This window comes from Microvirga splendida, from assembly GCF_016427565.1.
Taxonomy (GTDB): domain Bacteria; phylum Pseudomonadota; class Alphaproteobacteria; order Rhizobiales; family Beijerinckiaceae; genus Microvirga; species Microvirga splendida.
In genome coordinates this window covers 1-57671 of sequence record NZ_JAELXT010000009.1, presented here as the reverse complement: position 1 = coordinate 57671, position 57671 = coordinate 1, and the positions used below count along the sequence as shown (strand labels likewise).

Annotated in this window: 44 protein-coding genes (1 of these 44 running past the window's edge); 17 read left to right on the top strand and 27 right to left on the bottom strand. The window is 64.7% G+C overall.

Annotated features, from left to right (window positions below):
• Together glgB and glgX are read left to right on the top strand one after the other, a co-directional pair.
• Nucleotides 1-1060 carry the 3' portion of a 1,4-alpha-glucan branching protein GlgB gene (glgB, locus tag JAO75_RS11100; RefSeq protein ID WP_199049189.1) on the top strand. The gene continues 1187 nt to the left of window position 1, outside the view, so 1060 of the gene's 2247 nt are visible here — the last part of the coding sequence; the start codon falls outside the window, past its left edge; it ends in the stop codon at nt 1058-1060.
• Nucleotides 1061-1197: 137 nt separating this feature from the next.
• Complete coding sequence (gene glgX / locus JAO75_RS11095; RefSeq protein WP_199049288.1) at nt 1198-3348, top strand: glycogen debranching protein GlgX; 2151 nt, start codon at nt 1198-1200, stop codon at nt 3346-3348.
• A 22-nt stretch (nt 3349-3370) separates the two neighbouring features.
• Here glgX and glgA read toward each other — a convergent pair whose 3' ends face one another.
• The 4 genes from glgA to JAO75_RS11075 all read right to left on the bottom strand — a co-directional run bounded on the left by glgA (nt 3371) and on the right by JAO75_RS11075 (nt 7411).
• Complete coding sequence (glgA, locus tag JAO75_RS11090) at nt 3371-4819, bottom strand: glycogen synthase GlgA (RefSeq protein WP_199049187.1); 1449 nt, start codon at nt 4817-4819, stop codon at nt 3371-3373.
• On the bottom strand, nt 4816-6099 hold the full coding sequence (gene glgC / locus JAO75_RS11085; RefSeq protein ID WP_199049185.1) for a glucose-1-phosphate adenylyltransferase: 1284 nt from the start codon (nt 6097-6099) through the stop codon (nt 4816-4818). Before glgC ends, glgA begins: the two co-directional genes overlap by 4 nt.
• Before the next feature lie 143 nt (nt 6100-6242).
• Nucleotides 6243-6557, bottom strand: a complete 315-nt coding sequence (locus JAO75_RS11080; RefSeq protein WP_199049183.1) for a DUF2934 domain-containing protein — start codon at nt 6555-6557, stop codon at nt 6243-6245.
• A gap of 206 nt (nt 6558-6763) precedes the next feature.
• Nucleotides 6764-7411 carry a DedA family protein gene (locus JAO75_RS11075; protein ID WP_210340227.1) on the bottom strand — a complete coding sequence of 216 codons (648 nt, stop codon included), beginning with the start codon at nt 7409-7411 and terminating at the stop codon, nt 6764-6766.
• 121 nt (nt 7412-7532) lie between these two features.
• On the opposite strand from JAO75_RS11075, the gene JAO75_RS11070 reads away from it, so the two are divergent.
• Nucleotides 7533-9032: a phospholipase D-like domain-containing protein gene (locus JAO75_RS11070; protein ID WP_343234597.1), complete on the top strand. Its 1500-nt coding sequence runs from the start codon at nt 7533-7535 to the stop codon at nt 9030-9032.
• 139 nt (nt 9033-9171) lie between these two features.
• Here JAO75_RS11070 and JAO75_RS11065 read toward each other — a convergent pair whose 3' ends face one another.
• Nucleotides 9172-10116 (bottom strand): putative bifunctional lysylphosphatidylglycerol flippase/synthetase, encoded by a 945-nt coding sequence (locus tag JAO75_RS11065; protein WP_199049181.1) that lies wholly within the window; start codon nt 10114-10116, stop codon nt 9172-9174.
• 99 nt (nt 10117-10215) lie between these two features.
• On the bottom strand, nt 10216-10989 hold the full coding sequence (locus JAO75_RS11060) for an endonuclease/exonuclease/phosphatase family protein (RefSeq protein WP_199049179.1): 774 nt from the start codon (nt 10987-10989) through the stop codon (nt 10216-10218).
• Between the two features lie 374 nt (nt 10990-11363).
• On the opposite strand from JAO75_RS11060, the gene serA reads away from it, so the two are divergent.
• The 3 genes from serA (at nt 11364) to JAO75_RS11045 (ending at nt 14098) form a co-directional block, all read left to right on the top strand.
• On the top strand, nt 11364-12611 hold the full coding sequence (gene serA / locus JAO75_RS11055) for a phosphoglycerate dehydrogenase (RefSeq protein WP_199049177.1): 1248 nt from the start codon (nt 11364-11366) through the stop codon (nt 12609-12611).
• 403 nt (nt 12612-13014) lie between these two features.
• Nucleotides 13015-13320, top strand: a complete 306-nt coding sequence (locus tag JAO75_RS11050) for a hypothetical protein (RefSeq protein ID WP_199049175.1) — start codon at nt 13015-13017, stop codon at nt 13318-13320.
• Nucleotides 13321-13504: 184 nt separating this feature from the next.
• Complete coding sequence (locus JAO75_RS11045) at nt 13505-14098, top strand: hypothetical protein (protein ID WP_199049173.1); 594 nt, start codon at nt 13505-13507, stop codon at nt 14096-14098.
• A 12-nt stretch (nt 14099-14110) separates the two neighbouring features.
• On the opposite strand, the gene JAO75_RS11040 is transcribed toward JAO75_RS11045, so the two are convergent.
• From JAO75_RS11040 to JAO75_RS11025, 4 genes are read right to left on the bottom strand one after another with little or no spacing between them, the layout of a single operon-like run.
• The gene (locus tag JAO75_RS11040; RefSeq protein WP_199049171.1) at nt 14111-15070 is read right to left on the bottom strand and encodes a Rossmann-fold NAD(P)-binding domain-containing protein; all 960 of its coding nucleotides are present in this window, start codon (nt 15068-15070) and stop codon (nt 14111-14113) included.
• A complete protein-coding gene (locus JAO75_RS11035; protein ID WP_199049169.1) occupies nt 15067-16044 on the bottom strand; it encodes a pyridoxal-phosphate dependent enzyme in 978 nt (325 codons plus the stop codon). Before JAO75_RS11035 ends, JAO75_RS11040 begins: the two co-directional genes overlap by 4 nt.
• Nucleotides 16041-17432: a M20/M25/M40 family metallo-hydrolase gene (locus tag JAO75_RS11030; protein WP_199049167.1), complete on the bottom strand. Its 1392-nt coding sequence runs from the start codon at nt 17430-17432 to the stop codon at nt 16041-16043. Before JAO75_RS11030 ends, JAO75_RS11035 begins: the two co-directional genes overlap by 4 nt.
• Before the next feature lie 13 nt (nt 17433-17445).
• Nucleotides 17446-18561 (bottom strand): aminotransferase class I/II-fold pyridoxal phosphate-dependent enzyme, encoded by a 1116-nt coding sequence (locus JAO75_RS11025; protein WP_199049165.1) that lies wholly within the window; start codon nt 18559-18561, stop codon nt 17446-17448.
• A gap of 157 nt (nt 18562-18718) precedes the next feature.
• Here JAO75_RS11025 and JAO75_RS11020 point away from each other — a divergent pair, with 157 nt between their 5' ends.
• Together JAO75_RS11020 and JAO75_RS11015 are read left to right on the top strand one after the other, a co-directional pair.
• The gene (locus JAO75_RS11020; protein ID WP_199049163.1) at nt 18719-19834 is read left to right on the top strand and encodes an aminotransferase class I/II-fold pyridoxal phosphate-dependent enzyme; all 1116 of its coding nucleotides are present in this window, start codon (nt 18719-18721) and stop codon (nt 19832-19834) included.
• Entirely contained in the window at nt 19831-20475 is a 645-nt protein-coding gene (locus JAO75_RS11015) for a helix-turn-helix transcriptional regulator (RefSeq protein WP_199049161.1), read from the top strand. The genes JAO75_RS11020 and JAO75_RS11015 overlap by 4 nt, the downstream gene beginning before the upstream one ends.
• On the opposite strand, the gene JAO75_RS11010 is transcribed toward JAO75_RS11015, so the two are convergent.
• The 5 genes from JAO75_RS11010 to JAO75_RS10990 all read right to left on the bottom strand — a co-directional run bounded on the left by JAO75_RS11010 (nt 20466) and on the right by JAO75_RS10990 (nt 25046).
• Nucleotides 20466-21299 (bottom strand): inositol monophosphatase family protein, encoded by an 834-nt coding sequence (locus JAO75_RS11010; RefSeq protein WP_199049159.1) that lies wholly within the window; start codon nt 21297-21299, stop codon nt 20466-20468. The two genes, JAO75_RS11015 and JAO75_RS11010, sit on opposite strands and share 10 nt — an antisense overlap.
• Nucleotides 21300-21335: 36 nt before the next feature.
• A complete protein-coding gene (locus JAO75_RS11005; protein WP_199049157.1) occupies nt 21336-22172 on the bottom strand; it encodes an aldo/keto reductase in 837 nt (278 codons plus the stop codon).
• 24 nt (nt 22173-22196) lie between these two features.
• The gene (locus JAO75_RS11000) at nt 22197-23177 is read right to left on the bottom strand and encodes a S1C family serine protease (RefSeq protein ID WP_199049156.1); all 981 of its coding nucleotides are present in this window, start codon (nt 23175-23177) and stop codon (nt 22197-22199) included.
• 165 nt (nt 23178-23342) lie between these two features.
• The gene (locus JAO75_RS10995) at nt 23343-23555 is read right to left on the bottom strand and encodes a hypothetical protein (protein WP_199049155.1); all 213 of its coding nucleotides are present in this window, start codon (nt 23553-23555) and stop codon (nt 23343-23345) included.
• A 156-nt stretch (nt 23556-23711) separates the two neighbouring features.
• The gene (locus JAO75_RS10990; protein WP_246742458.1) at nt 23712-25046 is read right to left on the bottom strand and encodes a globin-coupled sensor protein; all 1335 of its coding nucleotides are present in this window, start codon (nt 25044-25046) and stop codon (nt 23712-23714) included.
• 616 nt (nt 25047-25662) lie between these two features.
• On the opposite strand from JAO75_RS10990, the gene JAO75_RS10985 reads away from it, so the two are divergent.
• Nucleotides 25663-25917, top strand: coding sequence for a hypothetical protein (locus JAO75_RS10985; protein WP_343234596.1), 255 nt, complete (start codon nt 25663-25665; stop codon nt 25915-25917).
• A gap of 30 nt (nt 25918-25947) precedes the next feature.
• Here the strand turns inward: JAO75_RS10985 and denD are convergent, their stop codons facing one another.
• From denD to JAO75_RS10965, 4 genes are all read right to left on the bottom strand, one after another.
• The gene (denD, locus tag JAO75_RS10980; RefSeq protein ID WP_199049152.1) at nt 25948-26931 is read right to left on the bottom strand and encodes a D-erythronate dehydrogenase; all 984 of its coding nucleotides are present in this window, start codon (nt 26929-26931) and stop codon (nt 25948-25950) included.
• Between the two features lie 85 nt (nt 26932-27016).
• Complete coding sequence (locus JAO75_RS10975; RefSeq protein WP_199049150.1) at nt 27017-28027, bottom strand: TRAP transporter substrate-binding protein; 1011 nt, start codon at nt 28025-28027, stop codon at nt 27017-27019.
• 36 nt (nt 28028-28063) lie between these two features.
• Complete coding sequence (locus tag JAO75_RS10970; RefSeq protein ID WP_199049148.1) at nt 28064-29347, bottom strand: TRAP transporter large permease subunit; 1284 nt, start codon at nt 29345-29347, stop codon at nt 28064-28066.
• Nucleotides 29344-29886 carry a TRAP transporter small permease subunit gene (locus tag JAO75_RS10965; RefSeq protein WP_199049146.1) on the bottom strand — a complete coding sequence of 181 codons (543 nt, stop codon included), beginning with the start codon at nt 29884-29886 and terminating at the stop codon, nt 29344-29346. Before JAO75_RS10965 ends, JAO75_RS10970 begins: the two co-directional genes overlap by 4 nt.
• A 331-nt stretch (nt 29887-30217) precedes the next feature.
• On the opposite strand from JAO75_RS10965, the gene JAO75_RS10960 reads away from it, so the two are divergent.
• The 4 genes from JAO75_RS10960 (at nt 30218) to JAO75_RS10945 (ending at nt 34051) form a co-directional block, all read left to right on the top strand.
• On the top strand, nt 30218-31417 hold the full coding sequence (locus JAO75_RS10960) for a mandelate racemase/muconate lactonizing enzyme family protein (RefSeq protein WP_199049144.1): 1200 nt from the start codon (nt 30218-30220) through the stop codon (nt 31415-31417).
• Nucleotides 31418-31451: 34 nt separating this feature from the next.
• The gene (locus JAO75_RS10955) at nt 31452-32828 is read left to right on the top strand and encodes an FAD-binding oxidoreductase (RefSeq protein WP_199049142.1); all 1377 of its coding nucleotides are present in this window, start codon (nt 31452-31454) and stop codon (nt 32826-32828) included.
• A 30-nt stretch (nt 32829-32858) separates the two neighbouring features.
• Nucleotides 32859-33629 carry an SDR family oxidoreductase gene (locus JAO75_RS10950; protein ID WP_199049140.1) on the top strand — a complete coding sequence of 257 codons (771 nt, stop codon included), beginning with the start codon at nt 32859-32861 and terminating at the stop codon, nt 33627-33629.
• Between the two features lie 191 nt (nt 33630-33820).
• The gene (locus tag JAO75_RS10945; RefSeq protein WP_199049138.1) at nt 33821-34051 is read left to right on the top strand and encodes a hypothetical protein; all 231 of its coding nucleotides are present in this window, start codon (nt 33821-33823) and stop codon (nt 34049-34051) included.
• Between the two features lie 23 nt (nt 34052-34074).
• On the opposite strand, the gene JAO75_RS10940 is transcribed toward JAO75_RS10945, so the two are convergent.
• Both JAO75_RS10940 and JAO75_RS10935 read right to left on the bottom strand, forming a co-directional pair.
• The gene (locus JAO75_RS10940) at nt 34075-36180 is read right to left on the bottom strand and encodes a response regulator (RefSeq protein ID WP_199049136.1); all 2106 of its coding nucleotides are present in this window, start codon (nt 36178-36180) and stop codon (nt 34075-34077) included.
• Nucleotides 36177-42026, bottom strand: coding sequence for a HAMP domain-containing protein (locus JAO75_RS10935; protein WP_199049134.1), 5850 nt, complete (start codon nt 42024-42026; stop codon nt 36177-36179). The genes JAO75_RS10940 and JAO75_RS10935 overlap by 4 nt, the downstream gene beginning before the upstream one ends.
• A gap of 307 nt (nt 42027-42333) precedes the next feature.
• Between JAO75_RS10935 and JAO75_RS10930 the strand changes: the two genes are divergently transcribed.
• Nucleotides 42334-43335, top strand: a complete 1002-nt coding sequence (locus JAO75_RS10930; RefSeq protein ID WP_199049132.1) for a Bug family tripartite tricarboxylate transporter substrate binding protein — start codon at nt 42334-42336, stop codon at nt 43333-43335.
• 40 nt (nt 43336-43375) lie between these two features.
• Here the strand turns inward: JAO75_RS10930 and JAO75_RS10925 are convergent, their stop codons facing one another.
• The 3 genes from JAO75_RS10925 to JAO75_RS10915 form a co-directional block, all read right to left on the bottom strand.
• Nucleotides 43376-47677 (bottom strand): translocation/assembly module TamB domain-containing protein, encoded by a 4302-nt coding sequence (locus JAO75_RS10925; protein WP_199049130.1) that lies wholly within the window; start codon nt 47675-47677, stop codon nt 43376-43378.
• Nucleotides 47677-49656: an autotransporter assembly complex protein TamA gene (locus JAO75_RS10920; RefSeq protein WP_343234595.1), complete on the bottom strand. Its 1980-nt coding sequence runs from the start codon at nt 49654-49656 to the stop codon at nt 47677-47679. Before JAO75_RS10920 ends, JAO75_RS10925 begins: the two co-directional genes overlap by 1 nt.
• 492 nt (nt 49657-50148) lie before the next feature.
• Complete coding sequence (locus JAO75_RS10915) at nt 50149-50973, bottom strand: DUF2189 domain-containing protein (protein WP_199049128.1); 825 nt, start codon at nt 50971-50973, stop codon at nt 50149-50151.
• Between the two features lie 310 nt (nt 50974-51283).
• Between JAO75_RS10915 and tam the strand changes: the two genes are divergently transcribed.
• The 3 genes from tam to JAO75_RS10900 all read left to right on the top strand — a co-directional run bounded on the left by tam (nt 51284) and on the right by JAO75_RS10900 (nt 54655).
• Nucleotides 51284-52057, top strand: a complete 774-nt coding sequence (tam, locus tag JAO75_RS10910; protein WP_199049125.1) for a trans-aconitate 2-methyltransferase — start codon at nt 51284-51286, stop codon at nt 52055-52057.
• Between the two features lie 174 nt (nt 52058-52231).
• Nucleotides 52232-52744, top strand: coding sequence for a FecR domain-containing protein (locus tag JAO75_RS10905; protein WP_425523175.1), 513 nt, complete (start codon nt 52232-52234; stop codon nt 52742-52744).
• A 6-nt stretch (nt 52745-52750) separates the two neighbouring features.
• Nucleotides 52751-54655, top strand: coding sequence for a CHASE2 domain-containing protein (locus JAO75_RS10900; RefSeq protein WP_199049121.1), 1905 nt, complete (start codon nt 52751-52753; stop codon nt 54653-54655).
• Between the two features lie 19 nt (nt 54656-54674).
• On the opposite strand, the gene JAO75_RS10895 is transcribed toward JAO75_RS10900, so the two are convergent.
• The 3 genes from JAO75_RS10895 to JAO75_RS10885 all read right to left on the bottom strand — a co-directional run.
• Nucleotides 54675-56555 carry a tetratricopeptide repeat protein gene (locus tag JAO75_RS10895; RefSeq protein WP_199049119.1) on the bottom strand — a complete coding sequence of 627 codons (1881 nt, stop codon included), beginning with the start codon at nt 56553-56555 and terminating at the stop codon, nt 54675-54677.
• Nucleotides 56556-56927: 372 nt separating this feature from the next.
• Nucleotides 56928-57191, bottom strand: coding sequence for a hypothetical protein (locus JAO75_RS10890; protein ID WP_199049117.1), 264 nt, complete (start codon nt 57189-57191; stop codon nt 56928-56930).
• A gap of 15 nt (nt 57192-57206) precedes the next feature.
• On the bottom strand, nt 57207-57671 hold a 465-nt coding region (locus tag JAO75_RS10885; protein ID WP_199049115.1), incomplete at its 5' end, for a homogentisate 1,2-dioxygenase domain-containing protein.

Below are 57671 nucleotides of genomic sequence, written 5' to 3'. Positions count from 1 at the left end.
GGTGATGAGCTTCCTGGTGGCCAATGCCCGCTTCTGGCTGGAGCGCTATCACCTCGACGGATTGCGCGTCGATGCAGTGGCATCGATGCTCTACCTCGACTATTCGCGAAAGCCCGGGGAGTGGATTCCCAACCGCTACGGCGGCAACGAGAACCTGGGAGCCATCGACTTCATTCGCAAGATGAACGAGGTCGCCTATGCGTCCGCGCCGGGTGCCGTCACCATCGCGGAGGAGTCCACGGCTTGGCCCGGTGTCTCGCACCCGACCTATACGGGCGGCCTCGGCTTCGGCTTCAAGTGGAACATGGGCTGGATGCACGACACCCTTCGCTACATCAGCAAGGACCCGGTCTTCCGCCGCTATCATCACCACGACCTGACCTTCGGCCTCCTCTATGCCTTTTCGGAGAACTTCGTCCTGCCCCTCAGCCACGACGAGGTGGTGCACGGCAAGGGCTCCCTCATCGGCAAGATGCCGGGCGACCAGTGGCAGCGCTTCGCCAACCTGAGAGCCTATTTCGGCTTCATGTGGGGGCATCCCGGAAAGAAGCTCCTGTTCATGGGCGGCGAGTTCGCCCAGGAGCGGGAGTGGGACCACGACACGAGCCTCGACTGGCATCTCCTTGACAGCTCCTGCCACCAAGGTGTGCAGAACCTCGTGCGCGATCTCAATCACGCCTACCAATCGATACCGGCCCTTCATCAGCGCGACTGCGAAGCCACGGGTTTCGAATGGCTGGTCGCCGACGACCGGGACAACAGCGTCATCGCCTGGGCGCGGCGGGGCGACGATGCGCACTCCCTCGCGGTGGTCGTGTCGAACTTCACCCCGGTGCCGCGCGAGTCGTACCGCATCGGGGTTCCGCTTCCGGGCCTGTACCGGGAAGCCGTGAACACGGATGCCGCCCTTTATGGCGGCTCCAATACGGGCAACCTCGGAGGAGTCGTGGCGGAGGCTTCCCCGAGCCACGGCCAGCCCTGCTCCCTCACGCTCACGATACCGCCTCTCGCGACGCTCATTCTCGTGCTCGATCGGGATCGTCATGGCCTCAAGATATAGCTCCGCTTGGCGGGGACTTCCTGCCGACTTGCGCGTTGACGCAGACACCAATTTTGCCTTGCAGGCTTCCGAGATTTCCAATGAACGATAAAGTCGACACCCGCGAGCAATCGTCACCTCAGGTCGTTGCTCCGAACATGCGGCGCACCTCCCGGGTTCGGGAAGGACTGCCCTATCCCCTGGGAGCCACATGGGATGGCTTAGGAGTCAATTTCGCGATCTTCTCCGCCAATGCCACGAAGGTCGAGCTTTGCCTGTTCGACGAGGACGGTCAGCGGGAAATCGAACGGGTCGAGCTTCCGGAATATACCGACGAGGTCTGGCACGGCTACCTGCCGGATGCACGACCGGGGACAACCTACGGCTACCGTGTCCATGGTCCCTACGAGCCGATAGCCGGCCACCGCTTCAACCCCAACAAGCTCCTGCTCGATCCTTACGCCAGGCAGCTCATCGGCGACCTGACCTGGAACCCCGCCCTGTTCGGATACACGCTCGGCTCGCCCGATGCCGACCTGTCGTTCGACAAGCGCGACAGCGCAAGGTTCATGCCGAAATGCCGGGTCGTCGAGTCGGCCTTCACCTGGGCACGGGCGCGCCGCCCGCAGATCCCCTGGGAGCGGTCCATCATCTACGAGACCCATCTGCGCGGCTTCACCATGCAGCACCCGGCGGTGCCGAAGGAGTTTCGCGGCACGTTCTCGGGGCTCATGCAGCACGAGGTGATCGAGTACATCAGGAACCTCGGCGTCACGGCCGTCGAATTGCTGCCGATCCATGCCTTCGTGGATGACAGCTACCTGGCCGAGAAGAACCTGAAGAACTACTGGGGCTACAACTCCATCGGCTTCTTCGCCCCGCAGCCGCGCTACCTGGCAACCCCGTTCATCAACGAGGTGAAGGAGATGGTGAGCCATCTCCACGATGCCGGGATCGAGGTGATCCTGGACGTGGTCTACAACCACACGGCCGAAGGCAACGAGCTCGGGCCGACCCTGTCCTTCAGGGGCATCGACAACGCCTCCTACTACAGGCTCGCACCCGATCCGCGCTACTACATCAACGACACGGGCACCGGAAACACGGTCAATCTCAGCCACTCCCGCGTGCTCCAGATGGTCACGGACAGCTTGCGCTACTGGGCCCAGGAGGTTCAGATCGACGGCTTCCGGTTCGATCTCGCGACGATCCTGGGCCGGGAGCCGCACGGGTTCGAGGAGGACGGCCGCTTCCTCGACACCTGCCGCCAGGATCCCGCCCTCAGCCAAGTCAAGCTGATCGCCGAACCGTGGGATTGCGGACCGGGCGGCTACCAGGTCGGCCGCTTCTCGCCCGGCTGGGCGGAGTGGAACGACCGCTATCGCGACACGGTGCGCGCCTATTGGAAGGGCGACGAAGGAAAGCTGCCCGAACTTGCGGCCCGCCTCACGGCGTCGGCCGACATCTTCAACAAGCGCGGCCGGCGGCCCTGGGCCTCCGTGAACTTCATCACCGCCCATGACGGCTTCACCCTGAACGATCTCGTGTCGTACAACGACAAGCACAACGAGGCGAACGGCGAGGACAACAAGGACGGGCACGATCACAACCTGTCCTTCAACCATGGCGTTGAAGGCCCGACGGACGATCCCGAGATCCGCGCGCTGCGGGCGCGCCAGATCCGCAACATGATGGCCACCCTGCTCTTCTCGCAGGGCACTCCCATGCTGCTGGCGGGCGATGAATTCGCGCGCACCCAGCAGGGCAACAACAATGCCTATTGCCAGGACAATGAGGTGTCCTGGATCGACTGGGAGGGGATCGACGAGGAGGGAGTCGAGCTGCTCGAGTTCACCCGCAAGCTCATCCAGCTTCGCCAGAACCTGCCGATCCTGCGGCGCGGGCGCTTCCTGTCGGGCATTTATAACGAGGAGCTCGACGTCAAGGACGTGACGTGGCTCACGCCTGCCGGAAACGAGATGACGCCGGAAAACTGGGAGGATCCCAATGCCCGCTGCATCAGCATCCTGCTCGACGGTCGTGCGCAGCCGACCGGCATCCGCAGGCGCGGCACGGACGTGACCCTCCTGATGATCATGAATGCCCACAACGATGTGGTGAAGTGCACCCTGCCGGAGGTGATCGGCGGCGAGGCCTGGATGTGCCACGTCGATACCAACCAGCCCGACCTGGACACGCCGGCGGAGTTCGGCTTCGGCAAGGTCTACACGGTCACGGCCCATTCCCTGCTGCTGTTCCAGCTGAAGCCCGCCAAGCAGCCCAAGCCCGAGAAAAGAAGGAGCGCCTGATCCGGCGCTCCTGTCATCGGCCTCAGGCCGGTACGCAGGACCGGTACAGGTCGGCGTAGCGCCGTGCCGGGCGCCGCCAGCTCACATCCGTGCTCATGCCGTTATGCTGCAGGCGCCGCCAGGCCGGCCTGTCGCGCCAGAGAGCCCTCGCCCGCTCGACGGCATCGGTAAACGGCGAGAGCGCGACGGGTCCAAACTGCAAACCCGTGGCCACGCCGGCCGCAACGGCCACCTCGTTGGCATCGATCACCGTATCGGCCAGCCCACCGACCCGCGACACGATGGGAACGCCCCCGTAGCGCATGGCGCAGAGCTGCGTCAGGCCGCAGGGCTCGAACCGCGACGGCACGAGCAGGGCATCGCTGCCGCCCTGGATGAGGTGAGCGAGAGACTCGTCATAACCGAAGACGCATCCGACCTGACCGGGATAGACGATGCCGGCCGCCTGGAAGCTGTCCTCCAGGGTCCTGTCTCCCGATCCCAGCAGCGCCAGCTGCGAGCCGTCGGACAGAAGCCTTGAGAGACCGGCGAGCACAAGATCGAACCCCTTCTGCCCGGACAGGCGGCTGACGACGCCAAAGAGCATGGCGTCCGGATCCTCGTTCAGGCCCAGGCGCTTCTGCAGAGCCGCCTTGTTCGCCAGGCGGGCCTCGAGATTATTGCGGTCGTAGGGCCGTTCGAGGTGCGCGTCCGTCGCGGGATCCCAGACCCTGTCGTCGATCCCGTTGAGGATGCCGGATACCACATGTGAGCGGGCCCGCAGCAATCCGTCGAGCCCCATCCCGCCCTCCGGCGTCTGGATTTCCCTGGCATAGGTCGGGGAGACGGTCGTGATCCTGTCCGCGTTCTGCAGGCCGGCCTTCAGGAACCCGATCTGCCCGTAATACTCCACGCCGTCGATGGTGAAGGTGCTGGCCGGCAGCCCCAACTCGAACAGCAGGTCCGCAGGGAACACGCCCTGGAAGGCGATGTTGTGAATCGTCACGACCGTTGCAGGGCGCGGGCCTTCTGTGAGGCCGAGATAGACCGGCACGAGACCCGCCTGCCAGTCGTGCGCATGAATCACCTCGGGGACGAAACCCGGCGCTAGTCCCTGGCCGATATCGGCCGCAACCCGGGCAAGCGCCGCGAAGCGCCGCGCGTTGTCCGGCCAGTCCCGGCCATCCGGTGCGAGGTAGGGAGAACCGGGCCGGCCGAACAGGTGCGGGGCATCGACGACAAAGAGGTTCAGATCCCCTGTCCTCCCGGACAACAGGCTTGCCGTTCCGCCGAAGAACACGGGATAGCGATGGACGACCTCCGCGCCGTCGAGCGCCTTCAGCACGGCGGGATAACCCGGAACCAGCGTGATGACCGTGACGTCCTCCCGCGCGAGGGCGGCCGGCAGGGCGCCGGCGACATCGGCCAGCCCGCCCGTCTTGATGATAGGAAAGATCTCCGACGTGACGGAGAGAACGTTCAGAGGCCTCATCCGGCCAGTCTCTCGATCATCGGCTTCGTGATGAGGCTGATGCCCTTCTCGGTGCGGCGGAACCGCCGGGCGTCGAGTTCGGGATCCTCGCCGACCACGAGCCCGTCAGGGATGCGCACGCCCCGGTCGACGACGACGTTCCTGAGCCGCGCCCCCTTGCCCACATCCACATAGGGAAGAATGACGGCTCCCTCGACCGAGGCGTGGGAATGGAGATGAACACCCGTGAAGACGAGCGACTGGTGCAGGGCCGCTCCCGACACGATGCAGCCGCTGGAGACGAGCGAGTTGATCGCATGCCCGCGCCGCCCCTCTTCGTCGTGAACGAACTTCGCGGGCGGCCATGTTTCCGTGAAGGTGGAGATCGGCCAGTCGTGATCGTAAAGATCGAGGGAGGGCACGATGGCCGTCAGGTCGATGTTCGCCTCCCAGTAGGCATCCACGGTCCCGACATCGCGCCAGTAGGCTTCTGCATCGCTGCCTCCCGCTTCCGCTCCGGAGCGGACGCATGAGCGCGTGAACCGATGCGCCACGGCTTTTCCGTGCTGCACCAGATAGGGGATGATGTCCCTTCCGAAATCCCGGTTCGAGCCGGGCGTCTCCGCATCGCGCCTCAGCTGATCGAACAGGAACCGCGTGTTGAACACATAGATGCCCATGCTCGCCAGGGCCTTGTCCGGGTTGTCCGGCATGCCGGGCGGATCGGCGGGCTTTTCGAGGAAGGAGACGATGCGGTCCGTCTCGTCGACGGCCATCACGCCGAAGCCTGTGGCCTCCATGCGCGGCACCTCAAGGCAGCCGACGGTCACGTCCGCGTCCATGTCCACGTGCTGCCGGAGCATGAGCTCGTAATCCATCTTGTAGATGTGATCGCCGGCCAGGATGATGATGTACTCGGGATCGATGCTCGCGATGATGTCGATGTTCTGAAACACCGCGTCGGCCGTGCCTTCGTACCACATCGTTTCCGAAACGCGCTGGCTGGCCGGCAGGATGTCGAAGCTCTCGTTCCGCTCGGCCCGGAAGTAGTTCCAGCCCCGCTGCAGGTGGCGGATCAGGCTGTGGGCCTTGTACTGCGTCGCCACGCCGATGCGCCTGATGCCGGAGTTCAGCGCGTTCGAGAGGGCGAAGTCGATGATGCGCGTGTTGCCGCCGAAATAGACCGCGGGCTTGGCGCGAATGTCCGTCAGTTCCATCAACCGGCTGCCGCGTCCGCCGGCGAGAACATACGCCATGGCATGACGGGCAAGAGGTGCGGAGGGAACACTGGAATTCGGCAAGGGCGGGTCCTCACATCAAAGGCAGCCACCTCCAAACCTTGGAAACGCCGGAATGGCTGCAGGTTCCTGCGGCGTCCGCGACTGCAACGGAGTTCCCGCCCGGAGGCCCACGGCAGAAGCCGAAGGCTTGTGCGCCGGTATGCTCAGCTCGTCCGCGTCGACCGCTTGCGCTTCGGTGCGGCCGGAGCTTTGCTGCTCTCCTCAACGGGAGCCGGAGCAGGAGTGCGCTTCTTGCGGGTCTTCGGAGGAGGCGCCTCGTCGGCCGTCATGCTGGTCATGCCCAGGGGGGCGGGATTGGTGAAGGATGGCGGCTGGGTACCCGAGCCCTCGCTGCTTTCGCCGACGATCTCCCGCTCGGCCTGGTACCAGTACTCGTCCGCCCGATCAGGGAGAGCCCCGTGCCGCATCCAGAGCTCGTAAGCCCGTTCACGGATTTTGTTCTCTAGATCCTTGTCCATGGTCGCCCTTCGGTCCCGATGTCATGCCCCAGCCTGATGAAGCGCGAAAGAAGGCCAACCAGACCGTTCCGCCGCGGTTGGCGCGCTCACCATGCGAACTGTGTAAGTTATTAGGCGCTTCTTCGGATTGGCAACGGCAAAGGCCGGAATCCGCTGCAAATCTCTGCCCAGAGAACAGGCCGGCTCCGCCGAGATTTCAGGCACGCTCACGACTGCTCGGGCGCCTTGAAGCTGACGACCCTGTACACATACCAGATGGCCAGCCCCGCAACGACGACGTTCGAGATGGGGTTCAGCCATTCGGCCACCTTCTCGTACTGGCTCTCGAGGAGGTATCCCGCGCCCGCAAGAAAGATCGTCCAGAGAGCCGTTCCGAGGGAACTCCAGAACAGGAAGGTTGTGATCGGAATGCAGTTCACCCCGGCCGGAACGGAGATGAGGGAGCGGATCGCCGGAATCAGACGCCCGAGGAACAGGGCCATCGCCTGATGGCGGGAGAAGAAGGCCCTGGCCTGATCCAGCTCGTCGGGATGCATGGTCAGCCAGCGGCCGTGCTTGGCGGCGAAGCGCTTCAGGCGCTTGGCTCCGATCCAACGGCCGATGAGAAACCAGAAATAGGCGCCGGCGAGCGAGCCGATGGTGCCCGCGATGATGACCCCCGCGAAGCTGAGCGTTCCCTTGGCGGCGGAAAAGCCCGCCAGGGGCATGATGACCTCCGAGGGGATCGGCGGGAAAACATTCTCCAGCAGCATGAGCAGGGCAATGCCGAGATATCCGGCCTTGTCGATGAGGCTGACGATCCAGTCGAACACGATGGTCCCCGCTTTCTGAAGAGATGCCGGAAACTGCGCCATGCGGGCTCTGCCTGCAAGCCCGGCGCTCTCCGGCAACGATTTTCGGAGCGCTCTGTTTCCAGCAGGAACCTTGGCCTCTGTTTCCGAGTTGGCACAGGACTGCGTTTAGGATCTTAGTCGCGTGCAGCTTCTGGAAGAAACGACAAGCCGGAAGGACCTTCAGTTCGCGCAGGCGGCCGGACGGCTGCCTGAGGGCTCGATCCTTCGTCCCGGGCAGAATTGCTGGCGCATCTCCAGGGCCGGTCGCGCATCGGTCCTCATCGACGGGTCCGCCTATTTCGCCGGCCTGGAAGCCGCCCTGCGCCGCGCGCGACGCTCCATTCTCATCGTCGGCTGGGATTTCGACGGCAGCATCCGCCTGCGCCCGGACGCGAGCGCCGAGGAATCGCCCCCGCTCGGCCCCCTGCTCCGCTCCCTCGTTGAGGCCGAGCCTGACCTCGAGGTCAGGATCCTGGTGTGGAGCATTGCCGTCGTGCACGCTCCAGGAGCGCCCGGCCCGCTCATCTTCGGCGCGGACTGGCAGGACCACCCGCGCCTTCACGTCAAGCTCGACACCCACCACCCGCTTTATGCGGCCCACCACCAGAAGCTTGTCTGCATCGACGACGCCATGGCGTTCGTCGGCGGCATGGACCTGACGGTCGAGCGCTGGGACAGCCCGGGCCATGCCTGCGACGACCGCCTCCGGCTGAAGGACGACGGGGGCATCTACGAGCCGGTCCACGACATCCAGATGGCGGTCGACGGCGAGGCCGCGCGATCCGTCGCCGAGATCGTTCATACCCGCTGGAAGCTCGCGACGGGCGAGGAGCTGAGCCCGGCCGTTCCCGACGGGTCGGACCCGTGGCCCGAGAGACTCGCCGCTGATTTCACCGACGTGCCGGTCGCCATCGCCCGCACCTATCCGGCCTGGGGCGAGCAGCAGGCCGCCCAGGAGGCGGCGGCCCTGACCCTCGACGCGCTCTCCGCGGCGCGGAAGTGCATCTACATCGAGGCGCAATACATGACGACGCCTCTCGTCGGCGACGTTCTCGAACGCCACCTGGCGGACCCCGACGGGCCGGAGATCGTCGTGATCCAGACGCACGAATCCCATGGCTGGACCGAAGGGCTGGTGATGGGCGCGAACCGGGACAGGCTGATCCGGCGCCTGCGCAAATGCGATCACGCCGATCGTCTGCGCGCCTATTACCCGGTGGTTCCCAACGGCACGGGCGGCGAATGCCAGGTGCTCATTCATTCCAAGCTCATCATGGTGGACGACGTGTTCCTGCGCGTCGGCTCCTCGAACCTGAACAACCGCTCCATGGGTCTCGACAGCGAGTGCGACCTCGCCATCGAAGCGACGACCGAGGAAGAGCGCCGGACCATCGCGCGCCTGAGGGACACGCTCGTCGCCGAGCATCTCGATGCGCAGCCGGAAGCCTTCGCGAAGGCCGTGGACGCAGAAGGCGGGTCCGTCATCCGTGCCATCGACCGGCTCAACACCGGGGCGCGCGGCCTGCGCGCCTTCGCGGCCATGGCGGACGACGGGCCGGATGCCCCAGCACCGGGCACCGGTCTCCTGGATCCGCTCGAGCCCTTCGAGCCGCTCTCCCTGTTCCGCCGCCGTAAGGACTGACGGCTAGCGCATCGTGCGGACCCAGAGGGCCGCGTCAGCGAAAAGTGGACCCGGTTTTCCGGTCCACACGATGCGCTGCTTAAAGGATTGAGCATCGGATTGAGCCCAAAAGTGCAAATCCACTTTTGGGTCCGATGCTCTAGGCCTTCACGGCATCGGGTGGGTGCCGTTCATGCGCGGATCCTCGCCCCCGCAGGACCAGCTCCGTCACGGCGAACAGAATGGCGCCGAGGCCCAGCGGCGCGAGGAAGTAGACGAACCGGAACACCAGGAGCGGCCCGATCAGGTCGCTCTGCGGCAGAAGATACATCACGACGCTCTCGATCACCCCGAGGCCTCCAGGCACATGGCTGACCAGAGCCGTCGCGTTGGCGATCACATAGACGGACGCTACGCCCAGATACGCCACATCGGCCACGGCCGCGAGGGCCTGGTGCAGGCAGGCGGCCACGAAGGCGAAATTGACGGATCCGACGAGGACCTGTCCGGCGGCGAGCGGGAAGGCCGGGATCTCGAGCGACCAGCGCCGGATCCGCAGCGGCCTGCGCACGAAGACCGACAGGACCAGATAGACCGCCGGCCCCGCAAGGCAGCCCAGGCCCAGGGCCAGAACGACCGGCCGGGTCAGTCCGGTAATCTCCACGGCCAGTTCGGAGCGCAGGAGCAGGGCCGCTCCGCCCAGGGTCAGGAGGCCGAGGCCGACCGTGACCCCGCAGAAGACGATGACCTTCGCCACCTCGCCTCCGTTCAGCCCCCAGCGGGTGTAGAAGCGATAGCGCACGGCGCCGCTGCTGAGGGCGGCCAGCCCGATGTTATGGCCGAGGGAGAGGGCCGTGAAGGACGCGAGCGCCGCCTTCGGATAGGGCAGCGGCCGGCCGACATAGCGCAGGGCGAGATAATCGAAGAAGGTCAGGCACAGGTAGCTCGCCGCGGCAAACCCTGCGGCCCCCAGGAGCCTTGCCGTGGGAACGGCCGTGACGGCGGCGATCAGCTCGTCGAGGCTGTAGCGGCTGAGCGTGCGGTAGAGCAGAAAAGCCGCCAGGCCGATGGCGGCCGCAGCGATCACGTACTTCCAGTTCCGCATTCTCTCTCCTTACCGGGGCTCCCGCTGCAAACGGCACAGCTGTCCCAACCTCAACGCAGAGACCCGGCCTGCGATCCGTCAGGGCCTTCGGAAGACCTCCTACCCGTGCGCATGGGCCATGCTCGCCTGGTGCGCCTTGCCGCGAACGACCTGGAACTCGACCAGCAGCGGGAGGTGGTCCGAGGCGACTCGGGCCAACGGCGTCCTGACGGCCTCGACCCGCTGCACGGCGATCCCGCGGCTGACGAAGACATGGTCGATGCGCAGCATCGGCAGGCGCGACGGAAAGGTCGGCCTGGGCTTCGGCAACCTCGCCAGCGCCTGGGCATCCCAGAGATGCGACGTGAGGCGCTGGTAGGCGCGCGAGCGCGGCGTGGCGTTGAAGTCCCCCAGCAGGATCGAAGGCTCCCGGCAGGACGGATGGCCGAGCCAGTGCGGCCCGAGCAGGGCATTGACCTGAGCGAGCCGCTCGTGGCGGCGAAGGCCCAGATGGGTGTTGACGATCTGCACCTCGACGCCGCCGATGTTGACCGAGGCCCAGAGAGCGCCTCGCGGCTCGAGGCCCGGCTTTCCGGCAAGGCCGGGCAACGCTTCCGCCTTGACAAGCTTCGAGGGCCTGTGGGTCAGGATCGCGTTACCGTACTGCTCCTCCAGCACCCGCATGCTGGCATGGAAATGCACATGCATTCCCAGCGCCTGGGCGATCGCATGGGCCTGATCGACGCCTCCCGTCCTGGCACGCCCCACGTCGAGCTCCTGCAGGGCCACCACGTCAGGCTCGTAGGCTGCGATCACATCGGCGATGCGCGCAGGGGACAGCCGTCCGTCCGTGCCGAGGCAGCGGTGTACGTTGTAGGTCAGGATTCGCGGCACTTCGCCCCCTGTTGGCAGCCTTCCGGAGGGAGCGCCCCGCTCGCCGGCTGGTTTCTCTGCAGATGGAACCAGAACTCCCGATCCAGGGGACTGGATCCATTCAAGCGCGGCTTTTCAGGGATGGGATCCGAAAAGGAACGGGGACCGTGCGTACATCCGGCCCCGGCCCCCGCCTCCTCGACCGGCTGCAGCCGCAACCGGATTCAGCCATCTTAGACCAGACCCGCGAGGCCGGATCAGAGCATAGTGGGTAGGCGGCCTCATCCCGACGGGGGCCGCAAGCCCCCGTGCAGGAGCCTAGATGCGAGAAAAAAGGATTCCCGCCCCTGCCCTGGCGCGCTATGGCATGCCCGTGGAAGGCAGTTGGAGCTGACATGTCCGGGACGTTCTCTCTTCAGAAAGACAAGATCCGCGTTCTCTTGCTCGAGGGGGTGAACCAGAGTGCCGTCGACCTGATCGAGGGGGCGGGCTACACCAACCTCACCCACCTCAAGACGGCGCTCGACGAGGATGCGCTCATCGAAGCCCTGCAGGGGATCCACCTCCTGGGCATCCGCTCCCGCACCCAGCTGACGAGCCGCGTTCTGCAAGCCGCCAATCGGCTGATCGCCGTCGGCTGCTTCAGCGTCGGCACGAACCAGGTCGATCTGGAGGCCGCACGCCACGCGGGCATTCCCATTTTCAACGCCCCGTTCTCCAACACCCGGAGCGTGGCCGAGCTGGTGATCGGCGAGATCGTCATGCTCCTGCGCCGCACTTTCCCCAAATCCTCCGCCGCCCATGCAGGCCAATGGGACAAGTCCGCAACGGACAGCCACGAGGTGCGCGGCAAGACGCTCGGCATTGTGGGCTACGGCAATATCGGCTCGCAGCTCTCGTACCTGGCCGAGGCCATGGGCATGCGCGTCATCTTCTTCGACCAGACCGACAAGCTCCGCCACGGCAACACCGAGCCTGCCGACAGCCTGCACGCCCTGCTGGGCCAGAGCGACATCGTCAGCCTGCATGTGCCGGAGACGCCGGCCACCCACGGCATGATCGGCAGGGCCGAGATCGCCGCCATGAAGAAGGGCGCTTATCTCATCAACAACAGCCGCGGCACGGTGGTGGATCTCGACGCCCTCGCCGAAGGCTTGCGGAGCGGTCATCTGCGGGGCGCGGCCGTCGATGTGTTTCCCGTCGAGCCAGCATCGAACAAGGAGCGCTTCGTCACGCCGCTGCAGGGCCTCGACAACGTTATCCTGACACCTCACATCGGCGGATCGACGGAGGAAGCCCAGGAGCGCATCGGCGCAGAAGTCGCCAAGAAGCTGACGGACTATTCCGACGTGGGCACGACGGTCGGCGCCGTGAACTTTCCCCAGGTCCAGCTGCCGTCCCGGCCTTCGGGCACGCGCTACATCCATGTCCACAGGAACGTGCCCGGCATGCTCGGGCGCCTGAACAATGCCTTCTCCCAGCGCGGGCTCAACATCACGGCCCAGCACCTGCAGACCGATGGCGAGATCGGGTACGTGGTGATCGAGGTGGAAGGACGGCCCGAGCAGAGCCGCGAGACCTTGCAGGAGATCCGCGCGCTGGAGGGCACCATCCGCGCCCGCCTTCTCTACGCCCGTGGATGATCGGCAGGTGCGGGACGCCTGATCCGTCAGGCGACCTTCATGGAGCATTCGCGCGCAAGGCATGATACCGTCGATGACGCCATCTCCCCCGTGGACGCGATGGCGCGCTCGTCCGAGCGAAAGCAGGAATGGGATTGCCGGTGTTCATGTGAAGTTACGTCATTTCATGCATCAGGCAGCGAGCGGTCTCGCCCGCATGATCGGGGCTCCCCGTATGGCTGCGCATAGGGCGGAGCCTGTACTCGGAGACTCTGTGCCACCGAACGCAGAACGCGAGCAGCCCGGAGACGAGCGGTCTTCGCCCTCGCCTCTACAAACGCACCAATCCGTTGAGCCTCCACCGCTCGACAACGAGGTTGAGCCCCCCTCGTCCATTCATGCCCAACTGGAACGCTTCAGCCATATGAACACGTCCGTCGACACCCTGGCCGAGCAGATGCTGACTCTCGTCGAGATCGTGTCCGCTCAGGAAAGGGACATCAAAGCGCTCAAGGAACAGTGTCGCGTGCTGGAGGAGCATGACCAGGCGATTGCGGTGGCATTCTCCACCTTCTTTCACGTTCTCTCCGCCGGGCGCGTCGCGAAGCTGGGGGAGATCGCCACCATCCTGAACCACATCATCAAGGTCGCCGAGCAGGAAGGACGCCCGGCCGCGTCCATCAAGTTCCTGAAGGATCTCGCCGGCATGCTCCCCGAGGATCAGCGCTGATCCTGTCTGCACGAATGACATGCCTGACGTGCCAGGAAGCGACGCCGATCTTAAGCATCCGTTAACCCTCCTGTTTCACACTTCGTAAACTTCTGCGATGGAGCCGCCGGGTATGTCGGCCCGAACACCGGGTCCATTGCCCTGCGGCCCCGAGTGCCGGCAGGCCAAGGCAAAGGAACGAGTGATGGCGACGGACAGGGCAGGAGCGACGATCGAATCGGCCATCGCAACGCATGTCGTTAGCGTCTTCGAGCGCGGCAGGCAGGCAACCACCGTCGCCCAGATCCGACGCCGCATCACGGACGATTTCGAACCGCCGCAGCTGCAAACCGGGCAGGACAATCATCCCCCGGCTCTCGTCGCTCTTCACCGCCGGATCGTTGCAGCCTTCGCGCCGAAGGCCAGAGCTTACGACACGCCGGATCGATCCTCGGAGATCGCGGAGCTCAGAGGAAGCATTGAACGACAGCGCGGCTCCCGACAGGGAAGCGAGCAGAGAAACCTGCTCGCCTATGCCAGGAGCCAGCTCCTCATCGAGCGGCAGCAGCTTTCTCTGAAGAACGAGTTCACCGAAGGATTCGGGCGCATCGAAGCGTGGGTCCTGTCGATTGCGTTCCTGGGCCTTGTGCTTCTGAACGTGATCAGCATTCTTTGGGCGCTGCCTCTCCTGGGCTTAAGCATCGGCAGGGCCTGGTATCTCGACCGGCAATGCAAGCGCCGCCGCGGCAAGATCGCGGAGATCGACCGCCTGATCGAGCGGATCGAGCATGCTCCTTGAAGGACCACGCCATCACGAGCGGCCGAGAACGGCCGACGCGATGGCGATGTCCTGAACGGCCAATCCCGAGAACGTCGAGACCGTCACCTGTTCGGCCGCCATGCGGCCCCTGACCTTTCCGGAAACGATCTCGCCGATCTCGACGATGCGGCTCAGGCCTGCTTCATCGTTGTGATAGGCGTGCCAGAGCTCCCCCCTCGAACGACCCTGCGCCCGGCTGTCCGTGACGACCACATCTGCCCGCGCGACGATGTCCGCATCGAGCTCCTGCTTCTCGGCACTGTCGGCGCCGATAGCCGTGATATGCGTGCCGGGCCGGATGTCGGCCCACCGCAGAAGCGGCTCCGAACTCGCCGTGGCAGTGACGATCAGGCGGCAACGGGACGCGACCTCCGCGGGAGAGCGCGCCGTCTCGACGAGAAAGCCCTTGTCCCGCATCCTTTGAGCATAAGCGTCCGCGCGTTCGGGGTTGCGCCCCCAGAACACGATGTTCCGGCAGGCACGAACCGACTGAAGCAACTGCACCTGCAGCTCCGCCTGAATGCCGGTGCCGAGCACCCCGACGGTGTCGATCCGCTCGGGCGCAAGGTGCTTGGCCGCAACCGCTCCTGCGGCAGCGGTGCGCAGATCCGTCAGGCGCCCACGATCGTTGAGCACGGCCGCCAGCTCGCCCGTGCTTTTCCTGAAGACGAGCAGCAATCCGTCGCTGCTGCTCAGGCCGAGCGCGGGATTGTTCCAGAATCCGGATGCGATTTTCACCACATAGGTGTCGCGTGCTTTCAGGTAGCCATACTTGATATGGACCTCACCCGGCGGATCCTCGAACAGGAGCTCGCCGGGCGGCGGAACCACCGCCTCGCCGCGGGAGAAGGCCGCGAACGCCTCTTCCATTAGGGGCACGAGATCGAGCCCCTTCAGACGCTCCTCGATCTGCGCGAGATCGAGAAAGGTGATCGAGCCTGCGGCCGTCATGGCTCACGACCTCGGTCGTTCAGGAGGGAGAATATCTTGTCGTGGTCGAAATTCGCGCCGCAGAGCACGACGACGTTCCGCTGGCCTCTGCAACGGTCCGCCACCTTGAGGAAGCCCGCCAGCGCAAGCGCCGCCGCGCCTTCCACGATCTGGTTCTCCTTGAACGCCAGATCCCGGAGCGCGCTCACGATCTCAGCCTCCGTGCAGGTGACGACCTCGTCGACCACCGAGACCGCAAGCGGCAGCGTGATGCTGTCCTCGTCCATGCCGCCGGCAACGCCGTCCGCGAGCGTGTCGTGATGCTCGGTCTCGACTACGCGCCCGGCTTTCATGGCGGCCGCAAGCGCCGCCGAGTTCTGAGCCGCCACGCCATAGACCCGCGTTGAGGGACTGAAGCTCTTGAGCACGGCCCCGATGCCGCCGATCAGCCCGCCGCCGCCCATGGCGATGAACACGTTGTCGATGGTCTCAGATTGTTCGAACAGTTCCAGCCCGATGGTCCCCTGCCCGGCGACGATCTCGGGATCGTTGTAGGGAGACACATAGACCAGCCCGCGCGATGCCGCCTGCTCCTGCGCATAAAGCTCCGCCAGGCCGCTCTCCGCGCCGTGCAGGATGACGTTCACGTTGAAGGAACGGATCCGGTCGAGCTTGGCCTGCGCGACGGTTTCAGGCAGCACGACCGTCAAGGTCTGACCGATGGAGGACGCCGCCTGCGCCGATGCGATGCCATGGTTGCCCGACGATGCGGTGATGACCTCGCGGTCGTTGCCCAGCGACGTCATCTTGCTGGCGGCTCCGCGGATCTTGAAGGACCCGGTGAGCTGGAAGTTCTCGGCCTTGAAGAAGAGCGACGATCCGGTTTCCCGGCCGATCTGCCGCGACGGGAGCAGCGGCGTCTCGTAGATATGGCCGCGGATGCGCCGGCGCGCCTGCACCGAGCGGGAAGCCGCCTCGAGAACGACACCGATCATGCTGTTTCTCCCTCTGGCATGGGCTCAGGATCCGACCGGCCGCTCATCCGCGTAGCTCTCCGGGAAAGCTTCGCCAGGATTGCGGCGGAGCATTCGATCGTCCTGGCGAATTGGTCGACGATGATGTTCTCGTCGGGCGAGTGGAGCATGGCTCCGTGATGGGTGAGGCCGAGGCCGACGATCTCGGCGCCGAGCTGCTCCACGAAGGGATGGGCCGTGCCGGAAGCCGGGGAGCTGGGCTGCACGATGGCCGGTTGTCCGAAATGCTCTTCGAGGGCTGCCTTCGCATCCTGGACGAACCAGTGGTCGGTGACTGAGCGCACCGGCTTCACGTTAGCGTCGTGCACGATCAGCTCGATGTCGTCGAAGCCGTGACGGTCGAGATGTGCGCGCAGCAGCGCAACGATGCGCTGCGGGTCCTGATCGGGCACGAGGCGGAAATCGATCTTGACCGCGCCTTCCGCCGGCAGGACCGTCTTTGCGCCCTCGCCCGCATAGCCGCCGGAGAAGCCGTTGACGTTCATGCACGGCTCGAAGTTGACGGCGCGATAGAAGTTCGGAGCGTCGATGCCGTCGAGAAGCCGCTGCGCGCCCGTGGCATCCATCAGGCTGTCGAGGGAGTATGGAGGCGCCGAGGCCAGTTCGCTGTCGCTCAGGGAAGGCTGCCGGACGGCATCGTAGAAGCCGTCGATCAGGATTTGCCCCGTGCCGTCGCGCAGGGACGCGGTTGCAGCTGCGAGCCTCCAGAGCGGGTTGTCGAAGACGGCACCGAGGCTCGAATGCAAGTCCGCCCGCGCCGTTCTGGCGCGCAGCTCGACCGCCATCACGCCCTTGAAGCCGCAGAGGATGATCGGACGCCCGCTCGCGTCGATCTCACCGTATTCCCACCAGCACACATCCACCGCCTCGCCGTCGAAGCGCCGCTTCAGGAAGGCCTCGAGGGACGGACTGCCGATCTCCTCCTCGCCATCGACGAGCCAGACGAGCCTGAACGGCAGAGGACCGGGGTGCCGCTCGCGGAACAGGCGCCAGCCCGCGAGGCGGCTGACGAACTCGCCCTTGTCGTCGGCGACGCCGCGACCGTACCAGCGCCCGTCGCGCTCGGACATTTCGAACGGAGGAGAGTGCCACAGCGACACGGGATCCTCGGGCTGAACGTCGTAATGATTGTAGATCATCACCGTCAGCGGCCCGCTGCCAATCTCGCCCACGACGAAGGGACCTACGTCTCCCGGCTGGATCTCCGTGTTGAAGCCCGCCTCCGTCAGCAGATCGCGAACGGCCTCGGCGCACTCGGCGAGCTTTTCGCCGCGCGCGCTGACGGACGGGATGGCGACGAGGCGGCGAAGCTCTTCCCTCGCCCGCGGCAGGTGATCGTGCGGCAGCATCGCTCAACGCGCCTCAGACCAGATTGCGGCGGGCGAGGAAGCCGTCGAGGCGGGCGAGACCCTCCACGAGGTGCTCCGTCGTCACGCCGATGCCGACGCGGATGTGGTTCTCGATCCCGAACCAGCTTCCGGCCACGACGAACACGCTCTCCTCTTCCCGGAACGCATTGGACAAATCCTCGGAGGACATGTCGAAGTCGTAATGCAGGAAGGCCATGCCGCCGGCCGCGGGACGCTGCCAGGACCAGCGATTGCGCTTCTCGATCCAGCTTTGAACGATATCCGCATTCTCGCGCAGCAGGGCCCGCCCGCGCGCAAGGATGCGCTCGCGGTTTTCCGGCGCCATCACGGCGGCGCCGACGATCTGGCTGAGGATCCCGCTGCCGATGGTGGTGTAGTCCTGCCGCTTGGCCGCTTCCTCGACGACCGTCTCGGGTCCGACGATCCAGCCGAGGCGTAAGCCCGGGCAGGCAAACGATTTCGACAGGCTGCTGGTGACGATGACCCGGTCGTAGCTTCCGTAGAACGTCTCCGTCTCGGCCCCGTCGATCTCGCCGCCGCGATAGATCTCGTCGACCATGAGCCAGGCTCCCGCCTTGCGTGCGGCCTCCAGAAGAAGCTCGCGGCTGCGGGGCGAGAGAACGGCGCCGGTCGGGTTGCCGGGGTTCGTTGCTGCTATCAGCTTCACGCCGCCTTCGACCGCCTGCGCGAGCGCATCCGGGTCGATCTGCCAGCCATGGTCGGCCAGGAGCGGCAGCCGCTGCACGTTCATGCCGAGCGCGCGCCCGAGGCCATCCACCTGCATGAAGTTGGGAACGGCGAAGAGCACCTTGTCGCCCGGATCCACCATGGCCATCAGGGCGATCATCGTGGCTTCCGAGGAGCCGTTGGTCACCAGCACGTTGGATGCGGCTGCACCCGGATACCAGCTTGCGATGGCGGAGCGCAGGTCCGGCCGCCCATCGGTCCAGCCATAGCCGAGCGGCAGCCGCAGGAGTGCCTGCGCGGCGTCGTCCGGCATGATCTCCTCGATGGTGCAGGGGTGCACGCCGCTTTCCGTCAGGTTGATCTCGACGCCGTTCTCGAAGAGCGTCTGGTTCCGTTCCATGAGAAAGGTATCGAACTGCACGATGGCTCCAATCCGGAAAATGACGGCGCTCCGGCGCCGCGAGGTGCCGGACCATGGCAGCAGGGAATTTGTACCGTCAAGTCCAAATTGGACTATCGCGTCCAAAATCGCAATGCTACAGAGCCTTTGAAACCTTGCTCAGCCTCACGGGGATCCCATGAAAATCGAAGAGTTCACGCTCGAGCGCATCCAGTCGCTGTATGAGAACACGGTCGAGTACAACCTGTCCGACAGCGGCGTGCACCCGTACTCCCTGCGTGAGCTTCTGACCCCGGAGCAGCAGACCCGGTTGCTCGATGTGGAGCTGGGCTACGGCTGGACGAACGGGCGCGTAGAGCTGCGCGAGGCCATCGCCAGGCTGCACAAAGGGCGCAATGCCGACGAGGTGATCGTCACCAACGGCTCGGCCGAGGCGAACTTCCTGCTCGTGATGTCCCTGCTCGAACCGGGCGACGAGTTGGTCGTGTTCGTTCCGAACTACCTGCAGATCTGGGGCTGGGCTCGCGCCATCGGCGTGACCGTCAAGGAGGTTGTTCTGCGCGAGGAGTTGGGATGGACTCCCGATCTCGACGACGTGCGCAAGGCCGTGTCGTCTCGCACGAAGATGATGACGATCTGCAACCCGAACAACCCGACCGGCAGCGTCCTGTCGCGCGAGACCATGGACGGCCTCGTGGCGATTGCCCGCGAGCACGGGATCTACCTGCACGCGGACGAGGTCTACAAGGGCGCGGAGCTGGAGCAGGACGAGCCTCCGAGCTTCGCCGACCTCTATGAAAAGGCCATCATCACCAGCGGACTCTCCAAGGCGATGGCGCTTCCCGGGCTGCGCATCGGCTGGCTCGTGGGACCGGCGCAGGAGATCTACGCCTCCTGGCAGCGCAAGGACTACACGTCGATCACGACCGGCGCCGTCAGCGAGTTCGTGGCCGAGATCGTCGTGGAGCCCGCAAAGCGGCAGGAGATCCTGGAACGCAGCAAGCGCATCCTGCGCGAAAACCTCGCCCTCCTGCAGCGCTGGATCGACGAGAACAGCGACCTGTTCTCGTTCGTGCCACCCAAGGCCGGCGGCATGGCGTTCATCCGCTATGCCATGCCCATGAACTCAACGGAGCTGGTGCATCGCCTGCGCGAGGAGCGCGGCATCATGCTGCTGCCGGGCGATGTCTACGGCATGGACCACTATATCAGGATCGGCATCGGCGCGCCGGCCCACCATCTGGAGGCAGGCCTCGAGCGCCTCGCGGCCTTCGTGCGCGCGAAACTGTCATGACGCAGGCGCAGAAGGCGTCTCCGACGAAGGGCCTTGCGCCGGAGCTCGCGGCCTATGCCCCGGTCTGCGACGCCATCGCCCTGCTGTTCCAGCCCTATGCCGAGGTGGTGCTGCACGATCTCTCGTCGGAGACGGTCGTGTATCTGTCGAACCCTTTCTCAAAACGCGAGCTCGGCGAGCCGTCTCTGCTGCACGAGATCGACTTCAAACCGTCCGACGTCATCATCGGTCCCTATGAGAAGGTGAACTGGGATGGGCGACGCATCAAGTCGGTGAGCGCCGTCCTTCGCGCGGGGCGCAAAGCCGTCGGCATTCTCTGCATCAATGTCGACGTGTCCCATTTCCACGCCGTGATGCAGACGCTGACAGCCCTTGTGGCCGTTCCACAATCCGCCGAGAAGCCGGCTTCCCTGTTCAAGGAGGACTGGCACGAGCGCATCAACGAGTACATCCAGAGCTGGACCCGCGAACGCGGCCTCTCCACCGCGGAAATGACGCGCCTGCAAAAGCAGCAGCTCGTGGCCGATCTCGCCGGCGACGGCGCGTTCGGAGGGCGCAATGCGGCGGCCTACATCTCGCGCGTGCTCGGCCTGGGCCGCGCCACCGTCTACAACTACCTTCGCCGGAAGGATCAGGCCTGACGCGGAAGCAGCGCGTCGCGCACGGCCCGCCAGCTCGCCTCGTCGGGTGCGCTGATGAGGCCGCCGCTTCGATTGGCCGGACGGTAGGCTGAGCCGTCGAAATGCGCCGTGTAGCCGCCGGCCTCGCGGTGGATCAGCCAGCCGGCCGCATGGTCCCACGGCATGACGCTGGACGAGAACGAGAAATGCAGGTGACCTGCGGCGATCAGCCGATAGGTATGCGCCGAGCACCGGAGATCGGCCGCCATTGCGAGTTTCGGCAGGTTGCCCGTCACCAGGGGACGCAACGTCTCGGGAAGGTAGCGCCAGGAGACATTGCCGGCCATCTCGGAGAGCGGAACGGCCGGTGAGACATGAAGGGAGACAGTGCTGCCGTCGGGCCGCTGGATCCAGGCTCCCTCGCCGCGAACGGCCATGGCCCAATCATCCGAAATCGGATCCAGGATGATCCCGCACACGACCTCTCCCTTCATCGTCACGGCCGCCATGACGCCGAAGAGCGGAAGGCCGGATGCGAAGTTGAGCGTGCCGTCGACGGGATCGAGGATGAAGGCGAGATCCGCCGCATCGAGACCGTCGAGCAGCCGGGGATTGCGGCTCACGCCCTCCTCTCCGATCACGACGGCTGAGGGGAACAGACGCCGAAGCTCCGCCTCGATCATCCGCTCGGCTGCTTCGTCCGCATCGGTCACAAGGTCGAGCTGCGAGGTCTTGGTCCTGACAGCACTTGCGGAGAGATTGCGAAACCGCGGCAGGATCTCGGTCTGCGCGGCGACCCTGAGAAGGTCCGCGACGGCCATGGCATCAGATCGGGAGAAACTCATGAGGCTAGTACCGTCCTGTTGTCCTGCGGATGCCCGTTAGATCATCTCGAGCGGGCGCTTGCGCTTCGGCGCCGGGAACTCGGCATCGATGGCGGCCATGTCCTGGGGAGTCAACCGGATCTCCAGCGCCATGCGGTTCTCCCGCACATGCTCGACGCTCGACGCCTTGGGGATGGCGACCACCCCGGGCCTGTTCAGCAGCCAGGCCAGGGCGATCTGGAACGGGCTTGCCTCATGGGCTTGTGCGATGGTCTGCAGCGCACCGCCTCGGGGAAGCCTCCCCTGCTCGATGGGGCTGTAAGCCATCAGCGGCATGCCGCGTGCCGCCATCCAGGGGATGAGATCGAACTCCGGGCCGCGCCGCGTCACGTTGTAGAGAACCTGATTGGTGGCGCAGTTTTCTCCTGCCGGCACACCGAACAATTCCTCCATGTCGTCCATGTCGAAGTTGCTGACGCCCCAGTGGCGGATCTTGCCGGAGCGGCGCAGCTCCTCGAAGCCGGCGACCGTCTCCTCCAGCGGAACGCTTCCGCGCCAGTGCAGGAGATAGAGGTCGAGCCGATCGGTCTTCAGCCGCCGCAGGCTGCGTTCGCAGGCCTCGATCACGTCCTGCCGGCCGGCATTGTGAGGATAGACCTTGCTGACGAGGAAAAGGCGCTCACGCTCCGCGGCCAGAGCCTCGGCCACCAGTTCCTCGGCGGCTCCCTCCCCGTACATCTCGGCCGTGTCGATCAGGGTCATGCCGAGCTCGACGCCAAGGCGCAGGGCCTCGATCTCCTGCGCCCTGCGCCCGGCCTTCTCGGCCATTTGCCAGGTGCCCTGTCCGAGGGCGGGAATGCTTTCGCCGGCCGGCAGGGTGACAGTCGGGTTCATCGTCGGCTCTCCCTGACAGATGCGCTATTGCAGGCGCGGGGTCTTCATGAAGCGGCCCCTGTCCGCCGACCGGATCGTCACGTCGAACCTGTCGCCCTCACGCTCCAGGGTGAGAGGAACGTCGACGCCGGCCGGGCCGAGCGCCCAGATGGCCCGGTAGAACTCCGCCAGGGATGAAACGCTCTGCTCCCCGACCGCATGGATCTGATCGCCGGCCCGCAGGCCCGCCCGCTGCGCCGGAGCATCGCCGGCGAGGCCGATGATCGTGAGCTGCTCGTCCTCCGCCTCCGCGACATAGAAGCCGAGCCAGGGCCGCGGCTCATGCTTGACCCGCCCGGAGGTGAGGAGGTCGTCGAGGATGGGCTTCAGCAGGTCGATGGGCACGCTCATGTTCAGGGGCACCACGGTTCCGCCGGAAGCCTGGTGCTGGAGCTGGAGGGAGCCGATGCCCATGAGGTCGCCGCGCGGGCCGATCAGCGCCGTGCCGCCCCAGTTGGGATGGGCCGGCGCGGTGAAGATGGCGCCGTCGATCAGATACTCCCAATAACCTGCGAATTCCTGGCAGGCGACCACCTGGGCCGCCAGGGAATGGATTTGCCCGCCGCTTCCTCCGACGACGACCTGCTCTCCGGGCTTCAGCCGCCGGGAATCCCCGAGGGCCAGCACAGGCACGCCCAAAGGCTCGAGCGCCTGCACGAGACCGAAGCCGCTCTCGTAGTCGTAGGCGATCACATGCGCCCCCACGACCCGCCCCTTGTTGGTGGTGAGCCAGACCTCGTCCGCTTCGGCGATGAGATACCCGATGGTCACGACAAGGCCGTCATCCCGGATGACCACGCCCTGCCCCGCCCGCTCGACGCCGAGGGTCTCGGCCGTGAAGGCATCCTCGGGAACGCGCGCGCGCAGGGTCACCACGGCCGACAGGGCGTTCTTCAGGTCGTAGTCGAGAAGCCTCGGATCAGGCTGGAATTCAGGAGGGATTTCCCATTCGTCGGGTGGCTGCATGAAAAACTCCCCGGCCTCTCCGCCGAGAGCCCGCACCCTTTCAACATGGCAGGAAAAACCATCCCTTCAACAGCCCTCCCCCTTTTTGACGCACAAAAAGCCGTGTTCTTGGGGATCCCGGAACGGCAGGCGCGGCGGCATGAAAGGGCTCAGGGAGAGGCCTTTTTAAGCGGGTTCCAGGGATCTGACCGGAGGAGCCTCGCGCTCGATCCGCTGCGCCTGCTCCTGGCGCTTCTTCAACATATGGATGGCTTGCCGGGCGTAGAGACGGAACTCGTGCTTCAGGGTTCGGGAGGCGTTCTCCCAGGCTCCCGTCTCATGCCGAGCGGCAAAGAACGCTCGGGCGATATGCTCGACCTCAAGTTCCACCTGATCCACCTTTGCCCCCACGGAGAAACCGTTTCGTCTCTCGCGACGCGCGGAACGATGCCGCTGCGTCAACCGGCAAGGTGTCTGATTTGCGGGGATGTGTCTGTATCAAAAAAGACACGACCAGGAGCTTTGAAGAAGGAGCGCGTGCAACCCCTCGAAGGCCTATGCTGCCTGGGCCTTTGCAAGGAAGTGATCGATGTCCTGCTTTAACCGCTGCAATTGCTGATCCAGAGTCTGCTTGGCATCCGAAACCTGATGTGCTGCCGAGGCGGCGGATGCAGTCGATCCGGTCAAAGCCTCGATGCTGCGCACGACCGCATGGGTATGATCGGTGGTCTGGCTGACATTCACGGCGATCTCGGATGTGACGGCGGCCTGCTCCTCGACCGCGGCCGCGATCGCCGTGGCAATGCCGCTCAGATCGTCCATGATGCGGCCGATGTCATCGATATCGGTCACGCTTTGCCGGGTCGCTTCCTGAATGGCGCCGATGCGGGTGCCGATCTCCGTGGTGGCCTTGGCCGTCTGGTTTGCCAGGGTCTTCACCTCCTGGGCGACGACGGCAAAGCCCTTGCCCATCTCTCCGGCCCGCGCCGCCTCGATGGTGGCGTTGAGCGCCAGCAGGTTGGTCTGCGCGGCGATCCTCTCGATCAGATCGACCACGTCGCCGATCTCCCTGGCCTGCTCGGCCAGCCCGGTGACGGTGTCCTTCGTGCGCCGGGAACTCTGCAAGGCGTGCCTGGCCACATCGGCGGAGCGGCTCGCCTGCTGGCCGATCTCGCGAACGGACGAAGCCAGCTGTTCCGTGGCGGCGGCGCCGGACTGCATGTTGGATGCCGTCTGCTCCGCGGCGCCCGTCACCTGCGTCGCCAGGCTGCTGGCATTGGTCGTGGCGGCATCGAGGGCGGCCGCACTCTCGGAAAGCGCTCCACTCGCCTGGCCTGAGATCTGCAGGCTTTCCTGAACGGCGCTGGAGAACGAAGCCACGGCTTGGGACAGGATCTCCCCCTTCTTCTGCCGCTCCTGAACGAAAGCGTCCTGGTAGACGGAGATCGCGAGATCCATATCCAGCATGACGGCCCGGTTGATGACCGTAAGCCTGCGCGCCAGCAGCGGCCCGTTGAAGCGATGCTTCTTCGAGAGAGCGACGACGAGTTCGTTGAGGACGAAGGCATAGCCTCCGATGTACCAGCGGGGCTCGAGGCCGATCTTGTTGTGAATCAGACCGATGCGGCGAATGCCCTCGACATACGCGGCGTCGAAGTTCCCACTGAACAGGCGCGCCCAGTGCTGCAACTGAGCCGATACCAGACGGGATTGCTGCGTTCCGATCATCTGTGACAGCTGCGGCTGCCGGTGCATGTGCACATAGAACGCTTCGAGGATCTTGGGCAGGACAGGATGAATGTCCTGCCAGACCTTTCGCAGTTCCTTGCGAACCCCGTCATCGATCCCGGCAAAATTGAGCCGGTCTGCAATCGCTGAGTCGTTGTGCAACGCTCGTACTCCCATCAATGGAGAAGCCTGTAGCCATTCAGGCTTGATTGGAGCTTGCAAACGTTCGCTTCTTCCTGGCTTTCGAGGCCTCTCGCAACCTGAAACCAAGACAATCACGGCGCGTTGTTCTGAGGAGTTGTGGGGCTATCAAATGACCAACAAGGCAACAGAATATCTTTCCTCGCCGGATACCGGCAGATCCGCATCGCGGCATCGCAGCAACATCCCCTCTCTTCCGTCCAGCATTCAGGACCACCTCGGCCAACTGCTGAGGGCGGAGTATTACGAGCGCGGGGACAAGCCGCGCTTCCTCGGCGACCCTGCGCTTCCGCCCGAATTCGATCCCTATCTTCAGCGCCTCGACCAGAAAGAGAGAGCCCTGAGATCCTCGATGATCAGAGGTCACGGAAGGCAAGCCGTGGCCGCCGCCCTCCTAGGAGTGCATGCCTAGACTATCGGGATCCGAGGCTTCTCCATTGCGGGTCGCTGCAAGACTTCCGAGATAATCCTGGAACTCTTTCCACGGACGGGCAATTCAGAAGCCATGAAAGCTATGAGCGGCAGAGCTGTTCTGAGACAGGCGTTCAGGCATCTGGAACATGAGGTGCCCGGCAAGGTGGCGCGTGTTCTCCGCAGCCTGCGGCACCCCGAAGCCCGATGGATCAGGATGCCCGTCGGCTTCCTCTTCGTCCTTGGCGGGATCTTCTCGATCCTGCCCTTCTTCGGGATCTGGATGCTGCCGTTGGGCTTGCTGCTGATGGCTTACGACATCCCTGTGCTACAAAAGCCCGTCGGCCATTTCACGATCTGGGCTATCGACAAATGGGCAAGCTTAAGACAGCGCTGCTTTCCGGATCGCCCTCAACGGTAGAAACGCCTGCAAGGCACCGGAACTGATGCGCTACCGATCCGGCAGATTGCCGCCGAGCTCATCCTCGATATAGACCGAGATGATCTCATCGAAACTCTTCTCCGCCTGAAAGCCCAATTCCTCGGCCCTGCGGGCATCGAAGCGCCGGGGCCAGCCCTCGACGAAGCGGACGATGGTCGGGTCGATCTCCTGCCGGATGCGGGCGACGCAACGGTCCCCGGCGATCCGCCTGAGGGCGTCGATCTGCTCCGCAACCGTCACCGACACGCTCGGCATCGTCAGGCTGCGGCGCGGCCCGACCTGGGACAGGTCGAGGGTTGCCGCATGGATGAGAAAGTTGACGGCGGACCGGGGCGACGCGTGGGAATGGCGCACGTCCACGGGCACAGGCAGGATCGCCTCCTGACCGTTCAGGGGCTCCCGAATGATGCCTGAGAAGAATCCCGAAGCGGCCTTGTTGGGCTTGCCCGGCCGCACGCAGATGGTCGGCAGCCGGATCCCGATCCCGTCGAAGAACCCGCGCCGCGAATAATCCGCCAGCAGCAATTCGCCGATGGCCTTCTGCGTGCCGTAGCTCGTAAGCGGCGTCAGGAAGAACTCGTCGCCGATGGCTTCCGGGAACGGCGCCCCGAACACGGCGATGGATGACGTAAACACCAGCCGCGGCCTGTACCCACCTCCGGCATGCCGGATGGCATCGAAGAGGAACCGGGTGCCGTCCAGGTTGATCCGGTAGCCCTTCTCCAGATCGGATTCCGCTTCGCCGGAGACGATGGCGGCCAGATGAAAGATCGCATCCGGCCGGCCTGCCACCAGGCGCTCCGCCTGTCCCGGCATGGAGAAATCGGATGTCAGGGTGTCGACGGCAAACGGAGCCTCGGGGCGCTCCGGCTCGACCACATCATGCAGGACAAGATGCGTGATCTCCCGCCCGCCGAGATGCCGGTCCTGCACCAGGCGCTCGGTGAGCTTGCGGCCGACCATTCCGGCGGCTCCAAGAATGAGGACCTGCATCGGCTGTAACCCTTTCTTCGGACATGCCGCGAAACGTATGTGGCGCCGCCCGTCGGCGGCGCCACCTTTTTCTCAAAGCCGAGACTTACTTCTTGCGGATCTGGTTCAACTCGTCCTGCATCATCTTCACGGTCTCGGGACCGATGGTGGCCGCGTGCTTCTCCCAGACGGCCTTGGATTGCTCGCGCATGCGCTCGGCTTCCTGAGCGTTCAGCTCGTTGACGACGACGCCATCGCCCTTGATCTTCTTGAGCGAAGCCTCGGACAATTCACGAGAGACCTTGCGCTGCTCATCCCGAGCCAGGACGGCGCATTCGCTCAGAGCCGCCTGCTCGTCCTTGGACAGCTCGTCCCACAGCTTCTTGGAGTAGAGCACGAGGAACGGCGTATAGGCATGGCGGGTCACCGACAGGTACTTCTGCACCTCGGAGAACTTGGACGTGTCGATGGTCACGAAGGGGTTCTCCTGGCCATCGATGGCTTTCGTCTCGAGAGCGGTGAACACCTCGCCGAAGGCCATCGGAACGGCATTGGCGCCCATGTTCTTGAACGTGTCGAGGAACACGTTGTTCTGCATGACGCGAACCTTGAGGCCCTTGAAGTCCTCCCATTTCTCGACCGGGCGCCGCGAGTTGGTGAGATTGCGGAACCCGTTTTCCCAATAGGCCAGGTTGATGAGCCCGACATCCTCCAGCTTCTTGCTGATCTGGTCGCCGACCTTGCCGTCGAGAATGGCGTCGGCTTCCTTCTCGTTGGCGAACAGGAACGGCAGGTCGAATACGCCGAGATCCGGCAGGATGCCGATGAGCGGCGAGCTCGATGTCACGACCATTTCCTGCGTGCCGGAGCGGAGGGCCTGGGTCGCCTGCAGGTCGCCGCCGAGAGCGTTGCCCCAGAAGCCCTGCACCTTCATCTTGCCGCCAGACTTGTCGGCAAGGCATGTCTTGAGCTTCTCGACGCCTTTTCCGTTGGGGTGATCCTCGTTCACGCCGTTGGACAGGCGGATGGTGCGCTCCGTGAACTGCGCATAGGCGGGAACAGCAGCGAGGATGGTCGCCGCGACACCGGCCGCAAGGGTAAGTTTGAATGCCTTCATGGTGGTTTCCTCTCTCTTTGTTTGACTCTTACTGACTTACCGTCCCCGCAGCCAGGCAAGGGGCACCGTCACCAGCTCAGGGAATACGATGAGCAGGACGAGCACGATGATCTGAGCGATCAGAAACGGGCCGACGCCCTTGATTACGGCGCCCATCGGCACACGGGCGACGCCGCTCACCACATTGAGCACGATCCCGACCGGGGGCGTGATCAGGCCGATCGCGTTGTTGATGATGAACAGGACGCCGAAATACACCGGATCGATGCCCGCCTGCTTGACGATGGGCATGAGAACCGGTGTCAGGATCAGAACGGTGGGGGAGAAGTCCAGCGCCGTTCCGACGATGACCACGAGGAACATCAAGGCGAACATGAGCAGGGTCTGGTTGTCCATCAGCGGCTGGATGAGCCCGCTGATCTCCCCCGGAATATTCGCCTGGGTTATCAGCCATGCGGACACGAGTGCCGCCGCCACGAGGAACATCACCACGGCGGTGGTCTTTGCTGCCGTGAGAAACACCCCATACAGCATCGAAGGCTTGAGCTCCCGATAGACGAACATGCCGATCACGAGCGCATAAACGGCGGCCAGGACCGCGGCCTCCGTCGGCGTGACGATGCCCCACTTGATCCCGCCCAGGATCATCACCGGCATCAGGAGCGCGAAGAAACCGTCCACGAAGGCCTTGCCGCGCTCCCGCATGGTGGTGCGCGGAAACGTTTGCATCTTATCCCGTCTGCTCACGATGGCCCACGCGACGACAAGGGAAATACCCATCATCAGGCCGGGCACGATTCCTGCGAGGAACAGCTGCGAGATCGAGACGTTGGCCGCAACGCCGAAGATGATAAAGCCGATGGAGGGCGGGATCACCGGGGCAATGATGCCGCCCGCCGCGATGAGCCCCGCAGCCCGCGGAACGTCGTACCCTGCATTGCGCATCATCGGGATCAGAATGGCCGCCAGGGCGGCCGTATCGGCCGCAGCGGATCCGGACAAGGCAGCCAGGATGAGAGCCGCCACGATGGCGACATAGCCGAGGCCGCCATGGATGTGGCCGAGGCACGCCAGTGCGAAGTTGACGATGCGCTTCGATAGCCCCCCGACATTCATCAGCTCCCCGGCCAGAAGAAAGAACGGAACGGCCAGGAGCTGAAAGTTGTCGGCGCCGATGATCATGTTCTGCGCGACGATCTGGCTGTCGAAGTTGCCGAGCCAGAGCATGAGCGCAAGCGCGCAGACGATCAGCGCGAAGGCGATCGGCATTCCGAGAGCCATGGCGCCCAGGAGCGAGACGAGGAATACGACGATCGTCACTCGAGGTGCCCCCTCAGGGTATGGGCTTCGTCATCGCTGTAGTCTCCAGCGAAGGCGCGAAGCTCCCGGCCGCTCAGACGTCCGCTGACGACCCGCAGGATGCGAAGTGCGGCCATGATGCCCAGGCCTATGCTCGTGAAGAAGCCAACGCCATAGACCCAGAGCATCGAGATTTCCGTAATCGGAGCATAATTGGTGGCGTTGATCTCCGCCTGCTGCCAGGTGCCCCAGAAGAACACCGCGCAGCACCCGATCACGAAGAGGTCCGACAGGACCATGCAGAGCTTGCGCCCCCAATCGCCCAGGCGGGCCACCAGGGTCTCCACGCCCAGGTGGGCGTTCTGCCGCCCCACCACGACGGCTCCGATGAATGTCAGCCAGACGAAGAAGTACCGGGAGAGTTCCTCGGACACGTCGATCCCGGTGTCGAACAGGTAACGCAGGACCACGTTGCCGAATACCATGACGACCATGGCGGCCAGCAGGAGGACCAGCAGCGCCTCCAGCCCCTTGAAGAAAAAGGATACCGCCTTGTCCACCGCTGCTCCCTGCTTCCTGTCCCTGCTCACATGATTCTGTTCGCCTCGACCGACTGTTCAAGGCCGCTCGGGAGCGAAGTTTCCTGATCTAAGACCCGGCTTCGGAGAGTGTCAATTCGAAGCAGAACAGGCTTTGAGCGTCAGATGCTGGAACATATTCGGGCCGCACGGAAGCGTTCTAATGTTGCGAATTATACTTATGAATACCCTCATGCCGTCTCATTCCGGTGGAAACCGCGCGGCGCTCTCCATAATCCGCAGTCGTTCATCGTGACGGTTGTTCTCCGTTGCCGTTCATGTGCAAATGAGCCGTGGCCATGGCGAGGGTTCAATGAGGATCACCGGCGTCGAGACAATCCGGTTGCAGGAATTCGCGAACATCATCTGGATTCGCATCCACACCGACGAGGGCCTGATCGGCCTGGGCGAAACCTTCATGGGTGCCGCGGCCGTGGAAGCCTACATCCACGAGACCGTGGCGGCCAAGCTGATCGGGCGCGATCCTCTCCAGATCGAAGCTCTCAATCGCGATCTTCAGAACTATCTCGGCTGGAGATCGGCCGGGGTGGAAACACGGGGCAATTCCGCTGTCGACATCGCCTTGTGGGATCTGTTCGGCAAGGCTCACGGCAAACCCGTCTGCGACATGCTGGGAGGGCGCTCACGGGATCGGATCCGGGTCTACAACACCTGCGCCGGCTACCGTTACATCCGCGACGGCCGGGCGCAGAAGGTGGCGAACTGGGGCGTCGGCAGCGCCGAAGGGGCGTACGAGGATCTTGAGGCGTTCCTGCACAGCGCCGATGACTTGGCGCACTCGCTGCTGGAGCAGGGCATCACCGGCATGAAGATCTGGCCGTTCGATGTGGCGGCGGAGCGCAGCCATGGCTACGACATCTCTCCGGCCGAGTTGAAGACAGCCCTCGAGCCCTTCGCCAGGATCCGCAAGGCCGTCGGCGACAAGATGGACATCATGGTCGAGTTCCACTCCCTCTGGAGCCTGCCCATGGCCAAGAAGCTCGCCGCGGCTCTCGCCGAGTTCGAGACCTACTGGCATGAGGATCCGTTCCGTCTCGACAACATCGGCGACCTCAAGGATTACGCCCGGCACTCGAAGGCATGGGTCTGCGCATCCGAGACCCTGTCCTATACGCATGCCTTTCGCGAGTATCTCGAAACCGGCGTCGCCGGCGTCGTGATGCTCGACCTGTCGTGGTGCGGCGGCCTGACCGAAGCGCGCAAGATCGCGGCCCTCGCCGAGGCCTGGCATGTGCCGGTTGCACCTCATGACTGCACGGGGCCGGTGGTTTACGCGGCCTCCTGCCACTTCTCCCTGCACGCGAGGAACGCGCTGATCCAGGAAAGCGTCCGGGCGTTCTACACCGGCTGGTATACCGAGCTGGTGACCGACCTGCCCGCTGTCGCCAACGGAGAGGTCACGGTCAACATGAAGCCGGGCCTGGGGTTGGAGTTGCTGCCGGACCTCTGCAGCCGGCCCGACGCCATCGTCAGGATGTCCGACGGTTCATAGCCGGGACATCAACGAACATTTGATGTGGAATGCCATGAGCGATGTGATCGATGCCCTGAGAGCCGCCCTCGGACCCCAGGTCAAGACGGGAGCCGATGTGCCTTTGCGCAATCATGCCGATGCCAGCGGCCTTGCGCCCACGCCTCCCAAAGCCCTGATCCTGCCGCAGACGACCGAGGATGTCGCCACGGCCCTGCGGATCTGCCACGAGCATGGCCATCCGGTCGTCACGCAAGGGGGACTGACAGGACTGGCAGGCGGCGCACATCCCCAATCAGGAGAAATCGCCCTCTCGCTCGAACGCATGAACGGCATCGAGGAGATCGATGCCGCCAGCGCGACGCTGACGGCGCTTGCCGGCACGCCGCTGGCGGCAGTACAGCAGGCCGCCGATGAGGCGGGCTATCTCTGCGGCATCGATCTCGGGGCGCGGGGCAGCTGCACCATCGGCGGCAATGCGGCCACCAATGCCGGCGGCAATCAGGTGCTGCGCTATGGCATGGCCCGCCGCAACATTCTCGGCCTTGAGGTCGTTCTCGCGGACGGCACCGTCGTCCGGTCGCTGAACAAGATGCTGAAGAACAATGCCGGCTATGACTGGACGCAGTTGTTCATCGGGAGCGAAGGAACGCTCGGCGTCATCACACGGGTCGTGATCGGGCTGCACCCGAAGACCCGAGGTCTCCAGACTGCCCTCTGCACTGTCGGCAGCTTCGACGACGGCCTGCTCGTGCTGCGCCAGTTCCAGCAGACGCATCCGGGACGCCTTCTCGTGTTCGAGGCGATGTGGCGTGAGTTCATGAATGTCGCCACGCAGGTCTGCGGCCTCCCGCCCGCCTTCGAGGCCGAGCACGACGTCACGCTGCTGATCGAGGCGGATATGGGTGAGGATCCGGCGGGAACCGAAGCATTTTCTCTTGTCCTGAGCGAACTCTACGAGCAGGGCCTGATCAAAGACGCTCTGGTCGCACAATCGCGCACCGACCGGAACCGGTTCTGGGCCTACCGGGAAACGCCCTATGAATACGGACGCTTCCTGCCCGAGGAGATCCGCTTCGATGTCAGCGTTCCGCTCGACCGGATGACGGAAGCCGTCGCACATCTGCGCGAGGAAATGCCGAGGCGCTGGCCGGAGGCCATCTGGGTCGTCTTCGGCCATGTGGCAGACAGCAACATCCATATCAACGTGGCCATTCAGGACATGACGGTCGAGGCCAAGAAGAGCGTTCAGGGCCTCGTCTACGATCTCGTCTCACGGCTCGGAGGATCGGTCTCGGCCGAGCACGGCATCGGGCGCATCAAGCGGCCCTACCTCCCCTTGAGCCGGTCCGAACCTGAACTCGCCCTGATGGCCAAGATGAAGCAAACCCTCGACCCGGCCGGCATCCTCAATCCCGGCCGTGTGCTTTAAGCACGGACGGATTCTCCAAGGCGCACGACGATGAATGCTGCAAGTCTCTTCGACCTTTCCGGGCGCACCGCCTTGGTAACGGGATCGAGCGCGGGAATCGGCTTTGCCCTTGCCCAAGGACTGGCAAGGGCGGGCGCGACGGTCGTTCTCAACGGGCGCGAGCCGGGCAGGCTTACGCTCGCGGCCGAGCGGCTCCGCCGGGACGGCCTGCCGGTGCACGAGATGGCTTTCGATGTCACCGACAGCGGATCCGTCAGGCCGGCCATCGCGCGCATCGAGGATGAAATCGGCCCTATCGACATCCTGGTCAACAATGCCGGCATGCAGTTTCGCGCGCCTCTCGAAGATTATCCGGAAGATGCCTGGCATGCTTTGATGAAGACGAATGTCGACAGCGTCTTCCACGTCGGGCAGGCCGTCGCGCAACGCATGATCCAGAGGGTACGCGGCAAGATCATCAACATCTGCTCGGTTCAGAGCGAGCTCGGCCGCCCGTCCATCGCTCCCTATGCGGCCACGAAGGGCGCGGTGAAGATGCTCACCAAGGGCATGGCGATCGATTGGGGAAAGCACGGTCTTCAGGTCAACGGCCTCGGGCCCGGTTACTTCAAGACGGAACTCAATCGGGCGCTCGTGGAGGACAAGGCTTTTTCCGATTGGCTGATCGGCCGAACGCCCTCACGCCGCTGGGGCGAGCTGGAGGATCTCGTCGGAGCGGCCATCTTCCTCTCTTCCGATGCCTCGAACTTCGTCAACGGACAAATCATCTATGTCGATGGAGGGGTGACAGCCTCGCTGTGAGACATCTCACGCGGGAAAACCTGGCCGCCGCATTCGGAATGCCTTCCCAGCCCCGCCGCTGGTCGCCACCAGGCGAAACCGGCCGTTAACGGCTTGACCCTTAATGAGTGGCCATTGGCGGTTGCATTCCTGCTGCAGGCTGGTTAGCAACGGCCCGTGATTTGCCGGAGAAGCTACTTGGGAGGATCCTCATGGCCCACGGAGCGTACTGCGTTGCGTTCAAGCATGATCGCTGGACGGTCTCGCATTTCGGGAGAGACCTGGGGTCGTTTCACTTTCGCGCCAAGGCTCTGAAATTCGCCGTTGAATCGGCCTATTGGTCGGCCGTGTCGAACTGCCCCACCGTGTTCGTTCTCGATCGGACCGGCGATTTCTACACGGCATGGCAGGGTGACAGGGACACGCTGACGGCGACCCTGTAGGCATCTCATCGACGCCGGACAGGCTATGCTACGGCAGCCTTCCGGGGGTGGGAATTCTCAACTTCAATCGTCTCCGGCGGATTCACCAGAGCCTGGATCTTCTCTGCCAGGTCGACCGCACGATAGGGCTTGTAGAGAAGATTGAGATCCTCCAGCGTCTCTTCAGTGTCGAAATAGCCGGTCGTCAGCAGCACCTGAAGCTCAGGGTGCTCCCGCTGGATGAGGCGAGCAAGATCGACGCCGCTCAGCTCTCCAGGCATGCGAACATCCGACAGAACCAGGCAAATATCCTGGCTCGCTTTCAGGACACGGGCCGCCTCGTCGCCGCTCTCCGCCTCCTGCACCGCGAAGCCTAGCGAGCGCAGCGTGGAAATGGCTACCTGGCGAACCGCAGGGTTGTCCTCGACCACCAGAATGGTCCGCCCTTCCCCGAAGGGCGTCGCGATGCTCGCATTCTTCTGAGAGACGTCCTCGGCGATCTCGTGGGAACGAGGAAGGAAGATGCGAATCGTCGTTCCGACATTCTGCTCGCTCTCCACCTCCACCCGGCCGTGGCATTGCTGAACGAACCCATAGACCATGCTGAGGCCGAGACCCGTGCCTTTGCCGCTCTCCTTCGTGGTGAAGAACGGCTCGAAGACCTTCTCCAGCACGTCGGGCGGCATGCCGATCCCGGTGTCCTGAACGGCGATGGTCACGTAGTCGCCGCTTGGAAGCGGCTTTCCCTCCTCGACGGCTTGGTTCGAGACGGTGATCGTCAAATCGCCGCCGTCCGGCATGGCGTCGCGAGCATTCACGGCAAGATTTAAAAGAGCCGCCTCGAACTGGGCCCGATCCACCTGGATCGGCCAGATCCCCTCGTCGGCCTGAACGCAGGCATTGATGTTCTCGCCCAACGTCCTGCGCATGAGTTCAAGAAGGCTCGGCATGAGGCTCATCACGTCGATCGTCGACACCTGCAGCGCCTGACGACGGGAGAACGTCAGTAGCCTATAGGTGAGATCCGCACAATGCTGGGCGCTCTCCATGGCCATGCGAACCCGCCGCTCCGCCTTCTCGTTGCCCTGAATGGACTTCTTGAGCAGGTCGAGATTGCCGATGACGACGCTCAGCATGTTGTTGAAGTCGTGAGCGATGCCGCCCGTGAGGCGGCCGACGGCTTCCAGCTTGCTGGCATGGAGCAGGTTCTGCTCCATCTGCTTGCGCTCGCTGATGTCGAACCACATGCCGAAGAACTCGCGTGGGCGGCCTTCGTCGTCGCGCATGAGCATGGTCTGGTCGAGAAAATACCGCTCGACGCCGTCAGCGCAGAGCCAACGGTATTCGAGGCTGACGGATCCGTCCTCCTCCAGGCGCTTGAGCTCGTTCAGCACCCGGTCCCGATCCTCGTCGTTGATCCGGGAAGACCAGAAATCGGAACGCTCCAGGAAGGCCTCCGGCTTGAAGCCCGTGATCCGCTCGATGCTCTCGTTGGTGAAGTGGAGCTGCCGGTGATCCTCCTGGACGGAAGCCGTGTAGAGCGCGATCGGCAACGACTGCAGAACGATGGCCTGGTGCTCCTCGCGCCGCCGCAGCGCCTGCTCGGCCTTCAGCTTCTCGCCGCGGACCCGCAGGTTCTCCATGAGCAGATGCCGCTCCTGCTCGGCCTGCCGGCGGATCTCCTCGGTCTTGCGATAGAGGTCGACGAAGATCTCGACCTTCGACTTGAGGATCAGGGGCTCGATGGGCTTGAAGACGTAGTCGACCGCACCCGCCGAATACCCCTTGAAGACATGCATGTCGTCCTTGTTGAAGGCCGTCAGAAACAGGATCGGCACCCGCGACGAGCGCGGCCTGTTCCGGATGAGGCTCGCCACCTCATAACCGTCCATGCGCGGCATCTGCACATCGAGAAGGATGGCCGCGAAGTCGCTCTGGAGAACATGGCGCAGGGCGGCTTCGCCGCAATCGGCGGTGACGATCTCCACGCCGGGAGATCGCAACACCTCTTCGACGGCGATCAGGTTCCTGGGGTCGTCGTCGACCACCAGGATCTTGGCGAGAATGGGTTCCGCCACGGGACGGGCCGAGACCAGATGAAACTCATCCGCCCCCAGGCCCGCATCCACCCGCCCAGCGCCCTCGATCATGAATTCAACCCGACCCCTGCCGCGCCATTGGGAGCAGCTTTTCCGTCAGGGATATAGGTGCTCCGGCTGAGTTGAACGCGCAGGACGGCAAGAAGCTGATCGATGTCCACAGGTTTCGACACATAATCTGTCGCACCTGCTTCGAGGCATTTCTCACGATCGCCCTTCATGGCCTTGGCGGTCACCGCCACAAGCGGCAGATCGCGATATTGCGGGATCTTCCGGATCTCCTGCATGGTCTCGTAGCCGTCCATTCCCGGCATCATGATGTCGACAAGGGCAACATCGATATCCGGATTGGCCTGAAGCTTCTCGATGCCTTCCAGGCCGTTCTCCGCAAAGACGACCGCTATCCCATGCTGCTCGAGCGCGCTCGTCAGCGAGAAGATGTTGCGCATGTCGTCATCGATGATGAGCACCTTGCGGCCGCTGATCGTCTCAGCGGCGCGGGGCTCGACGATGATATGCTTCTCCTCCGGAATGGCGCTGATCGCCCGGTGAAGGAACAGGGCCGTATCGTTGAGAAGCCGCTCGGACGAGCCCTCGCCCTTGACGACGATCGTCGCGGCGATGCTCTGCAGCCGGCGCTCCTCCTCCCGGGTCAGATCCTGTCCCGTGTAGATGACGATCGGCAGCTCCTCGCCGCCACTCGTCTTGCGGATGCGCTCGATCAGCTCGGCGCCGGGCAGATCCGGCAGGCCGAGGTCGACGATGGCGCAGTCGAAGGGCCGCACCTGGATCACCTCCAGGGCGCCTTCGGCCGTTCCGACCGCCGTGACGTCGACCTGCTCGTTCTTCATGAGCTCGGATAGGCTCATGCGCTGGTTGTCGTCGTCTTCGACAAGAAGAAGCTTCTTCACCGGCCTGTCGATGAACTCCTTCGTGCGGTTGAGCGCTCCCATCAGGGCCTCCCGGTCGACAGGCTTCTCGAGGAAGCCGAAGGCACCGGCCTTGAGGCCGCGCTTCTTCTGATCGTCGACCGAGATCACGTGAATGGGTACGTGCCGCGTCCTCGGGTCATGCTTCAGCAGATCGAGGAGCGCCCATCCGTCCATGTCCGGCAGGCCGATGTCGAGCGTGATCGCATGCGGCTTGTAGCGATGGGCCAGGGCCAGCGCCGAAGCGCCGTCCATGGCAATGAGGCCCTTGAAGCCCTCCTCCCGGGCGAGTTCCAGCAGCACCGAGGCGAACATCGCATCGTCCTCGATGATGAGCACGATGCGGTCGCCCACGGTGATCGCATGGCGGTCGTCGAGGGATGCCGACAGAGCCATTGCGGCGGAAGGCTGCCGGATCATCGTTCCGGGCCCATCCTCGGACGGCATGTAGGATCCCGCTCCGTCGCCGTTCGCGCGCGCCGCAGAGCCCGCGCCGAGCGCTCCGTGGCTTGCAGGGGGCTCCACGGGAACGAAGAGCGTGAAGGTGGAGCCGCTTCCCGGCGTGCTCGACACCACGATCTCGCCGCCGAGGAGGCGCGCGATCTCACGGCTGATCGACAGGCCGAGACCGGTTCCGCCATACTTCCGGCTCGTGGTGCCGTCCGCCTGCTGGAAGGCTTCGAAGATGATCCGTTGCTTGTCCTCAGGGATGCCGATGCCTGTGTCCGTGACCGACATAGCGATCCACTGGCTTCCGGCCCGCAGCGGCGAGCCCTCGGCGGATCCGATCTGAAGCGTCACGCCGCCCCGCTCCGTAAACTTGAAGGCGTTCGACAGGAGGTTGCGCAGCACCTGCTGCAGGCGCTTCGAATCCGTTCTGATGGCCAGCGGGAGCTTCGGGTCGACCTCAACGTGGAAGTCGAGCTGTCTCTCCTCCGCCACCTGGCGGAACGTCCGGTCCATGTTCTCGACAAGGTCCTTGAAGGCGACGTTGGAGACCTCGAGGCTGACCGTTCCGGACTCGATCTTGGAAAGGTCCAGGATGTCGTTGATGAGGGATAGGAGATCGGAGCCGGCCGCGTGGATCGTCTTGGCGAACTCCTTCTGCTTGTCAGTCATGTTCCCTTCCGAGTTCTCGGTCAGGAGCTTCGACAGGATCAGGAGGGAGTTGAGCGGCGTCCGCAGCTCGTGGCTCATGTTGGCCAGGAACTGCGACTTGTAGCGCGAGGTCAGGGAGAGCTGCTCGGCCTTCTCCTCCAGCGCGGTCTTGGCAATGGAGACCTCCTGGTTCTTCGTCTCCACTTCCCTCTTCTGGATCTCGAGCAGGCGCGCCTTGTCCTCGAGCTCCTCGTTGGTCTTCTGGAGCACTTCCTGCTGCTGCCGCAGAAGCTCCTCGGACCGGCGCAGCGTAGCTGCCTGCTGCTCCAGGCGGTCGTTGGTGTTCCGCAACTCCTCCTGCTGGCTCTGAAGCTCGGAGGTCAGGAGCTGGGACTGCTTCAGCAGGCCTTCCGTACGCATGTTGGCCGCGATCGTGTTGAGAACGATGCCGATCGATTCCGTCAGCTGGTCGAGGAAGGATTGGTGGGTTTCCGAGAAGCGGTTGAACGAGGCCAGTTCGATCACCGCCTTCACCTCCTGCTCGAACAGAACCGGCAGCACGATGATGTTGAGCGGCGGCGCCTCACCCAGCGCCGAACCGATCTTGATGTAGTCGCTCGGTGCGTTGGTGAGCAGAATGCGCTTTTTCTCGTGCGCGACCTGACCGACAAGCCCCTCGCGGAAGCGGAAGCGGTTTCCGAGATGCTTGCGCTCCGTGAAGGCATAGGAGGCAACGAGCTCCAGGGTCGGTTCGTCGCCACGATTCTCGACCGTGTAGAAGACACCCTGCTGCGCGTTCACGAGCGGGGCGATTTCCGACAGGATCATGTTGGAGACGGTGGCGAGATCGCGCTCGCCCTGCAGCATCCGGGTGAACTTGGCGAGGTTGGTCTTCAGCCAATCCTGCTCCGCGTTCTTGAGCGTCGTATCGCGCAAGTTGCGGATCATCTCGTTGATGTTGTCTTTGAGCGCCGCAAGCTCGCCGAGGGCCTCGGCGGTGATCGACCGGGTCAGGTCGCCGCGCGTCACAGCCGTGGCCACTTCCGCGATGGCTCGCACCTGATTGGTGAGGTTGGCGGCAAGCTGGTTCACGTTGTCGGTCAGATCGCGCCAGAGGCCCGATACGCCCTCCACCCGAGCCTGGCCGCCGAGCTTGCCCTCAGTGCCCACCTCTTTCGCGACACGGGTCACTTCCGATGCGAAGGAGTTGAGCTGGTCCACCATCGTGTTGATGGTGTTCTTCAGCTCCAGCATCTCGCCTTTAACATCGACCGTGATCTTCTTCGACAGGTTGCCGTTCGCCACCGCCGTCGTCACGTCAGCGATGTTGCGCACCTGACCTGTGAGGTTGGCCGCCATCATGTTCACGTTGTCGGTGAGGTCCTTCCAGGTGCCGGCCACGCCCTTCACCTGTGCCTGACCACCCAGCTTGCCTTCCGTGCCCACCTCGCGCGCCACGCGCGTCACTTCCGATGCGAAGGAGTTGAGCTGGTCCACCATGGTGTTGATGGTGTTCTTCAGCTCCAGCATCTCACCTTTGACGTCGACGGTGATCTTCTTCGACAGGTTGCCGTTCGCCACCGCCGTCGTCACGTCCGCGATGTTACGCACCTGACCCGTCAGGTTCGCCGCCATCATGTTCACGTTGTCGGTGAGGTCCTTCCAGGTGCCGGCCACGCCCTTCACCTGCGCCTGACCACCCAGCTTGCCTTCCGTGCCCACCTCGCGGGCCACGCGGGTCACCTCGGACGCGAAGGAGTTGAGCTGATCCACCATGGTGTTGATGGTCGATTTCAGCTCCAGCATCTCGCCTTCGACCACAACGGTGATCTTCTTCGACAGATCGCCGGTCGCAACGGCGGTCACGACCTCGGCGATGCCGCGCACCTGACCGGTGAGGTTCGCCGCCATGAGATTCACGTTGTCGGTGAGGCCTTTCCAGACGCCGCCGACGCCTTTCACCTGCGCCTGTCCACCGAGCTTTCCTTCTGAGCCCACTTCTTTCGCCACGCGGGTCACTTCCGACGCGAAGGAGTTGAGCTGATCCACCATGGTGTTGATGGTGTTCTTCAGCTCCAGCAACTCGCCACGCACATCGACGGTGATCTTCTTCGACAGGTCGCCGTTGGCGACTGCGGTCGTCACATCGGCGATGTTACGCACCTGACCGGTCAGGTTCGCCGCCATCATGTTCACATTGTCGGTGAGACCTTTCCAGACGCCGCCGACGCCTTCCACGCGGGCCTGTCCACCCAACTTGCCTTCGGTACCCACCTCTTTCGCGACGCGGTTCACTTCCGACGCGAAGGAGTTGAGCTGATCCACCATGGTGTTGATGGTGTTCTTCAGCTCCAGCAACTCGCCGCGCACATCGACGGTGATCTTCTTCGACAGGTCGCCGTTCGCCACCGCCGTCGTCACGTCCGCGATGTTACGGACCTGACCGGTGAGGTTGGCCGCCATCATGTTGACGTTGTCGGTGAGGTCTTTCCAGGTTCCGCCGACACCCTTCACCTGTGCCTGGCCACCGAGCTTGCCCTCGGTGCCCACCTCGCGCGCCACACGCGTCACTTCGGAGGCGAAGGAGTTCAGCTGATCCACCATGGTGTTGATGGTGTTCTTCAGCTCCAGCATCTCGCCTTTGACGTCGACCGTGATCTTCTTGGACAGGTCGCCGTTCGCGACTGCGGTGGTGACATCGGCGATGTTGCGGACCTGACCGGTGAGGTTCGCCGCCATCATGTTCACGTTGTCGGTCAGGTCGCGCCACAGGCCGGCGGCGCCGGGCACGAGGGCCTGTCCACCGAGCTTGCCTTCGATGCCCACCTCGCGGGCCACGTTCGTCACCTGATCGGCGAAGGTGGCCAGCGTGTCGATCATCCCGTTGATGGTATCGGCCAGAGCCGCGATCTCGCCCTTCGCGTCCACGGTCAGCTTGCGGGTGAGGTTGCCGACCGCGACGGCAGTGACGACTTCGGCGATGCCGCGCACTTGGCCTGTCAGGTTCGCCGCCATCATGTTCACGTTGTCGGTGAGGTCCTTCCAGGTGCCGGCCACGCCCTTCACCTGTGCCTGCCCGCCGAGCTTGCCTTCCGTGCCCACTTCCTTTGCCACGCGGGTCACTTCGGAGGCGAAGGAGTTCAGCTGGTCCACCATGGTATTGATGGTGTTCTTCAGCTCCAGCATCTCGCCCTTGACGTCGACGGTGATCTTCTTCGACAGGTTGCCGTTCGCAACTGCCGTTGTGACCTCGGCGATGTTGCGGACCTGACCGGTGAGGTTGGCCGCCATCATGTTCACGTTGTCGGTGAGGTCCTTCCAGGTGCCGGCCACGCCTTTCACCTGCGCCTGGCCGCCGAGCTTTCCTTCCGTGCCCACCTCTTTTGCCACGCGGGTCACCTCGGACGCGAAGGAGCTCAGCTGGCCCACCATGGTGTTGACCACCTTGCCGATGCGCAGGAATTCGCCGCGCAGGGGCCGCCCCTCGATTTCGAGCTGCATGCTCTGGCTGAGATCGCCTTTGGCCACCGCGCCGATCACGCGGGCCACTTCGGTCGTCGGCTGCACGAGATCGCCGATCATGGAGTTGACCGAGTCGATGCACTCGCTCCAGCAGCCGGTTGCCGCCGCCAGGCGCCCGCGCTCGCCGATCCGTCCTTCCTTGCCGACCACCTTGGCAACCCGGTCCAGCTCCTGGGAGAGCCCTTTGTTCAGGTCGGCGATGTCGTTGAAGGCTTCGGCGATTTCGCCGTCGATGCCCGTCAGGTCGGACGGCAGGCGCACGGAGAAGTCGCCTCTCCGGAAGGCGCGCAGGGTCTTGAGCAGCAGCTTGGGATCAAGCTGCGAAATGGTGGTTTCGACTTGTGACATAAGGCCCCCCGTTACGCTGTTCCAGGCCTACTTGCGCCTGGATCCCCATGTGCCGACGTCCCAAAAGCTACTTTGTTCGTGTTCGAATGGAATTCGACCCTGCGTAACGTTCGTCGAGGCATCAGAGTTCCCGGGCGGGCGAAATTTTTTGAAGCTGCCCGGCCTCGATCCAAAGCGGCACCGAGGGAGCTGGAAGGCCTGCGGCCAGGCCCTGAAACCCTTGCCCCGGATTGTGGGATGCGCTCTCATGACACTGCCGTTGCGGAATATCGGCGCGATCAACGACACCGAACTTTAGGGAGCCGCCATGTCATTCTCTTCCTGCACCACACGCAGGCGCATCCTCGGCCTTGTGCTCGGGGCCGGGGCCTGCCTGGCCTCGGGAGCCGCGCTTGCCCAGCCGGCGACCTATCCGACGCGGCCGGTCCGCGTCATCGTGCCGTTCACGCCGGGCGGCACCACGGACATCTTCGCCAGGCTCGTCGGCGAAAAGCTGTCCCAATCCCTGGGACAGCAATTCGTCATCGAGAACCGCGGCGGCGCCGGCGGCAACATCGGGGCGGATGCGGTCGCGAAGGCCGAGCCGGACGGCTACACCTTGGTCATGGGCACGGTCGGCACCCATGCGATCAACCAGAGCCTCTATACCAAGATGCCGTACAACGCCCTCACCGATTTCGCCCCCGTCGCCTATGTGGCCGGCGTGCCGAACCTGATGGTGGTGAGCCCGAAGAAGGTGAAGGCCACCACCGTGGAGGAATTCATCGCCGAGGCGAAGGCGACCCCCGGCAAGTTCACCATGGCGTCGTCGGGGAACGGCACCTCGATCCATCTTTCCGGCGAACTCTTCAAGCAGATGACCGGCGTCGAGATGCCCCACGTGCCCTATCGCGGCAGCGGGCCGGCGGTGAACGATCTGATCGGCGGACAGGTGGACGTGATGTTCGACAACCTCCCCTCGTCCATCGAGCATGTGCGCGGCGGCAACCTGCGGGCGCTGGCGGTCACGTCGGCAAAGCGCTCTCCCGCCATCCCTGACAAGCCGACGCTTGCCGAGGCAGGCCTGCCCGGCTTCGAGGCGACAAGCTGGTTCGCGCTGTTTGCCCCGAAGGGCACGCCCCCGGAGATCACGAACAAGCTGAACCAGGAAGTCCGCAAGGCACTGGAGACGCCGGAGCTGCAGAAGCGCTTTGCCGATCTCGGCGGCGAGATCCAGCCCATGAGCCCGGATGAGCTCATGGCCTATGTCAAGGCCGAGAACGAGAAATGGGCGAAGGTCGTCAAGGCATCGGGCGCGAAGGTCGATTGATGCCTGAGGAAACGGGGCTGCCAAAGGGCAGCCCCGGAACTTAATATTCCAACTCGAACCCTAGCCCGACGGACGTGCCGCCTTCGGCATTCACCTCGCCCTGGGCCTTGAGGCGACGCGTTAGGTCGATATCCACGGTGACGCCGCTTTCCTCAGGCCGCGCACCGGCTTTCACGCCCACGCGCACATTATCGCTGATGTACCGGGAGACGCCGACGCCCGGGCCGCCGCTGGCGCCGACGGTGATGTCGAGGCTGTCGACTCCGAGCGACCGGCGCAGACGCTCGAAAGCATCGTTTCCTGAGCCGCCGGAGAGCTGGGCCACGGCCTGCGCGAGCTGCAGGGCCTGACCGGCGGAGAGGCCGCCCGACGGCCTCTGGAACAGGATGCGGGACAGCACCTCGTCCTGCGGCAGGTCGGGCTCGGAGCTGAACGAAAACTCCGGGCTCGATGCCGGCCCCGTCACGGCGATACGCGCCGTCACGTCCCCGGCCTGCGTCTCGGCGAGGAAATCGAGCGACGGGGTGAGATCGCCGGTGAAGTCCAGGCGGCCGCGCACGAACTCGATCCTCTGCCCGAGCAGATCGAAGCGCCCGCGGCGCAGCTCGAAGGCGCCGATGGCGACGGGATCCTCAGTTGTGCCTTGCAGCCTCAGGTCGCCGCCGAGTTCGGCATTGATGCCCCTTCCCCGCACGAAGATGCGGTTCTGCGCCGTCAGCACCAGATCGAGCTCGGCCAGGAACGGCACTCCCCTGGCGGATGCCGATTGCCGTCGCTGCGCGAGAGCAAGCCGCGCCGCGGCGGTCGGGGTGGGCCGCACGTGCTTGGTCCCAGGCAGCGGACGCAGGGTCGTTGGCAGGCGGTCGGGCACGGAGACGTTCATCGTGATGATGTCGACGCGTCCCGCCACGCGCGGCCGGCTGGCCAGAGGGCCAGAGAGGGTCACATCCAGGTTAGCGGTCGCATCCACGGTTTCATTGGAAACGAGCTGCGCCCGGTTGCCCGTGATCCTGATCTCGCCGGGGAAGCCTGCCGCCGGGTCGATCCTCACCTGGCCGCTGGCCGAAAGCGAACCGCCGTTCGGCGTCTGCGCCGTCAGGCTCTCGATGGCGAGCTCATCACCACGCGCGGAAAGCCGCCCAGTGATGCCGTTCAGTTGAACGCCCCGCAGCGCATCGGAGAAGCTGCCGTTGGCGATGGCAACGCTCCCCTCGATCCGGGGGTCGGCGAGGGTTCCGGCAATGGACAGGTCCAGGTTGGCCGCGCCCGTGATGCGCTGGCCCGAGGCCGAGAGGAAGGTGTTCGCAATCGCAAGATCGGTGCGGCCGGACACCTTGAGGGCGAGTTCGTCCACTGCATTGATCGGCACGCTGCCCGACACCTGGAAAGTCCCGGCGCGCCCGGCGGAGACCCGCGCCTCGACACCGACCCGTTGATCGGCCACCCGTCCCTGCGCCTCGATGCCGAGCGGCGGCAGCCCTGCCTGCCGGGTCTGCGCGGTCGCAAGGCCGGATATATTGAGGCGATAGGTTCCGGTTGGATTGCTCGGTGTGCCGTCAATGGTGGCGCTGCCGTTGACCGTGCCCGCAAGGGCGAGACCGGGCGCGAAGATCTCCGCCGTCTGGAGCGGCAGGTTGCGGATGTCGACCGACAGATCGAGCGCGTCGCCGACGGTGCCCGACAGGGCGACGCGCCCCTGGTCGGCCGCGATCACGAGGTTGGACAGGGTTACGGTGCCGTCCTGCAGCGCAATGGTGGCAGGCTGCGCCAGGGCGAGGCGCCTGTTGCCGCGACGCGCCGTGAAGGAGGCCAGCTCGATCCGTGTCACGTCGCCCGGCACGACGCGGCCCTGCGCATCGAGATTGAATCCCTGCCCGGTCGCCGAGGCGGTGAAGCGCGACGCATCGGGCGTGCCCTCAGCGATGAAGCGCACATCCCGGTAGGTTTGGCCGCCAATTGTCACAGCGGCTGCGGTGACGGAGCCATCGATCATCGGACGGCGGTAAAGGTCCTGCACCGCGAGTTGCGCGTTGAAATCCCGCACGGCGATGTCGGCAACGGCAAAGCGCTCTCCCTGTGCGGTGACCTGTACGTCCTGCCCGCCGTCGCGCACGCTGAGTTTCACCACCGCATCGAGCGCCCCATCGAGTTTCATGAGCACGAGCGGGGAAAGATCGTCGAAGTCGCTGCCCGACAGGGAGATCTCGCCCTGTGCCAGCTCATCGGGGCTCAGGCGGAGATTGCCGTTGAGGGACACCGAACCGATGTCGATGTCGAGCCGGTCGAGCAGCCATCCGCCCTCCGGCGGCTTTGCGATGTGCAGGGAGCCTGTGGCGGGCTTGTCGTCCACCCGCCCGTCCAGGGTGAGAGCGGCGTCGAGCGCGCCCGTCACGTCGCGGGCTTTGAGATCCAGCGCAAGGCGCGGAATGGAGCGGCCCAGCGCGCGGACATCGGTGAGCGTCGCGGTGCCGGTCACGTCCGGCCGCTCGAGGGAGCCCGTCAGGCGCGCCTCGACATTCGCCCGCCCCGCCGTGATGCGCTCGTCCACATGCCGCAATTCGTCGATGGTGATGTCGAGGGCCATATCGGCGGCCGATTGGGTGGCCCTCCCGTCGACACGGGCGTCGAGATGCGCACCGTCGACACGGAAATTGTCGAAGGCGAAGCCATTCGGGATGCGGCGCAGCGTGCCCTCAGTGGTGACGGACCGCCCGAGAAGCCCATCGACGGCCGGTATCCCGGTCGAAAGCTCCCGCAGCCTCGCATCGATGGCGGCCGCCAGGTCGTAGCGGCGCGGATTACCGGTCAACCGGGCCGTCAGGTTGGCCGATCCCCGCAGAGTCTGCCCGGCAATGCCGGAGAAAGGCGCGAGCGCCGGAATGCTGGCCTCCAGCGAGCCATCGAGGACGGTCGATCCGACGCGCCCGGTGAAGCTCGCCCGCGCCGTGGATGTCTCGATGCGGGCGGTCTCGACGCTGGCGACACCCTCCAGATCGAAGGAGCCGCGGGACGTCACCGTGAGGGTCGGCCCGATCGCGCGTGCCAGAGCCTGGTCGGCGAGACGGATCCCGCGGGCATTGGCATCGATGGCGAAGGAGAAGCGATCCGGCGGCGAGGCGCCCTGCACGGGGTCCATGGTCACGCGGGCGGTCAGTTCATCGAGGGAGCCTTCCGGCAGCCTGACCTCGGCCGCCTCCAGGGTGCCGTTGACGCGCGGTGCGGTCAGCGGCCCCTGCACGGTGCCGTCGAAGTTGAGCCGGGCGATCTCGGCCTGCCCGGCCCGTGTCCTGCTCCCGTCGGTCGGCAGGGCGCGGGCATTGAGCCGGATATCGAGAACCTGATCGGGACTGATCGTTCCCGTCATCTCGAACCGTGCGACGTTCGACGTGATCTGAATCGGCTGGAATCGGATGCCGCCGTCATCGGCGACGGTCACGTTGCCGACCAGCTGCGTGGTGCCGCTGAAGACCGGGGCGACCGGCGCCGGCAGCAGCCCCTCGATGCGCGCGGCGAGATCCACATTGAGGTCGTAGGCGGCATCGACGCGCCTGACCGTCGTCGTGCCCGTCGCACCGATGGTCGGCCCGGCGCTGAAATCGAGCCGCGCTGCGAAGTCGCTCAAGGGTCCCTCCCCCGCAACCTTCAGGTCAACGGGAGGAAGGCCGGGGAGATCCAGGAGCCGGGCAGCGATGCCGCCGGCGGGCTCCTGGTGCGTGAGGTCGAGCGAGAGACGGTTCGACTGCGGCACATAATTGAGATCGATCGACAGTTGCCCGGGAGCGTCGAGACGCTGCGCCGCAAAAGTCAGGTCAAGACCTTCCGACGGGTTCCCGATCTGCGCCGAGCCTGCCGCGGACAGCCGCGCCTCGGTGCCCAGCACCGGCTCGCCAAGCACCAGCTCCTGCAGGGCGAAGCGGTCGACGTTCACCCGGACCGGAAGTTCGGGCAGGATCGGCTCGTCGGAAACCGGCGCGTCCTCCTCGGCGGGCAGCGGCCGGCGCTGGATCGCGAGGCGGTTGATGGTGAGCTCATCGACCTGGAGCCGCCCGCGCAGGAGCGCCGTCCGGCTCCAGACCAGGTTGGCGCGGTCGAGAGTGAGCCATACGCCTTCCCGATCCGCAATGCGCACGTCGCGGATGACGGCATTGGACGAGAGCGCGCCCTCAATGCTGCCGATGCTGACGCGCGTGGTCGGTGTGGAAAGAAGGCGCGAAATCAGGTTGGCCAGAACGCCCTGATCGCTCTGCGCCTGACTCGGACGCGAGACGAGGAACCAGGAGGCAACCAGCGTCACGGCGATGAAAACGGTCAGAAGGGCGAGGGAGCGGATTGGCTTTTTCATCAGAAGGCCTGCCCGATCCCGACATATATAGCGTATGAGGGATCGCCACGTTCAGGATTGACCGGGATCGCAACGTCCAGACGGATGGGACCGATCCCCGTGTAGTAGCGAAGGCCGAGGCCGGCACCGACGCGGATGCGCTCGTCGAAATCAGGATAGCTCGACTCGAAGGCCGTGCCGGCATCGACGAAGGGCACGATGCCGATGGTGTCGGTGACCTTGATGCGGGCCTCGAGTGAAGCCTCGATCAGGCTCCGGCCGCCGACCGGCTCACCCAGGAAGGTCGGGCTCAACGACCGGTAGGTATAACCGCGCACGGAACCACCGCCGCCGGCGAAGAACCGCCGGTTGGCGGGAATCTCTTCGAGATCCGCCCCCACGATGGAGCCGAGGCCGATGCGCCCGGCCAGCACGTAGCGGGCCTCCTCGTCGAGCGAGTAATAGGCCGACGCGGTTCCCTTGGCGATCGTGATCGGAACCGACGAGCCGAGGAACTCCGGATAGGGCGTGACCGAGGCGATGAGCCTGATGCCTTCCGTGGGATTGAGAGCATTGTCGGTGGAATCGTAGCTGAGGGAGAGGGGCAGCCCGACGAGGGTGTAGTCGATCTGTCCGAGAACGTCCGTAGTCTGCCCGCGCTCGTACTCGATCCCGCCCTGGATCGAGAAAGTCTCGCTGAAACGGTGGCGGATGGCTGCGGTCGCGTTGACGAGGCGGCTGGTATAGCCCTCCGTGCGATCGCGCTCGACGAGGGCATCCACGAGCAGATCGTTCCGGGTGCCCCAGAGGGCCGGCTTCAGGAAGCTCGCACGGAAGCGGCCGCCGAGATCGCTCCAGTCGAACTCCTCATCCTCCTCGTCCGGCTGCCCCCCATCCTCCGTCAGGTAGAAGAGATTGCCCTCGAACCTCAGCCGCTCGGCGCCGCCGAACAGGTTGCGATGGGCCCAGTAGGCTCGCAGCGCCGGTCCGTCCGTGGTCGAGTACTGCGCCGAGGCACCGATCACCCGCAGAGGACGCTCGGTGAGCTCCACGAAGAGCGGCAGGTTTCCGTAAGAATCGAGGGTCTCGGCCTCCCTGATCCGCACGGACCCCAGCGCCTCGATCTGGGAGATCGACTTGCGCATGGAGGCGAGCGCCGCCGGCGAGTAGGGATCGCCCGGCTCGGTGTAGATGAAGGAGCGCACCACGGCCGGATCGACATTCTCGGCCCCCTGGATCGTGATGGGGCCGATGCCGGCGCGCGGACCTGGATCCACCGCGAGGCTCAGGTCCATCGCCAGCGCCGGGTGGAACACCACGGGCTCGCGCTCCTCGACCTTGGCGAAGGGACGAGACTCGGCGCGGAAGTAATCGACGATGCGCGCTTCGGCGGCCAGGATGTCGGCGGAGCGCGCCGGATCGCCCGGCTCGATCTTCACGACCCGGGGCGGAAGCTCGCTCGGAAGGAAAGGCCGCCCGGTTCCGGCCTCCCGAATGGCAACATTCCTCAATTCGAACTGCGGACCTGGATCCACGACGACCTGGATGGGCACGAGAGCCCGCGCGCGATATCCTGCAGCGGCGCGTGCCGCAGCCTCGGTGCGCGGGGCCTGCAGCGTCAGGGGAACCCCGGCGACGTTGATTGCGACACGGGCGTTGTAGTAGCCCGCTCCCCAGAGGGCGTCGATGAGGCGCGGCAGATCGGCCTCCGCCCTGGCGGCCAGGGCTGCGGCGTCCGGCGGAGGCTCGTCCTGGAGACTCTGGAGCGTCGAGGCATCCTTCAGCGTCTGCTCGAGATCGCTCTTTCCTCCGCCGACGGTGTAATCCAGGGAGTAAGGCAGGGCCTCCGCGCTGGGCGCGGGCGGCTCATCGCTCCCGCCGAACCACCCGAAGAGATCGAATGCGGCGGCATGGGTGGACGGCAGTCCACTCGACAGAGCGCCTACCAGGACGAGAAACGCAGTCCGTCGTATGGTGCTCAACCACAGCACTTGGGGCACTCTCTCCCTGCTACACGTTCGTTTCTTGATCTCACAACACGCTCCATTGGCGTCGGGAGCCGTGCTCCGATCTGTCGAGGTTGATCGGGTGCGTACCTAACCATAGTTTCCCGAGCGGCAAAACCCCGGCCGGACGTTTTCAGGTTGATTGTTCATGAAGAGCGTCGGCAAAGCAGAATGATGAGGAAAACATCCACATCATTAATCGCGACTCATGCCTCTATTTTGAAGATCTCTTGTTTCCACCACCCCTAAAGCCAATCATATCCTGCCACTTTTCTGACACTTTTCATGATCGACATCTGGATGAGTGGTCGCAACATCGCTCATGCGCCACTGTTTCACATAAAACATTGGCGCCTCACCTTCATCGCTCCGGATCGAAGCGAGCGCCGCCCAGCAACGAGGCGGCCGCAGTCGGACGTCACGGTGCCGCCGCGATAGAATACCACCCGGTTCGGTTGTCGCTGTCAGCCCGCATGCGCCTCAGGCCTATGCGGCAGGATAGGCCTCGGTTGGATGAGGCGGCTCTACCACCCGGCGATACAGATGCCAGGTGGCGTGCCCGAGCACCGGCATGACGATGGCAAGACCCACGAAGAGCGGGATCGACCCGACCAGGAGCGATGCCGCCACGATCAAGCCCCACAGGGCCATCGTGAGCGGGTTCATCACCACGGCCTTGACTGAGGTGTAGACCGCCACGGCCACTCCCACATCGCGGTCGAGGAGAAGCGGGAACGCGATGACGCTGATGCTCAGCACGGCAGCGGCGAAGCAAAATCCGAGAATGTTGCCGACGACGATCAGCCTCATGCCCTCGGAGGTTGCGAGCACCTGATTGACGAACTGGGAGTAGGACGCGGGCACCTCATAGCCAAAGATCGATTGGTACAGCATGCGCGCCGATGTCAGCCAGACGAGGAAGATCACGAGCAGCACCGCGCCCAGCGCGATGATCGACGGGATCGACGGTGACTTGAGCACGTCGAAGGCATCCTGCCAGGAGGTGGTCAGACCGAGTTCCCGCCGCCTGCTGATCTCATAAAGGCCGATGGCCGCGAAAGGGCCTACCAGGGCGAAACCCGTTGCCAGCGGATAGAGCAGCGGCAGCGCGTTGTTGCTGAACGTCAAGGCCGCGAGGCACGCACCGATGACGGGATAGATGAGCCCGAGAAAGACAAGGTGCGACGGCATGGCCCAGAAATCGTCGAACCCTTTCGACAGGGCCTCCTTCAGGTCGGCGGGAGAGATCTTCCTGACGACGGGACGGGCCGGGGTCTCGGTTGCACCGGCGACGATGTGGAAATGGGCCATAAGCGCTCCTCCAGGGCTGAACCTTGGCAGCTGGAACACGGCCTGCGCGACGGTCGCGCATGACCGTAACCTGTGCAATGAATGTACGCTCGGACAAGGAGGATGTCGCTTTCGAGAGAATTCTCAAGCGGTACGGCGAAAATTTGCACCCTGCGGGGATCGGGCGCTCCGGATGACATCGACCACCGAGAACGGTTTGGATTTCATTCTCTTGCGGCTGCGGCCGCCACCGTGCTTCCCTCTGCCGAGAAGCCCTTGGCGCCGGTGCACCATGGGCCGATTCTGAACCCTCAGGACAACGAGGTCTCCATTGGCAGACTGGAACGCGGGGCAATATCTTAAATTCGAGGACGAGCGGACGCGGCCTGCGGTCGACCTGATCGGGCGAGTTCCTCTGACGGAGATCCGCAGCGCCGTCGACATCGGGTGCGGCCCCGGCAACAGCACGGAACTGATCGTCCGTCGCTACGCGAGCGCACGGGTGCTCGGCCTCGACAGCTCGCCCGACATGCTCGCCAAGGCACAGGCGCGCTTGCCGGAGGTTGCTTTCGAGCAAGCCGACATCGCAACCTGGAACCCGGACGAGCGCTGCGATCTGATCTTCGCCAACGCCGTCCTGCAATGGCTGCCGGACCATGCACGCCTGCTCGCGAAACTCGCCGCCTGCCTGGAACCAGGCGGGTGCCTTGCCGTCCAGATGCCCAACAACCTGCACGAGCCCTCGCACAGGATCATGCGGGAGGTCGCGCAGGAGGGACCCTGGGCGGAAAAGCTCAGGGCGGCATCCGTGTCCCGCGTGGAGATCGGATCGTTCGAGGAATATTACTCGTGGTTGCTACGGGCCGGGTGCTCGGCTGATCTCTGGCAGACGACCTATGTTCATCCCCTGGCGGATGCGCAGACCATCGTCGAGTGGCTCAAGGGCACGGGGCTGAGGCCCTATCTCGATCCTCTCTCTCCCGAGGAGCGATCCGGGTTTTTGGACCGATACCTCATTGAGATCGAAAAGGCCTACCCGGCCCAGCAGGACGGCAAGGTGCTTCTTCGCTTCCCACGCCTGTTCTTCGTCGCTCGGAAACAGTGAAGCCGCATTAACTACGAAGGGTGACATCCGGCACATCGCTGGCTCCCTGGCGTCCTCCATATTATAACCCATGGTCATCTTTAGGCCGTCGAGAACAGCAGCCTGTTCTTTGGCAGCGGAGAATTCGTCATGACATGGAGAAGGACACGCCAGAAGCCCGCTCGACTTGCTGCGATGCGGCTCGTGCTCCTGTACATCCTTCTTCATCTGCCATCGAGCGAGCCTGCATTGGCGCAGGGCGTAGGTTGCGTGCTCCAGGCGGCGACCGCTCCGACGCGGCAGATCCTGCGCTGCCGGGACGGCCTGACGGTCGAGGCCGAAGCGGAGGCCGTCTACACCCTCGTGGACCGCGATCGGGACGCACAGCCCGACGCCGTGAACCTGCAGGGCGGTGCCGTCCTCGTCCATGCGCCGGCACGGTCAGTGCGGCGGGGCTTTCAGGTCATCACTCCGCAGGCCATCGCCGCGGTGCGCGGCACGCAATGGGCTGTCGACGTCGGCAGCGGCAGAACCTCGGTCTTCGTGGTGACGGGACGGGTGGCGGTACGGCGGGTCTCGGGCAACACGCGGGGCGTCAGCCTTGGGCCCGGCGAGGGGGTGGACGTGGAGGCCGGCACCGCGCCTCTCGTCGTGCGGCGCTGGCCCGCCGCCCGCGCAGCCGCCCTCCTCGCCCGCCTCGGGCGTTAAGCCTTCATGCGCAGGCGCTTTGCCATTCCGCTGATCGCCGCTGCCCTGGCGGGTCTCTGGGGCGCAGGGCTGGCCCACCTGCACTGGCAGGGTGGCAGCGTCCTTCTCGACCGGTTGGAGGCTCCCCTCGTCGACCTGCGGTTTCTGACCGAAGGCCCGCGCCCGGCACCGGACGGAGTCACGATCCTGGCCATCGATGACCAGACCGTGCAGCAGGTCGGCGCCTATCCCCTGCCGCGCACCACGATGGCGCAGCTCGTCTCAAGTGTGGGGCGCATGCAGCCTCGGGCCGTCGCGCTCGACATCCTTTTCGTCGATCCCGGCCCTTCGGAGGGCGACCTTGCTCTGGCCGAGGCCCTGAGCAGGACTCGGAGCGTTCTTGCGGCCGCTGGCCTGTTCGAGCGCAACGCGCAGCAGGCCTCCGCTTCCGCCGGCCATGCCCCTGACGACCTCACCCCTGTCCAGAGACTTTTGCTGCCGATTGCACCTTTGGCCGGCGTCTCGGCGCTTGGGGTCGTGAACATCGCCACGGATCCGTCCGGCGTGCCCCGGCACATTCCGCTCCTGGTGCGCTCGGGCGGTCAGATCGTTCCCTCCTTTCCGATGCGCGCCGTCTCCGTCGCCTTGAAACGCAACCCCGTTCTGCGGGACGGCGAAGTCGCCATCGGCGATGTGGCGACAAGCACAGACGATGGTTATACGCTTGCCCTCCGGTTCTATGGACCGACCGGCACCGTCCGCACTGTCAGCGCGAGCCAGATCCTGAACGGTCAGGTCGATGAAGATGCTTTTCGCGAGCAGATCGTCGTGATCGGCGCAACGGTCACGGGAGGCGGCGATGCGTTTCCGACACCGTTCGATCCCGTGCTGCCGGGCGTCGAGGTCCTGGCAACCGCCGTGGCGCACCTCATGGAGGGCGACGGATTGGTGCGTGACACCCGCGTGCGCCTCGTCGACGGAGCCATGGCGATCCTCCTGCCGGTTCTGCTCGTCCTGCTCCTCGCCTGGCATCGCGGCGTCTGGGGCTTCGCGCTCATTGCCGTGGTCACGGCCGCATGGATCGGGCTCACCTTCGCGGCCTTCACGCGAGGCATCTGGCTCAGCGCCAGCCTCCCCCTGCTGGCCGCCGTGCCCCCTGCCCTGGTATTCGGCGCGGCGGAGCTCTGGCTCGACCGGGGCCGCGCAGACAGGCTCAGTCTGCAAAGCCGAACCCTGCGCCGCTTCCAGCCCCCGAGCCTCGCCAAGAGGCTCGCAGAAGATCCCGCTTTCCTCATGACGCCCGTGCGTCAGAGGGCCGCCGTGATCTTCATCGATCTGTCGGGCTTCACGGGCCTCAGCGAGCTTCTGCCTCTCGACGAGACCCGCGAGATGCTGCGTGGTTTCCATGCTCTCGTGGACAGGGAGGCCGTGCGCCACCAGGGTATCGCGGCCAGCTTCATGGGCGACGGCGCCATGATCCTGTTCGGGCTGCCGGATTCATCACCCGAGGACGCCTGCCGGGCTGTGGAAGCCTGCGTGGGCCTGTGCCTGCGGACGCAGGCCTGGATGGCGGATTTGCCCGATGCGATTGCCGCCCGGATCGGTTTCAAGATTGGCGCGCATTACGGAGAGATCATCGCCTCGCGGCTCGGTGGCGACAGCCACCAGCACATCACGGCCATCGGCGACACGGTCAATGTGGCGAGCCGGTTGATGGAGGTCGCCGCCTCGCGCGATGCCGACGTGGCCCTGAGCGACGATCTCCACCGCGCAGCAGGCGATGCCTGTTCGATCTTCCAGTCCGGCTTCCTGGAAGGCACGTTCCCGACGGCAATACGGGGCCGGTCCGGTTCCATTCCGATCTGGCTCTGGCGCACGAACCGCAGCCTCATGCATTTGGGCTCCGGCGAACGCCGCCGGAGCCCCTTCTAATCGCGGTCCTGCTGCCCGTTCAGAGTTGCTCGGGAGCCGGCATGCCCGTTCCGAACCAGTTCTTCTGCATCAGGGACCGGGCTTCCTCGACCGTTGCCTGATCGCCCTGAGCCTCGGCGGCTCGCAGCAGGCCGGCGGCGGCCCAGCCGTTGTTCGGCGAGCGCTGCAATGCCTCGCGGAAGGCCGTCGCTGCCTCAGCCGATTTGCCCTGTGCCATCAGGGCCGCCCCGAGCGACTGATGCACCGGGTAGTACCAGTAGGGCGGCTCCATGTAAGGCAGCCGGTCCTGAACGCTTGCGGCTTCCGCGAACAGGGACGCGGCCCGCGCCTGATCGCCGGCCTGCTGAGCGATCCTCGCGTCGATCTCGCGCACGGCGATGGACAGCACATCCGGCCCCGGCACGCCGACATCGGGCAGAGCCGTGATCTCGGGCGTCTGCGCCAGAGCCTCTATGGCGGCCGCTTCCGCACGGGCTTCGTCAGCCCGTCCGAGACGCGCCAGGGCCACACCGCGCGCATAGTGCCACGCAGCTTTCACATACGGAAAATCGCCCTTCGGCGCCGGCAGAGCGAGCACGTCCTCCGGCTTCGAGAAGACCGCATGTGCGTTGTAGGGCGCGGCCATGATCGGCTGCGTCCACGGCACCTCGCGCTGCGCCCGCTCGGACACGATGCCTGAAAGCTTCCGCGCCGCATCCACGGCTGTTGCGCCATCGCCGCCGGTGAGAGCCGAGACCATCACGAAGTGAACGTTGTGCGCATAATAGGCCTCGGAATAGAGAAGGCTCGCGCCTCCCTGCTTCATGATGTCCTCATCGGCCGCTGCCGCACGCACATTGGCATCGAGGCTTTCGCGCCAGCGCCCGAGCCGATACCAGATGTGGCTCGGCATGTGTACCAGATGCCCCGCGCCGGGCATCAGGCTTTCCAGGCGCGCCGCATGTGGAGCGGCCCGCTCCGGACGATCGGATGCCTCGACGGTGTGGATGTAGAGGTGCACCGCTCCGGGATGATCGGGATCGGCCGCGATGGAACTGGACGGCGCCGTTCCGAGCACGCCTTCGAGCAGAGCGACGATCTTATCCGTCTTGCCCTTCGGCGTCTTGCCGCCATCGGCCCAGTAATCCCACGGCGTGAGATTCATGAGGGCATCTGCCGTGAGAACCGCCACGTGCGGATCGTTCGGGAAGCGCGCCTGCACCGCCTCCATGGCATCCGCGTAAGCCTGGTCCAGCGCCTTGCGGTCCGCCTTGGGATCGGGCGAGTGCCGCTTGGAGAGAGCCTCCACCAAAGCGACCTGCATGTCTCCTTGAGCAGGGGCTAAATCTCGCGCCTTCTCCAGCACGGCGAGAGCCCGCGCATTCGCGTCCGCATCCATCGGGTAGTTGATGTGCGGTCCGAGCACCCAGGCCTCGCCCCACAGGCACATGGCGCAATCGGGGTCGAGTTCCTGCGCGGCACGGAAAGCACGCGCCGCCTCCGCATGATTGAAGCCCCATCCCAGCCGGTAGCCCTGATTGAAATACGCCTGAGCCTCCCCGCCCGGATCCTTGGTCACCGCCCAGGCGAGCGTGCCGAGATTGTCGCGCAGCGGCGGCCGCGTGTCGGATGTGGGAGCGGCGGCGCCGCGCGGCAGATCGCGGCCGTAGGTGCCAAGCTCCGTACGCTTCGGCTGAGCATCTTTTGCCTGCGGCTGCAATTGCGCAACCGACATGTGATGCCCGGAGCCGTGATGGTTCGGCGTCTGCAGGGCATGCAGCATGCGCACCCGCGGACTGTCGTGACTGCCGAGCGGACAGGCGTGAGCTGCGCCGCCTGCAAGCAGGGCCATGACGGCTGTTGCGGCGAGCAGAGCGGATCGTGAGGAACGGCACCGATGGTGAGCGTCGAAGGTCGTCATGAACAGATCCTCCTCCCTTGGAGCGAGCAGGAGAATAAGGACGGACGTTCATGGCGTCGGTGCTCAATGGCACCTGAAGGTCATTCAAATACTAGGCTGAATCCGATCCTGCTTCGAGATCAATCGTTACAACGTAGGAGATCAGAAACATCCAGCAGAAACACAGGGACTCGCTGAACGGTTGTTCTCTTTTGAACTGTCATCTGTGCGTTCTTCCGGGCAGGGATCCGGCTCCCTGCCCGCAGGTTGGCGAAGAACGGCCTCGCTCAGGCGCTGTGCTGATCGACAGATGGCGCCATGCGATCGGAGCGTCTTCTCTCACGCCTCAGGCGCTTCATCAGCGCAATGGACGCAACCATCGTGCGCTCGAGTTCAACCAAGACAATATTCGCATCCGCTGTGAGCGAGTGGTTTTTTCGTTCCAGTTTCATCGGCAATCTGTTCCGCATTACCCTTGTGCTTCAGGCGCACTGTGCCGGCGCCTGTGGGAACAGCAAAGCGTTGCAGTGCGGCTGCAATGTGGCAGGCCTCCGCAGGCGCGATGAGCGCAACGATATAGGCAGTCAAAGATGCGACAAGAATTCTACGGCCCGGCACATGAAAGCCGTCAGGATCACAGACCCTGGCGGCTTTCATAGAACTGCGCTGAGCTCAGCGCTGGTTCGGGTTGAAGTGCTTCTTCAGCTTGTGGCCGTAGGAGGCGTAGTCCTTCTGCAGCGACTCCGTCTCGACTGCGAACGCCGTCACCTTCTGCGGAAAGCGCGTCTCGAACATGAACGCCAATGTGCCCTCCAACTTGTGCGGCTTCAGCTCCACGTTGCTGGCCTTCTCGAACGCGTCCATGTCCGGTCCGTGCGGCAGCATGGTGTTGTGCAGCGACATACCGCCCGGCACGAAGCCGCCGCCGGTCTTGGCATCGTAGACGCCGTAGATCAGCCCCATGAACTCGCTCATCACGTTCATGTGGTACCACGGCGGCCGGAAGGTATTCTCCGCCACCAACCAGCGCTCGGGGAAGATCACGAAATCGATGTTGGCCGTGCCCGGCGTCTCGGACGGCGAGGTCAGCACGGTGAAGATCGACGGATCGGCGTGGTCATACAGGATCGGCCCCAC

Coding starts and splice junctions, on each gene's coding strand:
- glgX (WP_199049288.1), top strand. CDS start 1,198: ATGCGGCGCACCTCCCGGGTTCGGGAAGGACTGCCCTATCCCCTGGGA.
- glgA (WP_199049187.1), bottom strand. CDS start 4,819: ATGAGGCCTCTGAACGTTCTCTCCGTCACGTCGGAGATCTTTCCTATC.
- JAO75_RS11080 (WP_199049183.1), bottom strand. CDS start 6,557: ATGGACAAGGATCTAGAGAACAAAATCCGTGAACGGGCTTACGAGCTC.
- JAO75_RS11075 (WP_210340227.1), bottom strand. CDS start 7,411: ATGGCGCAGTTTCCGGCATCTCTTCAGAAAGCGGGGACCATCGTGTTC.
- JAO75_RS11065 (WP_199049181.1), bottom strand. CDS start 10,116: ATGCGGAACTGGAAGTACGTGATCGCTGCGGCCGCCATCGGCCTGGCG.
- serA (WP_199049177.1), top strand. CDS start 11,364: ATGTCCGGGACGTTCTCTCTTCAGAAAGACAAGATCCGCGTTCTCTTG.
- JAO75_RS11050 (WP_199049175.1), top strand. CDS start 13,015: ATGAACACGTCCGTCGACACCCTGGCCGAGCAGATGCTGACTCTCGTC.
- JAO75_RS11045 (WP_199049173.1), top strand. CDS start 13,505: ATGGCGACGGACAGGGCAGGAGCGACGATCGAATCGGCCATCGCAACG.
- JAO75_RS11040 (WP_199049171.1), bottom strand. CDS start 15,070: ATGACGGCCGCAGGCTCGATCACCTTTCTCGATCTCGCGCAGATCGAG.
- JAO75_RS11035 (WP_199049169.1), bottom strand. CDS start 16,044: ATGATCGGTGTCGTTCTCGAGGCGGCTTCCCGCTCGGTGCAGGCGCGC.
- JAO75_RS11030 (WP_199049167.1), bottom strand. CDS start 17,432: ATGCTGCCGCACGATCACCTGCCGCGGGCGAGGGAAGAGCTTCGCCGC.
- JAO75_RS11020 (WP_199049163.1), top strand. CDS start 18,719: ATGAAAATCGAAGAGTTCACGCTCGAGCGCATCCAGTCGCTGTATGAG.
- JAO75_RS11015 (WP_199049161.1), top strand. CDS start 19,831: ATGACGCAGGCGCAGAAGGCGTCTCCGACGAAGGGCCTTGCGCCGGAG.
- JAO75_RS11010 (WP_199049159.1), bottom strand. CDS start 21,299: ATGAGTTTCTCCCGATCTGATGCCATGGCCGTCGCGGACCTTCTCAGG.
- JAO75_RS11005 (WP_199049157.1), bottom strand. CDS start 22,172: ATGAACCCGACTGTCACCCTGCCGGCCGGCGAAAGCATTCCCGCCCTC.
- JAO75_RS11000 (WP_199049156.1), bottom strand. CDS start 23,177: ATGCAGCCACCCGACGAATGGGAAATCCCTCCTGAATTCCAGCCTGAT.
- denD (WP_199049152.1), bottom strand. CDS start 26,931: ATGCAGGTCCTCATTCTTGGAGCCGCCGGAATGGTCGGCCGCAAGCTC.
- JAO75_RS10975 (WP_199049150.1), bottom strand. CDS start 28,027: ATGAAGGCATTCAAACTTACCCTTGCGGCCGGTGTCGCGGCGACCATC.
- JAO75_RS10960 (WP_199049144.1), top strand. CDS start 30,218: ATGAGGATCACCGGCGTCGAGACAATCCGGTTGCAGGAATTCGCGAAC.
- JAO75_RS10955 (WP_199049142.1), top strand. CDS start 31,452: ATGAGCGATGTGATCGATGCCCTGAGAGCCGCCCTCGGACCCCAGGTC.
- JAO75_RS10950 (WP_199049140.1), top strand. CDS start 32,859: ATGAATGCTGCAAGTCTCTTCGACCTTTCCGGGCGCACCGCCTTGGTA.
- JAO75_RS10945 (WP_199049138.1), top strand. CDS start 33,821: ATGGCCCACGGAGCGTACTGCGTTGCGTTCAAGCATGATCGCTGGACG.
- JAO75_RS10940 (WP_199049136.1), bottom strand. CDS start 36,180: ATGATCGAGGGCGCTGGGCGGGTGGATGCGGGCCTGGGGGCGGATGAG.
- JAO75_RS10935 (WP_199049134.1), bottom strand. CDS start 42,026: ATGTCACAAGTCGAAACCACCATTTCGCAGCTTGATCCCAAGCTGCTG.
- JAO75_RS10930 (WP_199049132.1), top strand. CDS start 42,334: ATGTCATTCTCTTCCTGCACCACACGCAGGCGCATCCTCGGCCTTGTG.
- JAO75_RS10925 (WP_199049130.1), bottom strand. CDS start 47,677: ATGAAAAAGCCAATCCGCTCCCTCGCCCTTCTGACCGTTTTCATCGCC.
- JAO75_RS10915 (WP_199049128.1), bottom strand. CDS start 50,973: ATGGCCCATTTCCACATCGTCGCCGGTGCAACCGAGACCCCGGCCCGT.
- JAO75_RS10905 (WP_425523175.1), top strand. CDS start 52,232: ATGCGGCTCGTGCTCCTGTACATCCTTCTTCATCTGCCATCGAGCGAG.
- JAO75_RS10900 (WP_199049121.1), top strand. CDS start 52,751: ATGCGCAGGCGCTTTGCCATTCCGCTGATCGCCGCTGCCCTGGCGGGT.
- JAO75_RS10895 (WP_199049119.1), bottom strand. CDS start 56,555: ATGACGACCTTCGACGCTCACCATCGGTGCCGTTCCTCACGATCCGCT.
- JAO75_RS10890 (WP_199049117.1), bottom strand. CDS start 57,191: ATGAAAGCCGCCAGGGTCTGTGATCCTGACGGCTTTCATGTGCCGGGC.